Origin of the sequence: Pseudomonas sp. PB105, assembly GCF_009764655.1 — a bacterium.
GTDB classification, from domain to species: Bacteria; Pseudomonadota; Gammaproteobacteria; order Pseudomonadales; family Pseudomonadaceae; genus Aquipseudomonas; species Aquipseudomonas cyclaminis.
The window spans coordinates 1-54,940 of sequence record NZ_RWIO01000066.1; the positions used below are offsets into that span (position 1 = coordinate 1).

The following is a 54,940-nucleotide window of genomic DNA, read 5'->3' on the forward strand; positions in this document are numbered from 1 at the left end:
ATTGGAAGAACGCAATGAATCAATTTGCGATTCTGTACGGAGATCGATTTATCAGGCCGACCTGGTAAAGATGGCCTGCCTGACGGCAGGCCGTAACCGGCCCGAACACAAAAAATCTGACACTCTCTGCTGGGATAAAGCACCGATACCAGGCGAGGCTTTGGACGAAATGCCCTGAGCACTTCAACCAGTTCTCCGCTTGCGAGGAATGTCTCAACGGCTATTCCAGGAGCTTGAACAATGCCGAAGCCTGCAACACCGCATTGAACGTAGGCATTCGACTCATTCACCGTGATTCCACCATGAGGCGTGTGTGGCCGATCTTCGCCGTCTACCGAGAAGTGCCAAGGCAGTGGTCTGTTATTTTGACCGGAAAGGAAGCTGACACATTGGTGGTCTGCCAGATCTTGCAGGGTTATGGGTGCCCCGCAGGCTTGGAGATAACCTGGAGACGCACAGGTCACCATGGTGGCGGCGCCAATTTCTCTGGCCACCATGCTTGAATCCGGGAGGTCACCAATTCGAAATACACAGTCGATGCCCTCGGCGACGAGATCTACCGTACGGTCGGTCACGCCTAGCGCAAGCTCGATTTCGGGAAATGCCTCTTTAAATTTCCTAAGGCTTTCCATGAAGCTGCGCTGGGAAAATGCAGTGGGAATGTCAATTCGAAGTCGTCCGCGCAAGGTCGGCCCACTACGGTCGAACATGGAAGTGGTTTCTGCAATGGTTGCCAAAATTTCTTTGACGCGTTCGTAAAACCGCTCGCCCTCAGCCGTCAGTTTTACTTTACGCGTAGTGCGCTGGAACAGACGGACACCCAGCGAGGCTTCCAGATCCTGAATGGTGCGCGTGACGTGCGGGCGTCCGGCCTGGACGGTATGCCCGGGCCAGATGAGCCCAACTACTGCTTCGGCTCGCCATTGCCTGGTGGACTGGCGGAATACATGATCATCCATGAAGACAGCGCGGTACGTGCCCCCGACAACATGTCAGATGAGGAAGCCGCGACCCTTCCAATTGCCGCGCTGACCGCATGGTATGCGCTCGTCGATTATGGCCGGATCGAGGCCGGCCAAACCGTTTTGGTTCAGGGATCTGGAGGTGTTTCTGTTTTTGCAGCACAAATTGCCACAGCTCTGGGGGCCAAGGTTATCGTCACCTCCAGCCGTGATGACAATCTGGAAGCTGTAAAAAAGCTCGGCGCTGTGGCTGGTGTGAATTATCGCACTACCCCTGAGTGGGCAGAGGAAGTTCTGAAGCTCACTGACGGCAAGGGAGTGGATCTTCTGCTGGATGTGGCAGGCGGTGACGGCATCAATCAATCGATTGCTGCAACAAAGGTAGGTGGACGTATCGCACAGATCGGCTTTCTGACAGGCCAAACCTCTGCCCTGAACCTGATGCCTATGATTTTTCGACAAACAACGATTCGCGGCATAGCCGTTGCTCCACGCTCGTCATTTGACCGAATGAACGAGTTCTTGAATGAGCACAAGATTCGCCCGGTAATCGACCACGTGTATCCATTCGATCAAGCACGCGAAGCGTACGAACATTTGGCCAGAGGCGCCTTTGGTAAGGTGGTAATCAAAATTGCATAGGATTAATCCACTTGGAGTTACGCCGCAAATTTCCGCATTGAAATATGTGCGGTCAGATACCGCGGCTGATGTGGATGCCTCCAAGCTATGGCCGGGGCGTGTGGTCACGCAAATAGAGCCCGCCAGCGTCACCTTCACTCAGGGGGGGCGGAGAAGTTTTTGATACGAAAAATAGCTATCGGGCTGTTCGGCTGTTCTATCGATTATCCAGGGAAATAAGAGCTCACAGAATCGCCCGGCTGTTTATGCGGGGGCTGGACTAGGATTTTTTCTTCCGGTGCTCTCCGGAGCTAAAAATCCACTGGCATCTACAAGGAGTAGCCAGTAGGCTACAAGTGAAGCTGTGACCAACTTGATCGGCAGGACGCCCGAGTTCGATACGTGGCTCGATGGTATGAAAGATATGTGTGGCAAAACAGCGGTGTTGACGCGGCTGGACCGAGCCGAGGAAAACAATTTTGGCGATTGTGAGCCTGTAGGCGACGGGATGAGTGAAATGCGTGTGTTTGTCGGGCCCGGCTACAGAATTTATTTTGTGCGTACGGGTATCGCTGCTTACCTGATGCTCTGGGGCAGTGATAAAACCGACCAGAATAGAGGGATCAAACGGGCTAAAGAGATCCTCGCTGCCCTGAGAGGTCAATGAGATGAGCGAATTGAAATTTAAACCAGAGGACATGCCGATCCTCGATCTTGATACCTCCGGCACCAGCGTCTATGAAGCTTCGCGCTTTCTCGACAGCCCGGAGATCATCAGTGCATACCTTGCACAAAGCATGAAGTCTCAAGACCCGCAGGTGCTCATGAAAGCGCTTGCCGAGGTCGCCAAGGCACAGGGTGTGAACAAGGTGGCGGAGGCGGCGGGGGTTAATCGCGAGAGCCTGTATAAAACCCTGAAGGGCGGTTCTAAAACGCGTTATGAGACGATTCAGAAACTGATGCTGGCGTTAGGTGTGGAACTGACTGTGCAGCCGATTGCGGCGGTGGCGGGCGACCACAACCCTTGAAATACACCGGGGACCAATGTGGGAGGGGGCTTGCCCCCGATGGCTGAGTGTCAGTCGATACATGTCTGGCTGATACACCGCTATCGGGGGCAAGCCCCCTCCCACATTTGACCGACTTTGTCTTGAGCGCTCAGCGCACCAGGCAAGGCTGCTTGTTGTTATAGCGCCACCCCGGAATCAAGAACTGCATCGCCACGCTGTCATCCCGCGCCCCAAGGCCCATGCCTTTATAAAGCTCGTGAGCCTTGGCCACAGCGTCCATGTCGATGTCCACGCCCAGGCCCGGTTTGGCCGGGACCTTCACATAACCGCCTTCGATCTTCAGCGGTTGCTTGGTCAAGCGTTGTCCGTCCTGCCAGATCCAGTGGGTGTCGATGGCGGTGATCTCGCCCGGTGCCGCAGCGGCCACTTGGGTGAACATTGCCAGGGAAATATCAAAGTGGTTGTTGGAGTGCGAGCCCCAGGTCAGGCCCCAGTCGTTGCACATCTGCGCCACGCGCACCGAGCCTTGCATCGTCCAGAAGTGCGGGTCGGCCAGGGGAATGTCCACCGATTGCAGCTGGATCGCGTGGCCCATTTCGCGCCAGTCGGTGGCGATCATGTTGGTGGCGGTCTTGAGGCCCGTGGCGCGGCGGAATTCGGCCATGACTTCACGTCCCGAGTAACCATTTTCGGCCCCGCACGGGTCTTCGGCGTAGGCGAGCACGTGGTGTTGGTCGCGGCACAGGCGGATGGCTTCTTTCAGTGACCAGGCGCCGTTCGGGTCGAGGGTGATGCGTGCATCGGGGAAGCGTTCGGCCAGGGCGGTGACGGCTTCGATCTCTTCGTCGCCGCTTAAAACGCCGCCCTTGAGCTTGAAGTCGTTGAAGCCGTATTTGGCCTTGGCAGCCTCGGCCAGGCGCACCACGGCTTCGGCCGTCAGGGCTGTTTCATGGCGCAGGCGGAACCACTCGTCGTCGGCGTCCGCTTCGTTGCGGTAGGCCAGGTCGGTGGCATTGCGGTCGCCCACATAGAACAGATAGCCGAGCATTTTTACCGCGTCGCGCTGCTGGCCTTCGCCGAGCAAAGCGGCCACCGGCACTTCAAGGAACTGCCCCAGCAGGTCGAGCAAGGCCGCTTCCATGGCGGTGACGGCGTGGATGGTGATGCGCAGGTCAAAGGTTTGCAGGCCGCGGCCGGCCGAGTCCCGCGAGGCAAAGGTGCTGCGCATCTGGTTGAGGATGCGCTGGTACTGGCCGATGGGTTGGCCGATCACCAGGCTGCGCGCATCTTCCAGGGTTTCGCGGATGCGTTCGCCGCCCGGCACTTCACCGACGCCAGTGTTGCCGGAGCTGTCCTTGAGAATCACGATGTTGCGCGTGAAATATGGGCCGTGGGCGCCGCTGAGGTTGAGCAGCATGCTGTCGTGGCCGGCCACGGGGATGACCTGCAAGTGAGTAACGACGGGAGTAGTCATGGCAAGTTCCTAAAGAGGCTCAAAGAGGTTTGCTGAGGGCGGCGCCGGTTGGCGTCACGCTGGGCGAGGTCAATGGGGCAGAGGGCGCGGTCTTGGCGAAAAACACCAGGATCGCCGCGAGCACCGAGGTGCCGGCCAGGCCGTAGAGGCCACCCTGGATCGAACCGGTGGTCTGCTCCAGAAAGCCAAACGTGGTCGGCGCGACGAAGCCGCCCAGGTTGCCGATGGAGTTGATCAGCGCGATCACCGCCGCCGCGATGCGCACATCCAGATAGCCCTGTGGGATCGGCCAGAACAGCGAAGACGCCGACTTGAATCCGATGGCCGCAAAGCAGATCGCCACAAAGGCAAACACCGGCCCGCCAGTGGTGGACATGAACATCCCCGCCGCCGCAATCAACAGCGCCGCCGCGACCCACGCTTGCTGGAACTTGAACTTGCCCGACAGCGACGCGAAGGCGTACATGGCGATGATCGAGATCAGCCACGGGATCGAGTTGAAGAAGCCGACTTGTACATCACTCAAGTCACCCATCTTCTTGATGATGCTCGGCAGCCAGAACGTCGCCGCGTAAATGGTCAGCTGGATGCAGAAGTACAGCGCGCAGAACAGCAGGATCTGGCGGTCTTTGAGCAGCTTGCCGATGGTGGGCTTGACGCTGGTCAGCGCCTCACGCTGGCGTTGTTCCTCGTCGATGGCGCCGACCAGCGCGTCCTGTTCTTCGCGGGTCATCCATTTGGCGTCGTGGGGCTTGGAGTCCAGCCAAAACCACACAAAAAAACCGATCACTACCGAGGCCAGGCCTTCGATGGCGAACATCCATTGCCAGCCGTGGAAGCCAAAGCCTTCGATCTGCAACAACACGCCCGACAGCGGGCCCGAGATCAACGAGGCCACCGCCGAGCCGCTGAGGAAAATCGCAATCGCCTTACCGCGTTCCACACCCGGCAACCAGCGCGTGAAGTAGTAGATCACGCCAGGGAAGAAGCCAGCTTCGGCCACGCCCAGCAGAAAGCGCAGGATGTAGAAGTGGGTTTCGTTCTGGATGAACGCCATCATCGTCGCGACGATGCCCCAGGTGAACATGATGCGGGTCAGCCAGATACGCGCGCCGACCTTTTGCAGCAGCATGTTGGAGGGCACTTCGAAGAGGGCATAACCGATGAAGAACAACCCGGCACCGAACCCGTAGGCCGCTGCGCCGATGCCCAGGTCATGCTCCATGTGTGTGCGCACAAAGCCGATATTGACCCGGTCGATGTAATTGAGGATGAACATGATCACGAACAGTGGGAGCACATGGCTCTTCACTTTGCGCACGGCGCGCGCGAGGACCGGATCACTGTGTGGAGCGGCAGATGCATGGCTTGAATTGTTCACAATTCAAAACTCCCCCTGGTTATTTTTATGTGGGTTTGCGTGTCTTGTTGATAGACATCATACAAGTGCGTTTCTGTAGTCCGCAATCCGGCGCTCGATGTTTTTGTGCTTATAAGGCCTTTCGTTGAGTAAGTGTTTTGGTTATTTGTCAGTGTTTATTGGGTTTTTTGTGGGTTTTCAGGCGGTGAAAGAACCCAGCGTTGACGGTGGTGGGAGCTGTCGAGATACCTGTCAGTCAGATTGGTTGTCATACAAGCTGGGTGGTTATTCAATCAACCTCGGCGGCGTGCCGGGTCTGGGTGTTAAGCTCCCCCCAGCCCAACCCTGTGGACCTGCAGCAATGCCCAGTGAAGCCCCGATCCCCGTGCGTAAACGTTCCACCAACCTGGCCCAGGGCGTGGTCGATGCCCTGACCCAGCGCATCCTGCTCGGTCAGTTGAAGCCGGGGGAGAAGCTGCCGTCGGAATCCACCATCGTGCTGGAGCACGGCGTCAGCCGGACGGTGGTGCGTGAGGCGCTGTCGAAGTTGCAGGCGGCCGGGCTGGTGGAGACCCGTCACGGCATCGGCACCTTTGTGCTGGAGCAGAGCGCCCAGCAAGGCTTGCGCCTGCACGTGGATACGGTCGCCAGCGTGCGCAACATGCTGGAGCTACGCCTGGGCCTGGAAGTGCAAGCGGTGGCGCTGGCGGCGCTGCGCAGGAGCGACGCGCAACTGGCCCACATGCGCGAAGCGCTGGACGATTACCAGGCCTCCCTGGCCAACAACGACAGTTGCGTGGAAGAAGACAAACGCTTCCACCAGTTGATCGCCGAAGCCACCGGCAATACCTTCTTCACCGAAATCATGCAGCACCTGGGCAATGCGATGATTCCGCGCACCCAGGTGAAGAGTGACGAGCGTGGCGGCGCGGATTTTGCCAAGCTCGGGCAACTGGCGAACCGGGAGCATGAGGCGATTTTCAATGCAATCAAACGCCAGGACCCGGACGCCGCACGCGCCGCCATGGTGTTGCATCTGACTAACAGCCGGGATCGATTTTCCGGGGAATGATAAGGAACACAGGTTGAACGAACACACCTTGTCCATGCGCCTGGAGCGCGTGGCCGCGCAGGTGCCGCACGGCGCGCGGCTGGCCGATATCGGCTCTGACCATGCCTACCTGCCAGTGGCGTTGCTGCGCCGTGGCGTGATCGAGGCGGCGGTGGCGGGGGAGGTGGCGGCTACGCCGTTCCAGGCGGCCGAACGGACCGTACGTGAAAACGGCCTGGAGCGGCAGATCACCGTGCGGCTGGCCGATGGTCTGGCGGCCGTCCATGCGAGTGACGGCATCACGGCCATCAGCCTCTGTGGCATGGGCGGCGAGACGATTCGCGACATCCTTGAAGCTGGCAAAGCCCACCTGAACGGCCTTGAGCGCCTGGTCCTGCAACCCAACGGCGGTGAGCAACCGCTGCGCCTGTGGTTGATGAACAACGGCTATCGCATCGTCAGTGAAGAGCTGCTGCACGAAAACCGCTTTTATTATGAAATCATCGTGGCCGAGCGTGCTGGACCGGTGAGCTATACCGCCGAGGAGCTGTATTTCGGCCCGCTGCAACTGCAGGCCCCCAGCCCGGTATTTTTGGCCAAGTGGCAGCGCGCGTTGCGCCTGAAACACCAGACCCTGGCGGGCTTTGAGCAGGCGTCGCAAGCGGTGCCCGAGGCGAAGCTGCAAGAAATCAGCCGGCAGATCAGATGGATCACCACACTGCTGGCTTGATAACCCTTCATTCAATCGTGATTACCCAGGAACCCCGCAATGGCAGACGCTATCGACCAAGCCTTCTATGAGCGCGCCGACGCGCATATCGAACTGTCGAACGAACAGCTCAAAACCTTCGAAAACCTCGGCCAGGTCAGCGCCTCGATGATGTTCGGCACTACCCGCTTCAATGCCTGGGCCCTCGCGCGCAACTTCAAGTCCGGTGCTCACATGGCCGAGGAGCGTGAGGCGATGCTCAAGTATTGCTGTGACCAGTACCGGATGATGCTTGAGGATAATCTGGATGATCACATCAAAAATTTTGACCAGTACATGCAGGCCAGGTAGGCCGGCGGCACGGGTGTTTTGATCACGTCCATGGGGCGCCTGCGCCATCGGTTACAGGTGTGTCCTTGACCGTGAGTGCTTTTGCCCCATTTTCGAGCACGCTGCGGGCGCCATTAACGCACAGCACGCCCTGTTTCAGGGCTGCGCGCCAACGGCCCGTATCTTGCTAGAGCCAAGCCAATCAATGACATGGCACTTTGCCGTTAGTCATTTCAAGGCTTCGCCCACCGTGCACCACGTGGGTTGTTTGAGGGAGTAGTCGGACATGCACAGCTTGTTATCACCCGGTATCCGCCTGCTCGGACGTATGGGGTTTGCACGCAAATTCCAATTGTTGTTTTTCCTGTTCATGCTGCCCCTGGCCGGGAGCCTCTGGATGATCGGCCAGGACTATCGCGATAAATTAGGCGTGATTTCCACCGAGCAGTCCGGCGTGCGCCAACTGTTGGCCCTGGATGCACTGGACGGCCAATTGACGGCCCAGCGCAACCTGGCTGCGCGTTGGAAAGCGGCAGACATCCTGCACGCACCGACGCCGGCGGCGAAGGCGGCGATGGACAAGGTCGATGCGAATTTCCCGCTGATCCAGCAAAGCCTGCAAGCCTTGGGCGATGCGCTCAACGCCCAGAATGCCAGCGCCGACATCCTCGCGCGCTACGAGGCGTTGCAGGCCACCGTCAAAGGCATGGACTCCGCTTCCCTGCGCACGGTGGGCTGGTGGCCGGATGGCTACGACCGTTTCACCTCGGCGCTGAGCGCGATGCAAACCCTGCGCGAACAGATCACCCTGGACGCCGGCCTGATCCTCGATCCCTGGCTGGAAACCTACATGCTGATGCAGATGGGCACACAGCAGACGCCTGACCTGATCGAGCGTATCGGTCGCATGGCGGGCGTCGGGCAGTCGTCCATCGCGTCGGGGCAGTTCACCCTGCAAAGTCGTTTGCAAATGCGCGACCTGCGCAGCCGCATTGGCGACGCGCGCGACCAGTTGGTCAAGGCGGCGGCTTCGCTCAAGGCCAAGCAATTCGAGGGCATGGAGCCTTGGACTGCACAGTACGACAACAGCCTGCAACTGTTGGATAACGAGCTTAAAGTGCTGGATGACGGCGTGTTCGGTGGCACCATCAAGCTCGATACCGCCGGTTTCGAACGCAGTGTCGACGCCATGCTCGGTTCGCTCAGCGCACTGCGCGTGCAGTCGCTGACCTCCCTGGACGAGCGCTTGAGCTACTACCACCGCGACGCGAACAAACGCTTCATTCCTCTTGCAATGGTCTTCGGCGTACTGGCCCTGGCCGCGCTGTACTTGTTCATGTGCCTGCAGGCCTCCATCCGCCGTAGTGCCAGCGGCATCACCACCCTGGCCGAATCCCTGCGCGACGGTAACCTTTGCGTCGAAGTGGCGGTGCAAGGGCGTGACGAACTGGCGCTGATCAGCACCGCGCTGAACGTCGCAGTGGTGCAATTGCGCACCAGCCTGTTGGGGGTCAATCACGAAACCCAGCAGCTCGGCTCGGCGGTGCTCACCCTCAATTCCCAATCGGGCAGCACCCTCAGCGAAGTCGAAGACCAGCAGCATCAAATCAGCCAGATCGCCGCCGCTGCTACCCAGTTGGCCGCGACCTCCATGGGCGTCGCCAGAAGCTGTGAACAAGCGTCGGGCAGCGCCCAGCAAACCCGACGCATTGCCGAAGACAGCAGCCGCGACAGCCAGCGCACCACGGCCAGCATCCAGCAACTCAACCAACGCCTTACCGACACCGCCGATGCACTGCAGCAAGTCAGCCAGCAGGGGCAGCAGATTCAGTCGGTGGTCGACACCATTCGCGGCATTGCCGAGCAAACCAACCTGCTGGCGCTCAACGCGGCCATTGAAGCGGCGCGCGCCGGTGAGCAGGGGCGGGGTTTTGCGGTGGTGGCCGATGAGGTGCGCAGCCTGTCCCAGCGCACCCAGGCGTCCACGGCGCAGATCGCCGGCACCGTCGACAGCCTGCGCGCGACCGTGAGTCAGGCGGTGACGCTGATGGGCGCCGCGTGCGAGCAAGCGTTGACCGACGCCGAGTCCGTCACCGGCCTGGGCACGCGCTTGGGCGAGATTGCCGGCGCGGTGCAGAACGTCACCGACACCCTGGCGCAAATCGCCACAGCGGTGGAAGAGCAAGCGGCGACGGCGGATGAAGTGAGTGGCAACATCCAGCAAGTCGACCAGGCGGCAGGGCGTTTGCTGGATGGCGCACGGGCGGTCAACCGAGCGGCGGACACCTTGAGCAAGGGCAGTCAGGCGTTGAGTGACAACACCGCGCGGTTTCGTTTGAGCTGAGTGCTATTGGGCCGCGGTCCGCAGGACTTCAATCCACAGCGCACCTTTGCCTGAAGCCGCCTCACCCACGCGCTTCAAGGCGCCGGTGTTGCTGACCGCGTAGGTACCGACCTTGTCGCTTTTCTCGCCGGTAACCAGCAACCACCGGCCATTGGGCGAAAACGCGATATTGCGCGGCTGCTGCTCTTCGACCGGGTAGTTGTCGAGGAACTTCAACGCGCCCGTCGCCGCGTCCACCGCAAACGCCGACACCGAACTGCTGGTGCGCTCGCTCATCAGCAGCAGCGAGCCATCCGGGGACAGGCGCAGGTCGGCAGCCCAGATTCGCGGTGTTGGGTCGTCCTTCAAGTCATTGTTGCGTGCATCGCGCACTTCGCCGTGGGCCAGCTTCAAGCGAGCGGGAATGCCATTGGCGACACCGATCTGCGTCAGCGCGCCGGTGCTGTCGTCGATGGCAAACGCAGTGACCGTGCCGCTCATTTCGCCGACCACATACAGGTATTTACCGTTGGCCGAAAACGCCAGGTGTCGAGGCCCGGTGTTGCTTGGCACGCTCACGTAGCCGCTGCCGATCGGCGTGAGTGCGCCGGTGTTGGCATCGAAGCGGTATTGCAGCACGTGGTCGTTGCCCAGGTTGCCGGCGTAGGCAAAGCGATTGCTTGGGTCGGTGCGCAAGGAATGCGCGTGCAGCCCGGTTTTGTAGGTGAGGATCGGTTCCGGCTTGTCGATGGGCTGCACGCTGAGGGTGTCGGCACCGTAAGAGGCCGCGAGCAGGAAACGTCCGGCGCGATCGGTGGCGAGGTAGGCCATGCTTTCGGCCAAGGGCGCTTTGGATTGCGGCGTCAAACGCCCGCTGGCCGGGTCAATGCTGAAGCCCTGCACTTGAAACGGCTTGACCCGCAACGCGGCATACAAGGTTTTACCGTCGGGGCTAAGCGCCATGGGGTTGACCTGGTCACCGGCGGTCACCTGGTTCACCAGGCTCAACGCGCCGTTGCTCTCGTCCAGGCGGTACTGGGAAATCAAGCCATCGCCGGGGCTGGAAATGTACGCGAAGGTTGCGGCGTGGGCGTGTGCACTGAGACCGCAGGCAATAGCGGCGGCCATGATGAGGGGTTTATTCACGAGTGAGCCTTTATTGTTATGGTTGTGGTCAGTCATCGTATGACTGTATTTCGATCTGGGCAATAGACGGTGTATCTGGCGGCGCGTCACGGGCATGATGCGCAGCATGAATCTCGACCCCAACGCACGGTACTGGCGCTTCCACACCCCTGATCCCGGCATTGGCCCGCGTGAACGCAGGCCGATGCGCGCCGAGGAACTGGCCTGGGCGCATGAACACGCAAGCGGGCATCGCTTCAGCTGGATTGCAGTGTTACTGCCACCGCTGTGTTTCGGCGTGTTCCTGCCCAGTCTGGTTTTTTTGCTCAGCCTGCTGCTGTATCGCGCCGTCTTCTCACCGGGGTTGGATGTTGACGGCATCCTCGGCCATTCATGGGCATGGCAGGCCCTGGCGACGCTGGTGTTCATGGCGGCGTGGGCATTGCGTAACTACCTGCGCGACACCCGCGACCCGATCAAGCGTTACTGGCAGACGATGCCGGGCCAAGGCGTGGTCGAGTTGGAGCGTCACACGCTGGTGTCTGGCACCAGCCTGTGGTCTTCGGACTTCGACCCGGACTGCAACGCCCTCATGCAATGGAAAAACGGCCGGTTTGAACAGGCCCAGAGCAGCGGAGTGGCGCAATGGGTCGTGGCCATGACCACGACGGGTCGCTGGCTGGTGATCAAGGACGAATACCCCGGCCCTTTCACCTACGACCGGGTGGGGCGCATGCCCGCTGCGCAAAAACGCATGCACCCCTGCCGTGACCTGGCCTTGGCGTTCGCTCCCTGCACGAACGTAGTGCTTGGGCGACGGTTTGACGGTGCACCGATAGCCTTGACCCACACGGAGTATTGGCTGTCGGCCGAAGAACTCACACGCCTGGTTGAGGTTGCGCATCACTGGCGGTTTTTCCCGCCGGACCGATATGGCGTGGTCAATCAGCAAGATGCGCCGTGGGTGCAACAACTGCTAGAGAAAGCCCACTCGCCTCCTCAAATCCACGCCGCATCCCACAACGAGTAATCGCCCACCCGATCCACCAAACCGGCTCGTAAAGGGTTGGCAATGATGTACCGCGCCATCTTGCGAAGATCATCTTCCGCACGCACTGCTCTATCGTGATAGCCGGGTTGCCAAACGCGCTCTTTGCTTTGACGCCGCCGGTTGATGACCAGCGTGCTGCGCGACTTAATACGTCGCACCACGCCTGCCAAATCCTGTTGTTTCAACTCAAACAACCAGTGAATGTGGTCAGGCATGATGACCCAGGCCAGAGACTCAACCAGCCCCAGCTCATGAACCTGCCGGAGTTCGGCAACCAGCAGACGGCTCAGGTAAAGGTCAGTGAACAAGCGCTGACGCTGATGAACGACGACGGTGATGAGGTAGCTACGACCCTGTTCTGAATAACGACCGTGACGCAGACGATGGGATTGAGGTGTGGGGCGCATTCCGGTGCTCTTGGTGGAATTCCTGAAGAGCCTTAACGCTAGCGCGCAGTAGGGGATGAACAAGTATCACTTGTTGGCTGAATGTAACCTTGTGGTGAGCGGGCTTCTGTGGTGAGCGGGCTTGCCCCGCGCTGGGCTGCGAAGCAGCCCCAAAAACCAGGCGCTGCGGTTTTCCTGAAAAATCGCGGCGGCCTTATGGGGGCCGCTTCGCTGCCCAGCGCGGGGCAAGCCCGCTCACCACAAAAAAACTGCTCACCAGAAAGAACCGGTTCACCAGAAAGCATCGGGTCATCACAAAGAACCGGTTCACCAGAAAGAACCGGGTCATCACAAAAAAGCCGGTTCACCACAAAAAATGCTCACCACCCAGAGCCCGCTCTTCAAAAAACGGACGGGCTTTACGCGGCTCTTCTGTTTTGCCGATTCAGGAACCTTCAGGGCCCATAGGGCTCACTTGTTAGGTCGCCCTGTTTCATCGCCGAAAGGAATCCGCATGCTTTCAGCCCCGCCCGCCATTCCCCAGTACGCCCCCGTCGAACGCGAACTCAGCCTGCGTGCCGTCATTACCGGTACGGTGCTTGGCATCTTGCTGACCCCTTCCAATGTGTACGCCGGCCTGAAGATCGGCTGGTCGTTCAATATGTCGATCATCGCGCTGCTGGTGGGATATGCGATCTGGCAGGGCCTGGCCAAACGTTCCACCGATCAGCTGCCCTGGACCCTGCATGAAAGCAATATCAACCAGACTGTCGCCTCGGCCGCCGCCTCGATTATCTCTGGCGGTCTAGTGGCGCCGATCCCGGCCTACACGCTGCTGACCGGCAACCAACTGGACGCGCTGCCGATGATCGCCTGGGTGTTCTCGGTGAGTTTCCTGGGCATCTGGATTGCCTGGTACCTGCGGCCGTCATTGCTCAATGACAAGGCGCTGAAGTTCCCCGAAGGCATGGCCACCCTGGAAACCCTGCTGCACATCTACAACCATGGCCGCGAAGCCGCGACGCGTCTGAAGGTGTTGCTCAGCGCGGCGTTGCTGTCCGGGGTGGTGAAGTGGGTGGACACCTTCATGTGGGCCTTCCCGCGCTGGTCGCCGACGGCCCAGTTGGAGCGCCTGACCTTTACCGCCGACCCTTCGCTGTTGCTGCTGGGGTTTGGCGGCATCATCGGTATTCGCGTTGGCCTGACCTTGCTACTCGGCGCCTTGCTCGCGTGGGGTGGCCTGGGCCCGTGGCTGTTGGCGCAGAACCTGGTGACATTGCCGGCCGACAGCAGCGGCCCGCAATTTGCCGCGTTGGTGGAGTGGTTGCTGTGGCCGGGGGTGAGCCTGATGGTGTGTTCCACCTTGGCCTCTTTGGCGATTCGCTTGTGGGCATTACGCACCTCCACCAAGGCCGAAGGCGGCAAGATCTGGAACGTGCCCAAGCCCGGTCCGGCTGCGGGTTTTATCCTGTCGATAGGCTTGGTCGTCAGCCTGCAAGCGTTGTTGTTCGGCATCAACCTGTGGATGGCGCTGCTGACCATTCCCCTGGCGATCTGCCTGGCCGCCGTCGCCGCCCGTGTGGTGGGCGCCACTGGCATTCCGCCGATTGGCGCCATCGGGCAATTGTCCCAACTGAGCTTCGGCATCGTCGCCCCCGGCCAGGTGCCGATCAACCTGATGAGCGCCAACACCGCTGGCGGCTCGGCCGGGCAATGCACGGACTTGATGAACGACTTCAAGGTGGGCAAAGCCATTGGCGCGACGCCGCATAAACAAGTGATCGCACAGATCCTGGGGATTTTCATCGGCAGTATCGTGGGCGTGTTGGCGTACCTGGCGCTGATTCCGGATCCGCAGTCCATGCTGCTCACCGAAGAATGGCCGGCGCCCGCAGTGGCAACGTGGAAAGCCGTGGCGCAAACCCTGACCCATGGGCTGGAGTCCTTGTCGACGAGCATCCGCTGGGCGATTGCCATCGGCGGCGGGGTAGGTGTGTTGCTGGGCGTGCTCGACAGCCTGTTGCCGGCCCATCGCTCCCGTTACTTGCCTAGTGCCGCCGCGTTGGGGCTGGCCTTTGTCCTGCCGGCCTCGGTGTCGTTGATGATGGCGCTGGGCGCGGTGCTGACCTGGCTGGTGAGCTGCCGTTGGCCGAGTCTCACCGAGCGCTTCGCGATTACCGCCGCAGCGGGGTTGATCGCCGGAGAGAGCATCACCGGCGTTGGGGCGTCGTTATGGCAGATGGTGGGGTAGTCGCACACCCACCGTGCCCGCGTTCACTTATTTGGCAAATGCATACTCGCCACCCTGTTCCAGCGCCTGGCGATACGCCGGTCGCGCCTGGAAACGCTGCACCCACGCCGCCAGGTGCGGGTAGGCCTGCAACTTGCCCTGGGCCTTGGCGATTTCACCGATAAAGCTCATCTGGATATCCGCACCGCTCAGCTCATCACCCAGCAGGTACGGCGTGTGTCCCAGCGCATCGTTCAGATAACCCAGGTAATTGGCCACTTCGGATTCGATACGCGGATGCAACGGCGCCCCGGCCTCACCCAGGCGACCCACATACAGATTGAGCATCAGCGGCAACATGGCCGAACCTTCGGCGAAGTGCAGCCATTGCACGTACTGGTCGTAGTCGGCGCTGGCAGGCTCGGGTTGCAGGCGCCCGTCGCCATGGCGGCGTATCAGGTAGTCGACGATGGCGCCGGACTCGATCACCACGTTGGCGCCGTCTTCAATCACCGGGGACTTGCCCAGGGCGTTGATCGCCTTGAGTTCAGGCGGCGCGAGGTTGGTCTTCGGGTCGCGCTGGTAGCGCTTGATCTCGTAAGGCAGGCCAAGTTCTTCCAGCAGCCACAGGATGCGCTGCGAGCGTGAGTTGTTGAGGTGGTGAACAATGATCATGGGAACTCCGCTGGGCAAGGGGTGTGTTAGGAGCAGACTGCTGTGCCGCCGTAGAGTGCCCTTAATCGGCGCTAAACGCCTCTTCGATGAAGGCCTCCAAGCCTTTCTCTTCCAGAATCTCCATAGAGAAATGCCCAAAGCGCTTGGGCAGCCAGATAATGCGCCCGCCGGACGGGCTTTGCAGGTTCTCCCGCGCCAACGGCTGGCCGTTTTCATCTTCGGGTTGTACGCCCGACGCGATCAGTTCGTCGTAGGCCAGCTCAATGTCGGGCGTCGAGTAGCAGTGGCGGTAAATCATGCCCTCGCCGTGGGCGTCCAACAGCGCCCGCAAATTGCCGGCAATCGGCTGTACCAGCATGAACCGCTCCTGGCCCATCAGCGCCACGGCGTAGCGCACATGCAGGCCGCCGCGGTCCCAGACGAAGGTCTTGGAGATACGCGCCTTGAGGATCTGCGCGTAGTAGGCGCAGGCCTCTTCAAGGTCGTTGACCAGCACATCGACGTGACTGAATTTCAGTTCCATGGCCTGCCTCCCAATAGCTCGATCAGCGCACGACTTCCAGCGCAGTGTATTGATTCACGTAGTGGAACTGGCTCGACGTCGACTCCAGCGTCAACGCCACTCCCAAATCCTCGATAAACGCACGCGAGGTCTTGTAGTCGCCCTGGTCGCACTCAAGCTTGATGGCGTCTCCGGTCAGCGAAGCAAACACCTGGCGCGCCGGGAAGCGTTCACCCACCTTGCACACCAATGAGGTGGCGGTAGGTGTGTCGGTGGGCTTGGCGGGCACGTTCAGCATCTGCATGTCTGCGCGCAAGGTTTGGCCAGGGGCCCAACTGCTCGGCGCGTTCAATTCGACGGCGAGGGTTTGCAGCACGCGCCCATCGCCGACGCCGTTCATTTTTGACTTCAACTGGATCAGGTCGGCCAGCATCAGGCGATCGACGTTGAAGGTGTCGCCGTAGACCTCGTTCTTCTTCAGCAGGCCGCCGTCGGCGGTGAAGGTGACCGAGGTCGGGCTGTCCTGGCTGCCGTCGCCTTTCTTGGACAGGTAGGTGTAGCTCAACCTCTTGAACTTCGGTTGCAACAGTGGCGCGGCAAGGCCTTGGAGCACACTGGCGGGTACCTCGACATCGTTGATGCTGGTTTCGACCACGGTGCGCGGGTAGTCGACCGGCGCGATGTCCGGCCGCAGCCACGCCAGCAGCGCCGCATCGACGCCGCCCTGTACCGAGCAACTGACGCGTGTGTGCTCGCCATCCGGCTCGACGATCAGCACCCGCTCAACGTGGCGCGTGCCCGGTGCCTTGCCGGGTCGCGGCTTGATCGCCTGCCAGTGGTCGTCGACCTTGAGTTCGCTGCGAATATAGGCCCCGTCGATTTTTTGCAGCCGTGCAGGTTGGTCCAGCAGCGGGGCAAGGCGTTGGGCAACTTCGTCGACGCCGCCTTGCACGACAAAACCCCAGTAATAGTAGCGCCCCAACTGATCGAGGTCGGTGGCCTCATCGGCATACGACAACAGCTTCAGGCCCGCAATGGGCGGCGCGCTGACGGGCACTTGGTTGGCGTTGCGGTCGGCACGGTTTCTAACGGCGATCCAGGTGAAGTCCTTGTCCTGCTTGAGCGGCGCATAGGCCTGCCATGCGGCGTGGTGGGTGTTCAGGCGGCTGAAGAACGTTGCGTCGCAGCGGGTGAAGGCCTTGAGTGTGTCGGCGAGCGCGGCGTCGTCGGCGTGGGCGATGGCTGGCAGCAACAGGGCAGACGCGAGGAGCAGGGCGGACGCGGGCGACTTCATAAAACGGGATATCCGTATCGGGGCGGGAGGAGGGTATTATCCAGAGATTGCAGGGTGGCCACTAGCGTTGCAGGCGTACACGCCAATTGCTGCGGTGCGAGGCGCTGTCACGCCGTTGGAAGAAATCAAGGGCAAATAGCCAGTCATGGATAACAAAGCACAACTGATCAGACTTGCGGAACAGGCCTCAGACGATCTGTTCTGCTGGAGCCGTTTTGTCGCCCACACAGAGTTCCTGTGGCACGACACCACTCTGGTAACGGACGCTGCCGGGTGGCAGCGCCAGTGGTTTGAGCTGGAAATCGTCAACGGCTTGGCGTTATCGGCTTGGGAAGAGGACGGTCGGCCGCAGGATTGGTCGGCGCGCTGGCGGGAGGGCTATCAGCGAGAGGCGGTTGAGTTGGTGAATGAATTACTGGCGCTGGTGGGGGGCGCTGCTGATCAGATCCACTGATCATTTTCAGCTGTGCGTTCACCGCCTTCGTGACCGGTATTCAAGATGCCGCGTGGTTCGATCATCATCAGCTTGGCTTCGCCTTCTGCGGCGGTGCGGTGTTCGACGCCACGCGGCACCACATACAGTTCGCCCGCCGCCACGTATACCGGGCCGTCCTGCAGGTCGATACGCAGCGTGCCTTCCAGCACCAGAAAGGCCTCATCGGTTTCCGGGTGCGCGTGCCAGATGAATTCACCCTCGATACGTACCACCTTGAACTGGTAGTCGTTCATTTCCGCGACCACTCTAGGGCTCCACTGCTGATCGATGAGCGAGGCTTTGTGGGTGAGATTTACCGGATGCTGAGCCATGGTGGATCCTTGGATGGGGGAGAAGCCCAAGGCTACCCAAGTAGCGAGTTGGCAGGCTTGTACGATCCTGCAAGCAGAGGCGTCTTGATTCAAGCTTGCCCGGTTCCCGTCGATAACCTTCAGGAACCCGCTAATCATGGACCGATTAAATGGCACTCTCCGTCAGCTCCGCCTATCTCCCCCCAGCCAGCACCAGCCTCGCACCGTCCGACCAAAAGCTGGTGCCTCAACCGCTGACGGATGTTGCCAAGGACGCCCTGGCAAACGCGGCGCCAGCCGCCATCTACCACCCCAGTGAAGACACCAGCACCACGGCAAAACCGTTGGAGGTCGTCGACACCTGGGTCGGTCGCTCCGAATCGCCCGAGTACCCTCGATACGCCGAGCTCTTCAGGGCTGCGCACAGCACGCTTAAAGCCTCGTTCCAGGCGTTCCAGGCAACGCTTTCTACCACCGCCCCCGACCTTGCCAGCAAGAAATATGGCTTCACGGTAGACGCTGACGGCAGTCTGAAAGTGCTTAATACCGCCGGCCAGCTCAACAGCTCCGACACCCAGCGGCTCACGGATCTGCTCAACAAATCCCTGGGCCTCAAGACCGCCGCCGTCACGTACCGTGATACCGCCATCGACATGACAGACGCCAGTTCGCCCTGGTCCGGCAGTGCCATGGGCTACTACAGCCTGACCCAGGAAAACTTCGCCAACACCATCGACCTGGCGCCGCTGTTCAAAGACAAGCACAGCCTGGTACCGGCCGAGTTCAGGGACGCAGAGTTTGTGACCCAACTGGCCTACAAAGGCGAACGCGCGACTGAAGCGACGGAAGCGGCGATGTTGGCGCGGCGGGCAGCGCAGCGGTTCAGTACCCAGGCGTGACCCACGCAAGCAGGTTTTTTGTAGTGAACGGGCTTGCCCCGCGCTGCGTCACCACTTATAGGATGTGTGCAATGCCCCGCTGTGCTGATCAACACGCTGTTGTCGTCTTGGCCGCAGCTTCCCATGACGACCTGGAAGATCTGGTCGCCATCAGAATTGAAGCCATGCGCGAGAGTCTCGAACGCGTTGGGCGCTTCGACCCCCGGCGCGCGCGCGAGCGATTTGTCGCGGGGTTCGAGGTCCAGAGCACGCGCCGCATAGAAGTAGCGGGCGAGTTGGTCGGTTTTGTGGTGGTCAAAGACCATCAGCGCGAGCTTTTGCTTGAGCACCTTTACGTCATACCAAACGCTCAGGGGGCCGGAATTGGCGCTTACGTGCTGAATCAGATTTTTAGAGAAGCTGATCAGCTACGTCGCTCCCTAAACGTGGGCGCTCTCAAGGAAAGCGCTGCCAATCGCTTTTATACACGTCATGGTTTCGTGTTCGTGGAGAGCGGTGAGTTCGATAACTACTATGTGCGTGTCAGCGGCTCTTAATGATTGGCCTTCATCCGCCCCAGAATCGCCGTACGCACACACCCCCAGGCGATCACGCCGATAATCAGCACCTCGACCACACCCACCAGTACATTGAATGAAAACACCCACGGCTGCTCGGCCCAGTAAAAGCTCGCCGAGCCTGAGCGAACACCGCTGACCCGCAGCCGCCCAGTGAACAGCGCGCGCACCAAGCCGACGACATGCGTCAGCTCCAGCACCGCGAAGAATGCACCCAGCAGTGAAAGCAGGGCACGTGCCGCAATGCCGAGCTTATCGGTGGACTCAGCCGCAGGCGTGGGCCCTCTGACTTTGCGCCGCCTGGCGACCTTCGCCGGTGCTGGCGCAGGCCTATAGGGCGCCGGCGTTGCAGACCCCACGACCACCTCAGTGGGCACCGCCACGCCCAGGTAATCGGCCAGTTCACGCAGCCACACATCGGTGCGTTTGCTCCCCGGCACCACCGGCACGTTATCGGTGGTCAACCGTTGCTCGGTGCCGTCGCGCATCACCAGCCACAGCTGGGTGTAGGCGGGCTCGGCCTGCGGGCGGCGGCGAAGTTCGAGGTGGTGAGGTTTATCGATGCTGAAGACCGACTGCACACGCTCGCGGCCGCCGAAAAAGTTTCGGGTGCGGCGCTTGCCCTCACCGTTCACTCGCGACAACAGCAACGTCTCGCGGGTGCCGGTGTACACCATCAGCAGCAGGCCAAGGGCGGGAATAAGCAGCAGCAGGAGTACGATCAGCAGCGAACTCAGCGGATCCACCTCTGCCAACTGCGAGCCGCCGTCGGTGAACCAGAACAGCACGAAGGCCAAAGGCAGGATGAACGCCATTGCGCCAGTCAGCAGCACAAACACGCTTTGCACGCCGTTGCGCGAGTGGACGTGCAAGTCATCCTGGGCGGTGCGCTCGAAGCGATGGCCAATCAACATGCAACTCTCCTGATGCGCGTTTAAAGCAGGCCGGGGGGCGGGTTTGACGCTGGGCAGAATACCTGATGCCTGTAGGTTTTGATCTGCTGGCTTGTAGCTTCTTTCTGAAAGTGAGTTTTTGCCCCATTGATTTCTGCCCACGTAGAAAAATCCGATTTTATATTTTGAACGCTGTCTTCGTTGAGGTCGGAGTTCGACACGACAGCGGCGTATATCAATCAAAAAATCGTTGACTACTGAATCGTGTGCGAACGGGGGCGAGGTGGCGTGTCGTGAGGCGCAGTCTGTGAGAGGGGGTAAGTTGGTGGGTGTACCCAGGAACCTATTCGGTGGTCATGGCGCACAGCTGGGCGAAGAACTTTATATGGCAGATGACCTATGGATATAGCTGGCTACAAGGTCATCACATTTCTGGTGGGTGTGGAGGTCGTTATTGCCGTCGCGTTACTGCTGTATTCGTACTACTTCAAGCTTGAAAAGCTGGAGCAGTATTTTGAGGGCAATAAGATTGTTCAACACAATAAGCGGCTTTGGCCCGGTAATCGACCGAGGGATAAAGCCATGCGCATGGGGCAGATCGGTTTGTTTTTTATGTTCCCCAAGAGTTACACCCGGCTGGGTGATGTGAGTGAAGAAGAGCTTGTTTCCGTTCCGATTTCCCTCAAGCGTTGGGCGCTGTGGCCGGACTACTTGATTGTGCAGATAGTTTTGTTGTCGGTGGGGCGTTATGTTTTGTAGGTGATGTGGTTTCTATGAAAATAAATTAAAGCTGGCCGAGTTTCTGTAGCTGTCAGAAACTGCCCGCCTGCACACATTCGCGTTTTGAAATGGAAGTCATCTCATGTTCGAGCGTAATAAACTGGTTCCGGAGTTAATGGTCACCAACCTGGAAAGCAGCTTGGCTTTTTGGGTTTCTTGCCTGGGGTTCAACGTAGCGTATCAACGCCCGGAAGATGGATTTGCCTACCTTGATTTGAACGGAGCGCAAGTAATGCTTGAGCAAATTGATTCGGACGCGGGTCAATGGCTGACGGCGCCGTTGACCAGGCCGTTTGGAAGAGGCATGAACCTACAGATTGATGTTGAGGCTGTCGCCCCCGTCATCCAAAGACTTGAGCAGGCTGGATTTACGCTCTACCGAGAATGCAAAGACACCTGGTATCGGGCTGAAAACGTAGAAGTCGGTCAGCGAGAATTTATCGTCCAGGATACCGACGGTTATCTCGTAAGGTTGGTAGAGCGGTTGGGCGAGCGACCAGCTTGCTCAATCTGAATCTGAGCCAAGACGACCGTCAACTTCGGGTTGTGGCGCATGAGTCTTGGCCGAACACCGCCCCTCACGACGGCAGAGTGTGCGGTGGCTGCCTGCGCGCAGCAATGATCAAGCGCGTCGCTATCGGCCCCCACGAATTTATCACCTGTTATGCAATGCGCCTCCTTTCTCGTGGTCTCTACCCTGACTCCGCAAAAGGACAGGCTTCATGTCGATACGCACTGCGCTCTGCCTGCTGGCCCTGCCGTTGTTCGCAGGCTGCCAGTATTTCCCCCACACCGATTACTTCGCGGCCCCTGTAAACGAGCCCAACCCCGCCTGGATACGCATCGTCAACTTCACGCAGCATGCCGACCTGTACCAATACGAAAACGGTAAACGTTCGGGTGGCGTGATTCGCAGCGGGCTGCTTCCGTTCATCCATACCCAGGATCAGGGGATGCCGAAAGCGGGGCAAAACCTCACGTCTGACTATTACGAAACGCAAATTCGGCCCGGCATCGAAACGCACGTGGGCATGTCCTGGGAGGGCGCACGTACGCGATCCTGCTTCGTCACGGCGAAGTTCACGCCCCAGGCTGGGCGCTTTTACCAGTTCAGGCTGACATCAGGTTCATCAGGCACTTGCACGTTGTACCCGTCGCTGATCGAGCGCGACAAAGACGGAGAGGGGTGGCATCTCACGCCAAACTCGCAGATAACGTACAAGGGCGAAGGGCCGACAGCCAAAACCCATTACAACAATAGCCGCTTCGAGGATCCCGATTACCATCCGCCTGCGGACCTCTATCCCGGCGTTGACGTTTTATAAATAGGCTAACCACGAGATCAATATGGGTTATCACGTCAGTCACAGATACGGTGCCATGAACGCTGATCCTGGCATACACACATTCCCTGAGCTTCTCGCCGAACTGCAAACGCGCGGGCAAGATGATGAGCATGGGCAGGTGTCGGTGACCAACGATGCAGAGTGGTGCATCGCTGTAAACCTGTCGGGCACCGTCACTTTTTGAAAATCTGGAGACCGGTGATCCTCGCCATATGAGGCAAGTGCCGGGGGACAAGATTCTGGAATTGTGGGGGTTATTGGCGGAGGGGGATGTTGCGACTATTGAGCAGGAGCCGTGGGTGGTTGGTTATGGGTGAGTTTATGTGGTTATTGGGCGTTGTGGTCTTTGGGTTGGCCAGCCCATCTTAAGCGTTGGTGATAGGCAGTTATCGACACTAAGCTGCCCTTTGAGAAGGGCAGCAGTCGGCACGAAGCGGCCTCTCGTGACTATTGGAATCATGCGCCCACGTCATTCACCAGTTCGCGCCAGACATTCCTTGCCTTCTGCTCCGAGGTAGCGAGATCAAGAGCCAGTCGGTCGGTCTCAGCGCGTCCTATACCGCCCTGGAAAATGGCGGCATCGAAACAGGGGTAGGCGGCAGCATACCGTTGATGTTGCGCGAGTCGGAACAGAGCCGTACACGCAGCGCGGTCAGTGAAGGCACGATTATTGTGCGTAACCCGCTCGGTGCCAGCGACCTGGTCGGCCTCAATCGCGATACGGCCAATGCCAACGAGCAATTGGATCGCCCTGACGAAAAAGCGCTGCAGGAGCGCATGGACCTGGTCCAGAGCTCGGTAAAACTGGGGCAAAGCATCGTCCAGTCGGTCGTCACAGCGAAGCAGGCCGAGGCCGAGGCGCAAAGCGAAAATGTCCGTAACAACCCCGACAGTACCCCGGAACAACAGGCTCGCGCGGCGCGTGCCGTCGAAGATGCCAACAGCTGGGCCATAGGCGGCAACAAGCGACTCATGGCCGACATCGCTACCGGCCTGGTAGCTGCAGGGTTGGGTGGGGCAGGCGGCACCACCGGCGTCGGCATTCTCGCCAACACCACGGCAGCCCATACCTACAAAGCCATTGGCGACTACGCCGATCAGCGCGAATTCGAAGCCACTGACAGCGTGGTCAAACAGGCCTGGGGCGAAGGCGGCGCGGCGCGAATCCTGCTGCATACGCTGGCAGGCGCCACGCAGGGGCTGTCCAGTGGCAATGCGCTTGCCGGCGCACAGGGTGCGGCAGCGTCGGCGACGTTTATGCCGATGGTGGACAAGGCGCTCAAAGACAGCGGCGTCAAGGAAAGCGAGCGCAACTCACTGGCTACCTTGATCTCGGCGGGGGTTGGTGCGGCCGCCGCATCGGGAGGCAATGTGGGCGGGCAAGTGACGGCGGCGAACACCGGCAACGCCGTCGATGCTTACAACCGCCAGTTGCACCCGAAAGAAATCCCTCTGCTTATAAGCGAAGCGCCTGCGTTGGCGCTGGCGGCAGGTATCAGTGTGGAAGAAGCGCAGGCCCGTTTGGGAAGGGCGTTGGCGTACTACACCGACGCCGGGTGGCAGAGTCTGTTGGGCAGTAAAGGCCTGCCACCGGACGATCTCACCCTGACCCACCTTGGCCAGGCTTTGGCACCGCTGGGCAATATGTACGATCCAGGTCCGACGAGCGACGTGCCGACGCTTACACCAACCATTAAAAACTACACGCCTGAAGAAACCCTGCGCTTGGTGCAAAATTACCAGTTCACTCACGCGGCGGCGTTTGCCGACGAAAAAATCAACCTCAACTACCTGATGCCGATTGCCAGGTTCGACTCGGATCAAACCGAGGCGCTGGACTTCTACAACCGAAACCTGAATTTTGCAGAAGGGGCAAACACAGGGCAGCCTTTTGGCCCTGTGAGCTACACCAGCCCCGAGGGTACGTTTAAAGGTCAGCGCGAGGCGCTCGTGGGTACTGCAGAAGGTATCTTTACCCTCGGCAAGAACTTGCTGACCCATCCGGTGGACACCTCGGAACAGATCGCTTTTGGGCTGATCAACACGGCTTCCCACCCTGTCGCCCTGGTCGGTGGGCTCTGGGCTGAAGGCCAAACAGCTTACGGGTTGGGCAAGCTGTACGAGTTGCAGGGTGACCCGGTCAACAGTGCCGCGGTGATCGAAAAGTACAAGACAGAGTGGGCGCTGGCCTTCTTGCCCATCAACCGCGCGGAAAAAGCGGCGAAATTGGGCGGTATGGTCAAGACGAGCGAAGAGCTGGGGGCGACCGAGCGGGTGCTGGATAAAGTCGACGGTGGCAGCCCGGGCCGACTGGTGGTAGATGAGCCGAACTTCAAACTCGAGGGTGGCTCGCAGTTTTTGGAAAGTCTTGTTATTCAGCCCAATACCACGGTTAAGCTCTCCGGTGACGTTACGCTGACGTCAGGCACTATTGTGCCAAAAGGCAGCATTGTCACGGTCAGCGATGACGTCATGAAAATAGTTGAGCCGAGTGGGGCCAGCTCAATCAAGTCTTACGAAAAAAATGTAGGGTTAAAATTGTTGCCTGACACCACGGCTAAAACCTTTACGCTCGATGACGTTCGTAATTTGGGTGGTCGTGAAAAGTGGGAGGCTGGAGAAACCTACGTTCAGGAGCTTTACGGGTCTGAAGGTCAGCGTTATTACTCAGTCCCCGGGACGGGGGGACGTTTTGTAGATGCACCTGTCGATAAGGCGGCGGGTGGTGTCGTGGCGAACGAAATCAAGACCTATCAGCGGCTCATCTCCTCTAACGGTAAACTGAATGAAGTCCCGTTGACCGCGCAGATTCATAGCCAGATTGAAAAGGATCTCTATCTTAGAGACACGGTAAAAGGCTATGAGCCGCGATGGATATTTTTGGAAGCTCCGCCATCTCAAGAGTTATCAAGGATGCTGGAGTTAAATAAAATTGATGTGCTTATTCATAATTGATTGATGAGGGCTGCATGGATAATTTCGAAGGGGCAGACGAGCAATTGCTGGCGCGTCGCAAGGCTGGTTTTTCAGCATTCAAGTCCGAGCGCCTGCCGGTGCTCCATGAATTCTGCACCAGCCTTGGGTTTGAACGACCTCACGAGGTACTTAACACTCCCGGGAAATTTTTGGCCCAATTGGACAGCGGTTTTCGAAGTGCAGTGATCAGTGAGGCCAACCGTGTATGGTTCATTACCCGTATCGGTTATTACATCGGCGAGTACCTGGCGACACGGTATGACGGGTATTGGCAGGTCGACGAAGACCCGGCGTCGCCTACCTTCGCACGTTATGTGGTCGGCGGTTTCTCCTTCGACGGGGTAACCACGCCAATGGTCGACCCAATGCAGATGGCTCAGGAGTACGCCGATACGCCCGCACCAAGGTCCCTGGTTCAGGAAATCGATAAAGTGTTGGTCAAGTAAACGTGACGACTGATCATTAGATCCTGAAACACGCAGCCGACGCACGTGCGCTAGCACCTGGAACTTCGGTCCACTTGATCGAGTAGCGGACTGCTCAAGTGATCCGCGCCGCCTCATTGCAATAGGCTAGTCGCGGGTCCTGTGCTCGATTAGTTAGATGCTGATTGGCAGATGATTGCGCGGGTCCAGCCGGTCGAGCAACCGTTCGCAGTCACGGCGAACGGGGGGGGCTTCGCTCGTCATGCGACAGACCAACCGCGAGACCCAACGCTTTAAGGCCAGTACCAACAGCATATGCCGTTTCGACCCGCCTTCGCTCAGTACCACACGCCGTTGGCCACACGTAGCAGCGGGGCAAGGGGGGCGCCAGTTGAAGCTTGGAAGGGATGTGTTTTTTGGACTGACCACTTACCTGGCCGCCTAAAGCAGTCCATGGATCAACGTCCACCCTAACCAAATTTTGCCGTTGCTGATCGGCAGCTTCTGGCCGGTTTCTGCCCGCCGTGACCCTCTGAAAATGACTCAAAGCAGTAAGCCGACCTGGGAGCATGATTGGGATGGCGTGTACCAGTGGACTGCGGAGTCGACATGAACGTGTTTTTGCTTTTCTGGCATGAAGGGCGTGTCGAGCGTGCCCAGTGCTATCGAAACCCAGTCAGCAAACTCGCCTTGAGATCGTGACCAGAACAGTGTCGAGCCACAGTGCGTGCAGAATTCGCGTAACACCGCCTCTGAGGATGTATAGGTTTTGATGCTGGTGGCGCCGGACAGTATCCGTAATGCGTTACGGGGAACACTGCCGTACGAAGCGAATGCTGCTCCGTGACCTTTTCGGCATTGGCGGCAATGACAATGGCTCACTGCTTTCGGTGTTACGGATAGCTCGTAACTAACGGCTGTACATAAGCAGCTTCCTTGGTACACCTCTGTCATACGCATTTCCAGTCACGCGAAAAACGTCAGCGTAACTGTCCCACTCTAATCAGTCGACCGACAGCTTTTGGCCGATAGCAGGTCCCTAGCGGCTAAGAACTTCTCCCTGTGGACACAGTAGTGATTTCACTCCTTGCTTACCCTTCCTATAGGTCGCGGCCATGAGCATCTATCAAATCTGTCAAAACCTAACTCGCCGAATCGCTGTAAACGCCTTACAGCGACGCGGCGAGCATTGATGCTAGCGCATTGAAGGGCCCGGTATCAGCCGGCGCAAGGCATTTCGCGGTCGAGCAGTTTGGCCGTCAACAGCACGCCCAATTCACTCAGTTGGTGAATCGCCAGCGCAATGTCGCGGTGTTTGCCGTTGAGGTCTTCGGACAGGTCGAGCAGCAAGGTGCTGACGGAGGTGAAGGTCTCGTAGCTGTTGGTGATGAGGGTTTCGTTGCTGGCGTCGGGGGCGACGGTGAAGAGGGGGGTTGAATCCGGTGTGACGTTGAGCATGTTTGAATTCCTGTTTAGGGCCGCCGTCCTTTAGCTACTAAACAGAAGGGTGGCAGCTGTGCGCAGGTTAGTAGACCGGGGAATCCAAACGAAAGCCGGCGCGTCCGAAGACGCCCTGCGCACAGCCACCATCAAGTACAGACTGGACTGTCTGATGGATGACGCTTGTGCACTTTGTCTGGATAAACCATCAGGCTACTAAACCCGATCACCGAGATGTCGGCGACCGGGCAACCTTAGAGACGGCCACCCCAGCGCACAAGCCGGCGGATTCTGACGCAAGCGTAGGCAATGGAGCAAGGCGATGTCGCCTGGTTATTCGTCTGTGTGGCTGATGGTATTGGGGCTGCTGCGCAGCCCAGCAAGAGCAAGCTTCCTCGCCACAGAGGGATCAGTTTAGTGAGCCCTCTGCGCGTTTCTTGGCACGCAGTGCCAGGCAGCGGTCGTATTCGAGGGTGAAGGCTTGGTTGGGGGTGTCGTTGGCGTGGGTCAGGCGCACGACGCGGATGGTGCTGCGCATGTCTTCGGCATCCTGGCCTTTGAGGCCTCTCATATCCACCAGGACCTGCTCGGCGCGTTCGATCGACATCCCTTGGTTGTTGGCGTCGGTGGCCACTTTGTTCATGGCGGCGTATTTGTAGCAGAAGTGCACGTCTTCGTTTTGTTGGTTGTCCCTGTTCACTTGTTCGGGGGTGCGGGCGGCCAGGGCTTGTTGGCGGGTTTGTTCGGCGCGTTGGGCCTTGAGGCGTTGTTCTTCGCGTACGGCGGCCTGGTCGGCGAGGATTTTTGCGTCGCGGGCGTCTTCGGCGGCTTGGTAGGCTTTGTCCTGCTCGGCTTTGCGGGCGAGGGCCTTGCGGTCGATGTCTGCGCGGCGGGCGTCTTCGGCGTTTTGTTCGGCGTTGGCCTGTATGCGGTGCTGGCTCAGGCGTGCGGTGCTGGCGATGTAGGGCTGCGCTTTTTGCAGGGCTTCCAGGAATTCTTTGAAGGCGGCGGTTTGTTTGCGTGACGGCGAGGCGTCGCACATTTTCATCAGCACGCCCAGGTCTTGCGCCAGGAAGTGCTTGGACACATCGACCAGTTGGGCGTGGAGCGCGGGGTCGTTGCGGGGGATGACGATGTCGGGGGCCATGATGCGCAATAGGTTGGCGACGGTGGACGGGTACAGAAAGGTGCTGGCCACTGCGCAGGTGTCGGCCGTGGCGCTGAAGTTTTTGCGCTGGATCTGCTCGATGGCCGCGGCGCGGTAGGTGTCGATGTTTTTCAGGTGCAGGGTGTCGGCGTTGTACAGGGCGACGGGCACGCCCATGTCTTTTTCCAGGATCTCGGCGTAGACGCGTGAAAGCTGGTGCAGGGTTTCAAAGTTGTCGCCTTCGCTGCTGGTCGACACCAGCGCGGCGTAGCGGTACTTGCTGGCGTCGGTAAGGTTGGTCTTCAGGATGCCAAAGTTGTTGTTGTCCGAACTGTACAGGCCAGCACTGGCAGCGCTCGGCAGGAGCGAGATCAGCAGCAGGCTGGCGGCGAGCAGTGTTTTGAGTGGCGGCATTGCCTGTCCCTGGTCTTGATTGAATGAGGTGTGCGGGCATGCGCGGTGAAGCGGTGCCGGGCGCTGCATGATAGTGAAATGCCATTACGAGCGCATCTGGAGTTTCAAACCGGTTCACTCGCAAACGCCCCGTTGCAGGGCATATCGGTCTACCATGCCACCCCCTCGGCAGTGGTTCCACGCGCTACCGATCTCTCTCTTGCAAGGTATCGCCCATGTCCATCGACCAAATCAGCCTGCCCAAGGGCGTCGGCCCGCACGCCACCAAGCTGCTCGACGCCATCACCGGCGCCGCCACCCATGAAGAACTCAACCGCGCAGGCGGCAAGGCAGAAGGCTTTGTGTTGGGGCTGGAAGCGTCCAAGGCGATCAAGAGCCAAATCGCTGAGTCGCTGTATGTGGCTTATGACGATGCCGCGAGTCATCGCGCCAGTGAGTTGAAGGGCTGATTAAATCAGGGATCCCCATGACCTTGACCGTCGACACCTTGCTCCACCTGGCCATGGCCAACCCCATCAATGCTGAAATGACCAAGCGCCTGCCCGACCTCGGTGTGGAGCAGTGCATGCTCACGGCGGGGTGTCTGTTCCAGGCGGTGTGGAATCACCAGTGCAATCTTCCTGCCGCGCAGGGCGTAAAGGACTACGACGTTTTCTACTTCGACACCGACTTGTCCTACGAGGCCGAGGACGCGGTGATTCGTAGGGCCGAGCGGTTGTTCCAGGACCTGGGTGTGAATGTGGAGGTCAGGAACCAGGCGCGGGTTCACCTCTGGTATGGGCAGCGGTTTGGCCGACCTTACCCGCAGCTGCACTCGGCTAAACAGGGGGTTGATCGTTATCTGGTGGCCGGCACGTGCATCGGCTTGGAGATCGCCACTGGCGAGGTGTATGCGCCCTATGGGTTGGCGGATGTAGAACAGGGACTGTTGCGGATCAATCCACTGCATTCGGAACCGGCGTTGTTTGCGCAGAAGGCCAGGAGTTATCAGGCGCGGTGGCCGTGGCTAAGGATTGTTGAGCCTGGCTCAGCCGACGCCCACGCTTAATAACCATCCCAGTCCACCGCTGGCGATCACCACCAACCACGGCGGAAGCCTCCAAACCATCAGCGCGACCAGTGCAAGCACCGCCAGGCCGATGTCATAGGTGGTGTAGATCGCGCTGGTCAACACCGGGTGGTACAGCGCGGCCAGTAACAAACCCACCACGCCTGTATTCACGCCCGCCAACGCGGCTTGGGTGCGCGGGCTACGGCGCAGGGTTTCCCAGAACGGCAAGGCGCCGAACACCAGTAAAAACGCGGGTGCGAAGATTGCCAGGAGGCAGATCAGGCCGCCCAGCCAGCCGTTGGGCGGCGAGTACATCGCGGCGCCGAGGAACGCGGCGAAGGTGAACAAGGGGCCGGGCACGGCTTGAGCGGCGCCGTAGCCGGCGAGGAACAGGTCTGTGCCGATCCAGTGCGGCGCCACCACTTCTGCTTGCAACAACGGCAGTACCACGTGGCCGCCACCGAACACCAATGCGCCGCTGCGGTAAAAGGCGTCCACCAGCGCCAGGCTGCGATTGGGCAGCAGTTGGGCCAGCAGCGGCAACCCCACCAGCAACAACACAAACAGCAGTAGCCACAGGGCGCCGGTGCGGCGGCGGATCGGCATGGGCAGCGCTTCGTGTTCGGTGTTCGGCGTGGGCGTCAAGAACAGCAGGCCGGCAAGGCCGACGACGGCAATCGCGCCGACCTGGCCCCACGCGGACGTCGTCAACAGTGCCACGCACGCAGCTATCAGCATCAGGCTTACGCGCGCCAGGCCCCGGCACAGGGTGCGCGCCATGCCCCACACGGCTTGGGCGACCACGGCCACGGCGACGACTTTAAGGCCGTGCAGCACGCCGGTTGGCAGGGCTTCGCTGTGCTGGGCAATGCCCAAGGCAAATACGATCAGCAGCAAGGCAGACGGCAGCGTGAACCCGGCCCACGCCGCCAGTGCACCGCCGTAACCTGCCCGTTGCAGGCCCAGCGCGATGCCGACCTGGCTGCTGGCCGGGCCGGGTAAAAATTGGCAGAGTGCGACCAGGTCTGCGTAGCTGCGTTCGCTCAACCAGCGGCGCCGGGTGACGAACTCGTCACGAAAATAGCCCAGGTGCGCGATGGGGCCGCCGAAGGAGGTGAGGCCCAGGCGCAGGAAGACAAGGAACACCGACCAGGGGCTGTCAGGGTGATGGGCGGGGGGGATGGCCACGGTCGAGATTCCACATTTGATCATCGGGTAGGGCGCAGACCCTACCCAGTTTTCATGACGCCCAGCGCCATTTTTGGGGGAATCATTGAATTTATGCGCAGCAGTTTGAGTCACTCAAGCATAGCGTTGCTTTCTTCCCACCGACCTCAAGGACCGACCATGACTTTCTTCATCTTCCTGCTCGCCTGTGCCGCCGCTGCCAGCACCGGCGTGATCTTCAAGCCCGGTGCCTGGTACGAATCCCTGGTAAAACCCAGCTTCACCCCGCCCAATTGGCTGTTCCCGGTCGCATGGACGATCATCTACCTGCTGCTGGCCTGGGCCGGTTACCGCCTCAGCCTGATCCCCGGCAGCCAGATGGTGCTGGCGCTGTGGGCCGCGCAGATCGCCTTGAACACGCTGTGGACGCCGGTGTTTTTCGGCGCCCATCGCCTGCTCGCCGGGATGGTGATCATCGTGTTGTTGTGGATCACCGTGGCGGCCATGGTGGTGCTGGCGGTGCGCCTGGATTTGATCACCGGCTTGATCCTGTTCCCGTACCTGGCGTGGCTGTGTGTCGCGGCGGCGTTGAATTTCTCGATTCTGCGCAATAACCGCTGATGGCTTATCAACCTTGGCCGGCCAGCGAGCCGGAACTGGCCCAGATGCGCCGCTTCAATCAAAAGCTTGCCTGGATGCCGCGCTTTAAAATCCGCAACCGGGTGACACCGCGCTTGATCCAGGCGCTGTTGCGCGTGAGCCAGAAGGTCAGGCGCGCAACGCCCGCTGAAAGCCGGACCGTGGACGGCGTGCCCGTGCGTATCCTGCGGCCCGTCGGCAAGCCCAAGGGCGTGGTGCTGGATATCCACGGCGGCGGCTGGGTGATCGGCAATGCGCAGATGGATGACGACCTCAACCTCGGCATGGTCAACGCCTGCGACGTGGCGGTGGTGTCGGTGGATTATCGGCTGGCGGTGGACACACCGGTTGAGGGGTTGATGGAGGATTGCCTGACGGCGGCGCGCTGGTTGCTCTGCGACGATGAATTCAAGAACCTGCCCGTGATCGTCGTGGGCGAGTCGGCCGGCGGGCATTTGGCGGCAGCCACGTTGCTGGCGCTCAAGCAATGGCCAGCGCTGCTCCAGCGGGTGAGCGGCGCGGTGCTGTATTACGGCGTTTATGATCTGACCGGTACACCGAGTGTACGCAGCGCCGGGCCGGAGACCTTATTGCTGGATGGGCCGGGCATGGTTGAGGCCCTGCGCATGCTGACGCCGGGGATCAGCGATGACGAGCGCAGGCAACCGCCGTTGTCACCTCTGTATGGCGACTTCGACGACCTGCCTCCGGCATTGATGTTTGTGGGGGAGCTGGACCCGCTCAAAGACGACACGCTATTGATTGCGCAGCGCTGGCCCCAGGCCGAGGCCCATCTGCTGCCGGAATCGGCCCATGGGTTTATCCATTTTCCGGTGGCGATGGGGGAGGCGGTGTTGGCGTACAGCCGCACGTGGATGACTGAGCGCATCGATGGCAAGCGGACAACCTTGTTTATGCCGCTTTAACGATTGCCCTCAACCTCTGCGTCGGACCGGCCTGTTGGGGTGAGCAAGCCTGTTGTGGTGAGCGGGCTTATTTGGGGTGAGCCGGTTTTTGTGTGGTGAGCGGGCTTGTTGTGGTGAGCGGGCTTGCCCCGCGCTGGGCTGCGAAGCAGCCCTAAAACCAGGCAACTCGGTTTGTCTGGAAAAGCGGGGGTGGTTCTGATGGGTCTGCTTCGCAGCCCAGCGCGGGGCAAGCCCGCTCACCACAAGTATCACCCAGGCTCAGTAGCCGAGTGGTGCACCTCAGAGCGCAGGGTAATCGATGTAACCCTCGGCACCTGGCGCGTAGAAGGTGTCTTTGTCGGGCACATTCAAGTCGGCACCGCTGCGAAAACGCGCTGGCAGGTCCGGGTTGGCCAGGAACGCGTTACCAAAAACCGCCGCATCGGCATTGCCTTCGGCGATCAAGCTGTCGGCGCTGTCCCGAGTCAGCCCGCTGCCCACCAAATAGCGGCCATCGAACAACGGGCGCAACGCGGCGTGGTAGTCAAAGCTCGCCCCGAATAGCGCCACATGCAGGTAGGCCAACTTCAGCCCGCGCAGTTGCGTGACCAGGTAGGTGTAGGTTTCCTGTGGATTGGCATCGCTGATGTCGTTGAAGTTCATCTCGGGGGAAATCTTGATGCCCACGCGATCAGCGCCCACTTCATCGGCCATCGCCTTGAGGACTTCCAGCACGAAGCGGCTACGGTTTTCCACCGAACCGCCGTACTGATCGTCCCGTTGGTTGCTGCCGCTGGAGAGGAATTGCTCGGGCAGGTAACCGGAGGCGGCGTGCAACTCCACACCGTCAAAGCCAGCCTCGATTGCCCGGCGTGCGGCCTGGCGGTAGCTGTCGACCACGCCACCGATCTGCGCCACGCTCATTGCTTGCGGCGTGACGAAATCCTGCAGGCCGGTCGCGGTCCAGGTCTGGCCCGCCGGTTTGATCGCCGAGGGGGCCAGAGGCAGCCCACCGTCAGCCAACAACGAGGGGTGAGACACCCGTCCGCAATGCATCAGTTGCATGAAAAGGTGGCCACCTTGGGCATGTACGGCGTCGGTGACGGATTTCCAGGCGGCCACCTGTGCGGCGGTTTCGATGCCTGGGGTGCGCGCATACCCTTTGCCCGATGCGTCGGGGAACACACCCTCGGAGATGATCAAACCGGCTGTGGCGCGCTGCGCATAATAGGTGGTCACCAGGTCGGAAGGCACACCGGCGTCGTCGGCGCGCGAGCGGGTCATTGGCGCCATGACCAGGCGATTGGCGAGGGTGTAGCGACCGAGGGCAAGGGGAGAAAAAAGAGCATTCATGGCGGTGTTCCTCATCAGTGATGGGGTTATGATTGATCAATCCGATTTCGGGATAAATGGCTCAAACGCGAAATGACTAATCCACTGATGGGATAATGTTGTGGAATTTCTCAACGATATGGCGCTGTTTGTCGAGGTGGTGAAGGCTCGCAGTTTCAGCCGTGCGGCCGAGACCCTGGGCATGCCGAACTCGACGCTGTCCCGGCGCATCAGCGAGCTGGAAAAAGGCATCGGCCTGCGGCTGTTGCACCGCACCACGCGCAAGATCGAGCCCACCGAGGCTGGCCAACTGTACTTTGAGCGCTGCAAGCGCATTGTCGATGAGGCCCGCCTGGCCCATGAGCAACTCGGCGAAATGCTCGCCCAGCCCAACGGCGTGCTGCGCGCCTCGTTGCCGGTGGATTTCGCGATGGTCTACCTGGCGCCGTTGATTGCCGAATTTTCCCGGCTGTATCCGGGTATCACCTTCGAACTCGATTTAACGCCGCGCCAGGTCGACCTGATCAGTGATCCGGTGGACGTGGTCATTCGCATGGGCGAGCCCGCCAATTCCAATCTGATTGCACGCAAACTCGCGAACATGCGCCGAGCGCTGTACGCCTCGCCCCAGTACCTGGAACGCGCTGGCCTGCCTGCGCAGCCCGCAGACCTGGCGCATCACGAATGTCTGCGCATGCGCGGTTCAAGGGCGCATCAATGGGGCTTGGTGTCGGGTGTGGATAAGGTGGAAGTCGACGTGAGCGGGCGGTTTGAACTCAACAGCGTAGGCATGCTCCGGCGGCTGGCCGCGTTGGACCTGGGCATTGCGCTGCTGCCTGAGGGCATTGCCGAGCAGGATGTGGCCAGCGGCATACTGCGTAGAGTGTTGCCCGATTGGCATGGCACATCGGTGCCTGTCTACGCGCTCACCGAAACCCGCCTGCTGCCGGCGAAGACTCAACGGTTTATCGAGTTTTTGCGCGACAGGCTGGAGGATGCGTGACAGGCCCGGTACCCTCTGGACTCCTACTCAAGCAAAGGAATGCACGTGAAGATTTTCCAACGCGCCCTTGGGCTCTCAGCCCTGTCTGTGCTGTCCGCCTGCAGCCCCGTCACTGAACAAACCCTGACCTTCGACGTGCCCTACGGCCAATACCAGACTGTGCTGCGCAAGAACGTCACCGGCAAAGGCCAGTTGACTTGCAAGGTCATCACCGACAACCAGAACCGTGGCGAAAAGTGGGTGCCGTCGGTAATTCTCGCTGCGGCTGAGGATGAGGCCGAAGACGACACACTGTTTCTGTCCAGCTATTCGCCTCCCGGCACCGACCAGCGCTTGTTCAACCTGCGGACCTTCAACAAAGCCAAGCCGATCATCGACACCCAGTTCAATCGAGTCCCTGATCAAAACGGCGTGTACAGGCTGCGGCTGACCTGGCAGGCGGATGGCGCCATCGGTTATCAGGTGGCCAGTGGTGACACATGGGATGAGAAAAAAATCGTCGAGGCGCCGGGTTTTACCGTGCGCCATGTGAGCGTGCATGCGTCGGGCATGAAGGGCAGTGCGGTGTGCGAGTTGCGTGAGTGAACGCGCTGACGCTGCGGCCCGCCAACGTGAACGACCTGCCTGCGATCTATCGGGGGGAACAAGGCTATATCCAGCGTTGGGAGCCAACTCATGAAGCGTCCTGGCAACGGCAACTGGAGCGGCATCTCACCCGTTGGGTCGAGAACTTTGACCGGCTGACGGTAGCGATGCTTGACGGTCAGCTCGCCGGTTATTCGCTGTGGATGCCCGAAGACGGTGCTGCCGAGTTGTGTACGATCAACGTTGGGGAGACACATCGACGCAATGGCATTGGCCGTGCATTGCTGCAGGCGTACGTGGCGGCGGCGAGACAGGCGGGCTATGCACGGTTGAGCCTGTGTGTGCGTGCGGATAACCCGGCTAGGTTGATGTATGAAGTGGCTGGGTTTGTGTGTGTGGGAACAGCTGCCAACGGGTATCTGCGCTATCAACGAGTAAGTTAAGTGAATGATGAACATCCAGACGGTCACCATTGCAGAGATTCCCGACGTGCTGGCCTTCGTCCTGCAAGCTCGCGCCGAGCTGTTCCCCAAGCTCAGCGCCTCCGGCATGCCTGCTGACCTGGTGCAATTCGAAGCCACTTACCTTCAGGGCGACGGGCGATTTCTGATCGCCTGCGATGACGATCAGATCGTCGCTGCCATCGGCTACTTGCCCTATGACGGCCGCTTTTCCCAGCTTAATTACCAGGGTCACAAGACCGTGGAAGTGGTGCGCCTGTTCGTACGCCCGGCCTTTCGCCGCTTTGGTCTGGCGGGGCAGCTCTATCGCGCATTGGAGGCCACGGCGCGGGCGGATGGTGTGGCAGTGGTGTACCTGCATACCCACCCGTTCCTGCCGGGGGCGATTGATTTTTGGGGGCGCCAGGGGTTTGAGATTGTGGATGTCGAGGACGATCCGGTGTGGTGCACGACGCCTATGCAGCGGTATTTATAGGGCTGTGGTGAGCGGGCCTGCTGTGGTCACAGGGATTGTTGTGGTCACCGGGCCTGTTGTGGTGAGCGGGCTTTTTGTGGTGAGCGGGCTTGCCCCGCGCTGGGCTGCGAAGCAGCCCCCAACCAAACGCTGAGGTTTTGCTGAAGAATCGTGGCGGTCTTATTGGGGCTGCTTCGCAGCCCAGCGCGGGCAAGCCCGCTCACCACAGAGAGCTCACATACCACTAAGAACTCACCTGCCCAAAAGCACTCACATGTCACAAAGAACTCATGTGCCACAGCAGGCCAAGGTGTCACAAAGGACTCATCAGCCACAACCACCCTAGTGACTCAGTTGGAGCGCAACCGCAAGATCTGCGCCCCATCAAACGGGTCGGTCAGGTAGTGTCCTTGCACCCCAAACGTGTCCTGCAAGCGTTGCGGCGTCAGTACCTGCAGCGGTGTGCCCAACGCCACCAAACACCCGCGATCCAGCACGGCCAAGCGATCACAGGTCAGCGCCTGGTTAAGATCATGCAGCGCAATCAATGTCGTCACCGGCAACCCCTGCACGCCCTTCAGGATCGCCAGTTGATGCTGGATATCCAAGTGATTGGTCGGCTCATCCAGCAACAGGATCTGCGGCCGTTGCGCCAGGGCGCGGGCGATGTGCACGCGCTGGCGTTCGCCGCCGGAGAGGCTGCGCCAGGCGCGTTGGCTCAGGTGGGTGGCGTCGACGTCGTGCAGGGCCTGGACGACGATGGCGTTGTCGTCGCTGGACCACGGGCTCAGCGCCGACAGCCACGGCGTGCGGCCCAGCGCCACGGCGTCGAACACGCGGATGGCATCGTCGGTGTCGGCTTGTTGCTCCACCACGGCCAACTGCTGCGCAATGGCGCGGCGCGAAAGGTCGCCCAGCCGCTCGCCGCCCAGCCGCACCTCACCTGACGCCGGTGTGCACAAGCCCGCCAGCAGTTTGAGCAAGGTGGATTTACCGGAGCCGTTCGGGCCGACAATCCCCAACGTCTCGCCCAACTGCACCTCCAGATGAATGTCACGCAGCAACTCGGCGTCGCGCACCTTGAAACCCAGGCCGGTGCAACTGAGTACGCTCATCGCGCATTCCTCCGGCCGATCAGGATCAACGCAAACACCGGCGCGCCGACCAAGGCGGTGACCACGCCCACCGGAATCACCTGGCCTTTGATCAAGGTGCGCGACAGCACATCCGCCGCAATCAAAAACAGTGCGCCGCCCAAGGCGCTGGCCGGCAGCAAACGCGAGTGCCCAGTGCCGAGCAGCAGGCGTACCGCGTGGGGGATCACCAGGCCGACAAAACCGATGGAGCCGACAATCGACACCATCACCGCCGTCACCAGCGCCGCGCAGCCCACCAGCACAAATTGCACGCGGCGTACCGGAATGCCAAGGGACGCCGCCGAGTCGCTGCCAAAGGTGAACGCATCCAGCGCACGCCGATGCCACAGGCACACCGCCAAGCCGGCCACTGCCACCGGCACCGCCAGCCACACCGACGGCCAGCGCACGCCGCTGAGGTTGCCCAGCAGCCAGAACATGATGCCGCGGGCCTGCTCGGAACTGGCCGACTTGGTGATCAGGAATGCGGTGAGCGCATTGAACAGCTGCGAACCGGCGATGCCTGCAAGGATGATCTGGCCGGTGCCGCTCATGGAGCTGCTGGCCCGCGCCAGCAGGATCACCAGGGCAAACGCCGCCATGGCGCCGACAAACGCGCCGGCCGACAGCGAAATCAACCCGCCGCCCACGCCCATCAGCGCGACCAATACCGCGCCGGTCGATGCGCCGGCGCTGATGCCCAGCAAGTAAGGGTCAGCCAGCGGGTTGCGCAGCAACGACTGCAAGATCACCCCGCAGGTGGCCAGCCCCGCACCGCACGCGGCGGCGACCAGGGCGCGGGTCAGGCGGTAGTTCCACACCACGCCTTCGTCGATGGGGTCGAGCAGGTAGCCGGCGTTCCACAGTTTGTTGGCGAGCACTTGCAGCACCACTTGCGGCTCGATGGCGGTTTCGCCGATGGCCACGCCGGCGAGTACGGCGATCAATAGCAGCGTCAGGGCGAGCAGGGTGCGGATCACGCTTTTATTCATTTGTGCAGGTCGTAGCCGTCGATGGCGCCAGCCAGTTGTTCAAGGCCATCGAACGTGCGGATGCTGGCCTGCAGCGCCAGGGCGTCGAGGATGATGATGCGGTTGTTTTTCACCGCGTCCATGTTGCGCGTGACCGGGTCGCTGCGCAGGAAGGCGAGTTTCTTTTCATGGTCGTCGGCGGGGTAGCGGCGGCGGTCCATGCGGGCGATCACCAGGAAGGTCGGGTTGGCCTTGGCGATGGTTTCCCAGCCGACGGCGGGCCACTCTTCATCGGACTGCACCACGTTGTGCAGGCCGAGGGTTTCGAGCATGAATTCGGGGACGCCCTTGTGGCCGGCCACATACGGGTCGCTGGCCATCTCGGAGCTGGAGAACCACACCAGCGCGCTGGCGTGCTTGAGGCCCTTGCTCTGCACGGTGGCGACGGACTTGGCCAGGCGCGCCTTGAGGTCATCGTTGAGCTGTTGGCCGCGCGCCTGTACGTCGAAAATCTCGGCCAGCTGGCTGATGCTTTTGTAGATGGTTTCGATGCGGAACGGCTCCAGCCGCGTGCCGTCGGCGCCCACCAGGTTGTCCTTGCCTTCGCAGTCGGAGGGCAGCAGGTAGGTCGGGATCTTCAGTTCATGGAATTGCTCGCGGGTGCCCACCACACCTTGCGGGCCGACCACCCATTCCAGCTCGGCAGCCACCAGTTGCGGGCGCTTGGCGATCACAGCTTCGAAGCTCGGCTCGTTGTTGGCCAGGCGTTCGATCTTGTCGTTCTGCGCCTGGTACTGGGGCAGCACACGGTTGAACCACAGCGAGGTGCCGACCACTTTATCGCCGACGCCCAAGGCATACAGCATTTCGGTGGCGGCCTGGCCGATGGTCACGCTGCGCGCAGGAGCTTGCGGGAAGGTCACGGCATTGCCGCAGTTTTCGACCGTCAGCGGGTAGTGAGTGGGCGCCGCTTGGGCCAGGGCACAGAAACCCAGGCCGGTGATCAGGGCAATAACGCGTGGCAGCATCGGGCGATCTCCGTGTGAACCGTAGTTGAAACAGGGGCAGTACGGCTCGGAAATACGCCCTCGAACGCTGCCGGTCGGGCAGGCAAGGATGTCCGTCCCGGACACCCCGCCGGTTAGTGATTGTGCTGGGCCGGCAGGTCTCCTGACTGATGCGTCGTCGCCACGCTCCGACCTTCCCGGACGAGGTCCAGTGGCGTTAAGGAGCAGGCTCGGCACCTACAGTTGCGGGGGCAGTTTCGATTGGCGCCGCGGGCGGCGTTTCGAATTCCCTATTAGTCCCGTGGGGGAACCGGCGGCGGTATGGTAGTTGATTCAGCCTCGCAGAGGGAGGCTGAAGTTCAGTGGCTCACAGACGAATGTCTTGGGGGCCCTGGATCAGCGCTTCAATTCGCGTGCCGGTGGCGCGCTCTTCGTTGCTGAACCCGTCGTAGTCGGCCAGGTTGCCGAAACGGATGCCGGTCAATTGCTCGATCTGGATCACGCTGCGCTGGTAGGTCCGCAGTTGGCCAAATACCAGCTCAAGCTGACCCAATTCGCGGCTTTGGTCGATCATGTAGGCACTGGCCGACGGCTTGCCGTCGTCGCTGAGGTAGGCGACCACTTTCCAGAACGCCTTGGGGATTTTGACGCCCCGGTACACGCGGTCATCGTCGCCGAACACCGGCCCGGTAAACACCGTGGCCCGCGCTTTCCAGCGTTGCGTGTTGTCGAGGATATAGTCTTCAAGCTCCAGCCAGGTCTTCTGGTTAAAGCCGCTCATCTGCGGAGAGCAATTGGTGAAATGGAACGTATCGAGGTTGGCGGTTTTTGCCTCGTCGCCCCAATTGGGATCCTGGCGCCGCACCAAGTGGCCGCGATCCAGGCCATTGCCGGCGTAGAGGTCTTCGCCTATCTGGGCGTCGGTGGGCAGGCGGCCGTCGTAGGCCCAGGTGTCGTTGCTGCGCACGATATCCACGTGTTTTCCGCCGTCGATATTGACGCCCACGTAGAGTGCCAGTCGTCGGGCGCGTGACATCGTGATGGAGAAATGCGTGTAGTCCAGGCGCTTTGGCTGCGCGTCAGGCGCCAGTGCCTGCGCCACGGTGGGCCAGGGCACCTCGAAGCTACCGAGGAAATCGTCGGCGTACCCCTGGCGGTTTTTCAGGTCTTTGGCCGGGGTGACACGCGGCGTCGCGGCCCGGGCTTCCAACAGGGTTGGGCTGGCCGCGAGCAGCGGCCGCAGGTCGGCGAGCCGGGGGCGATAGGTCAGGTCGGCGTTGGCTTTACGTGCTGGCATCGGGCGGTCCTCACGGGGGTTGGATCAACATGACTGCAACATAGGTTGATGACAATTGATGTCGAGTCAAGCCATGGCGGCTATCCTGAAAACGGTCGTCCAGACGCTCACCCCTCGCAAAAGGAGCCAGCCAATGTGTGTTCGCCAGCCTCATCGCAATCCGATTTTTTGCCTGATCCCGCCGTACATGCTCGACCAGATCGCGCGCCACGGTGATAAAGCCCAGCGCGACGTCGCGTTGCGTACGCGGGCCAAGGACAGCACGTTCCGTTCGCTGCGCATGGTCGCGGTGCCCGCCAAGGGCCCCGCGCATATGGCCCTGGCCATCGGCGCCGAAAAACGCCGCTCGATCTACAGTGCCGAAGGCTCCGACAGCCTGCCTGGCAAGCTGATCCGCGCTGAAGGCCAGCCTGCCAGTGGTGATGCCGCAGTGGACGAAGCCTATGATGGGTTGGGCGCCACCTTCGACTTTTTCGACCAGGTGTTCGACCGCAACTCCATCGACGATGCCGGGATGGCGCTGGACGCCACCGTTCATTTTGGCCAGGACTACAACAATGCGTTCTGGAATTCGACGCAGATGGTGTTCGGGGACGGTGATGCGCAGTTGTTCAACCGCTTCACCGTGGCCCTGGACGTGATCGGCCATGAACTGGCCCACGGCGTGACTGAGGATGAGGCCAAGTTGATGTACTTCAATCAATCCGGTGCGTTGAACGAGTCGCTGTCGGATGTGTTCGGCTCACTCATCAAGCAGTACGCGTTGCAGCAAAAGGCCGAGGACGCCGACTGGCTGATCGGCAAAGGGTTGTTCACCAAGAAAATCAAAGGCACTGCCTTGCGCTCGATGAAGGCACCGGGCACCGCGTTTGATGACAAGCTGCTGGGCAAGGACCCGCAGCCGGGGCATATGGATGATTTTGTGCAAACCTATGACGACAATGGCGGCGTACATATCAATTCCGGGATTCCCAACCATGCGTTCTATCAGGTGGCGACGAAGATCGGCGGGTTTGCCTGGGAGCGGGCAGGGCGCATCTGGTATGACGCCCTGCGCGATGCACGGTTGCGGCCGAACTCGGGGTTCCTGCGTTTTGCGCGCATCACCTACGACGTCGCCGGTCGTTTGTACGGGGCGAACAAGGATGAGCAGAAGGCCGTCAAGGCAGGCTGGAAAGCCGTGGGCATCAACGTCTGACAAGCCGCCAGGGCGGTGAGGAACAGCCATGCGAATTTCGATCAAGGAAAACGGCGGCCCGGCATTTTTTCCGGGCTTGTCGAAACCGAACAGCGTGGAGCTGGAGAAGCTGCCCGAGCCGCAACAGCAGGAGTTGCGGCAACTGATCGAAGCTTCAGACTTCTTCAAGTTGCCGCAAAGCACGGCGCCTGAGCCTGGCAAACCGGGCCAGGTGCATTACACCCTGACGGTAAGCGAGGGTGAGCGCGAGCACACAGTGTGTGTGCTCGCGCCGGTGAAGTCCCAGGCCCTGGATGGGTTGGTGCAGTGCGTGCGGCGGCATGTTCGCTGTTGAACCCCAAGGGGTTACTTGCGGTCCAGCCATACCGTCTGCGCGTTGCAGAACTCGCGCACACCAAAGTGCGACAGCTCGCGGCCGAATCCACTTTTCTTCACGCCACCAAACGCCACCCGTGGGTCGGAGACGCTGAAGGCGTTGACAAAGATCCCGCCGGTTTCCAGTTGATTGGCGATGTCCCGCGCCTTCGCCGCGTCAGTGGTGAAGATGCTCGCGGTAAGGCCGAACTCGCTGTCGTTGGCCAGGGCCACGGCGTGGTCGGCGTCGCGGGCGGTGATGATCGAGGCTACCGGGCCGAACAGCTCCTGTTTGAACGAGGTCATCTGGTCGGTGACGTTGGCCAAAACGGTCGGCGCGTAGTAGTTGCCGTTGCCTGCGACTTTATCGCCGCCCAGCAGCAGGGTCGCGCCTTCTTCCAGGGTGGCCTGGACCTGGCCGTGCAGCTCGTCGCGCAGGTCGAAACGGGCCATTGGGCCGATGTAGGTGGCCGCTGACGTCGGGTCGCCCATGACCAGGGCGCGGCTGGCTTCGACGAATTTGGTGGTAAAAGCTTCAACCACGCCTTCTTCGATGATCAGGCGCTTGGCGGCGGCGCAGACCTGGCCGCTGTTCTGGAAGCGGCCGATCAGCGAGGCCTGTACGGCGGCATCGAGGTCGGCGTCATTGAGCACGATGAACGGGTCGGAGCCACCCAGTTCCAGCACGCATTTTTTCAGCGCGGCACCAGCCTGAGAGCCGATGGCGATACCGGCGCGCACGCTGCCGGTGAGGGTCACCGCGGCGATGCGTGGGTCGGCGATGGCCTTGGACACGCCTTCGGTGGTGACGTTGATCACTTCGAACAGGCCTTCAGCGAAGCCGGCTTTCTGAAAGGCTTGCTGGATCAGGTAGGCGCTGCCCATCACGTTTGGCGCGTGTTTGAGCACGTAGGTGTTGCCGGCCAGCATGGTCGGCACGGCGCCGCGCAGCACTTGCCACACTGGGAAGTTCCACGGCATCACCGCGAGGATCGGGCCCAGCGGGCGGTATTCGATGTGGGCGGTGCCGTTGTCGACGAGGGTCGGCTCCGGGGCGAGCATAGCCGGGCCTTGGGCCGCGTACCATTCGCTCAGTTGCGCGCATTTTTCCACTTCGGCACGGGCCTGGGCGATGGGTTTGCCCATTTCCAGGGTGATCATCTGCGCCATGGCTTCGGCTTGCTCGCGCAGGGCAGCGGCCAGGGCCAGCAGCAACTCGGCGCGCTGGCTGACCGGCTGGCGGCGCCAGGTGCGGAAGGCGATGGTGGCGCGGTCCAGGGCGGCGTCCAGTTGCGCTGTGGTTTCGTACGGGTAGCTGCCGACGGTTTCGCCGTTGGCGGGGTTGATCGATAAAGCGTGGGTAGTCGCGTTCATGGCACCGTCCTGCGTGTACGTTGGAATGGAGGTCAGCGTACGGGGCTGGCTCTTTTCTGGAAACTGAATAATATTAAGCAATACATTCACGAATGGAGAATGACTTGGACCTGGTGCAGCTGGAAATCTTCAAGGCCGTTGCCGAGCAAGGCAGCATCAGCGCCGCCGCGCAGTTGATTCATCGCGTGCCGTCGAACCTGACCACGCGGATCAAGCAGCTGGAGCAGGATCTTGGCGTGGAGCTGTTTATCCGCGAGAAGAGCCGCCTGCGGCTGTCACCGGCCGGTTGGAACTTCCTCGGTTATGCCCGGCGCATCCTCGACCTGGTGCAAGAGGCCCGTGCGACCGTGGCGGGGGAAGAGCCCCAGGGCGCGTTTGCCCTTGGCTCGCTGGAGAGCACGGCGGCGGTACGTATCCCGGCGTTGCTCGCGGCGTACAACCAGAAACACACCAAGGTCGAGCTGGACCTGAGCACCGGCCCGTCGGGCACCATGATCGAAGGCGTGCTGTCGGGGCGCCTGGCCGCCGCCTTTGTCGACGGGCCGGTGCTGCATTCGACCCTGGAAGGCGTGGCGGTATTTGAAGAGGAGATGGTAGTGATCGCGCCCCTGCACCACGCACCGATCACCCGAGGGCAGGACGTGAATGGCGAGAACATCTATACGTTTCGCTCGAACTGCTCGTATCGCCATCACTTCGAACGCTGGTTTTCACAGGATGGCGCGGTGCCAGGCAAGATCTTCGAGATCGAGTCCTACCACGGCATGCTCGCCTGCGTCAGCGCCGGGGCCGGGCTGGCGCTGATGCCGCGCAGCATGCTGGAAAGCATGCCGGGGTTTGCGGCGGTGAGTGTGTGGCCGTTGATGGACAGTTTTCGCCTGCTGAATACGTGGTTGATCTGGCGGCGGGGGACGGTGTCACAGAGTTTGAGCAGCTTTGTGAAGTTGTTGGAGGAACGCAATCTGGAAGCGTCGGTGTCTTAATGTGGGAGGGGGCTTGCCCCCTCCCACATTGACCCGGTTTCAGCCGCCGAACTGGAAGGTGCCCATGGCCAGTTTTGCCATTATTGCTGTCGCGCCCAACTGCACCAGCCACAACGCCAATCCACCCAGGAACACCCCCAGTGCCACTTGCAGCACCAGGCTTTTCTGGCGCTTGGGTTGCTGGGCGCGGGGTGCGTAGTCATGCAGTTCGTCGCGGTCGGCGCGCAGGTCCAGGTCATCGTTTCGCATAGGGCTCTCACAGCAAAGGGGCGGTCGGGGTTCAGTCTAGTGGCTTGGCCAACAAAAAGGGGGAAGCCATTGGCTTCCCCCTTTGTATGGCGCTGGCCGGGTTATAGAACCTGAACAATCGCTTTTGTTACCTCACCAATGTTCGACTGGTTCAGCGCCGCCACACAGATACGCCCGGTATCCAGCGCGTAGATGCCAAACTCGCTGCGCAGACGGGTGACTTGCTCAACGGTCAGGCCGGAGTAGGAGAACATCCCACGCTGGCGGCCGACGAAGCTGAAGTCGTGGCCCGGTGCAGCCTTGGCCAGTTCGGCGACCATCTGCTCGCGCATGCCGCGGATGCGCAGGCGCATTTCGGCCAGTTCGGCTTCCCACTGGGCGCGCAGCTCAGGGCTGTTGAGCACAGCGGCCACAATCGCGGCGCCGTGGGTCGGCGGGTTGGAGTAGTTGGTGCGGATCACGCGCTTGACCTGGGACAGGATGCGCGCGCTTTCTTCCTTGGAATCACCAACGATGGACAGCGCGCCCACACGTTCGCCGTACAGCGAGAACGACTTGGAGAACGAGCTGGAGACAAAGAAGGTCAGGCCCGATTCCGCGAACAGGCGCACCGCAGCGGCGTCTTCGTGGATGCCGTCGCCGAAGCCCTGGTAGGCCATGTCGAGGAACGGCACCAGGTTCTTGGCCTTGACCACGTCCAGCACGTTCTGCCAGTCGGCCGGGCTCAGGTCGACGCCGGTCGGGTTGTGGCAGCAGGCGTGCAGCACCACGATGGACTGCGGCGGCAGGGCGTTGAGGTCTTCGAGCAGGCCGGCGCGGTTTACGTCGTGGGTGGCGGCGTCGTAGTAACGGTAGTTCTGCACCGGGAAACCGGCGGTTTCGAACAGGGCGCGGTGGTTTTCCCAGCTCGGGTCGCTGATGGCGACGACGGCGTCTGGCAGCAGTTGCTTGAGGAAGTCAGCGCCGATCTTCAGGGCGCCGGTGCCACCCACGGCCTGGACGGTCACGACACGACCGGCTTCGAGCAATGGCGAATCGTTACCGAACAGCAGGGTTTGCACGGCCTTGTCGTAGGCGGCAATGCCGTCGATCGGCAAGTAGCCACGGGCGGCGTGTTGCGCCACGCGAATGGCTTCCGCTTCGGCAACGGCACGCAAGAGTGGAATCTTCCCCTCCTCGTTGCAGTAAACGCCTACGCCAAGGTTGACCTTGGTGGTTCGTGTGTCGGCGTTGAATGCTTCGTTGAGGCCCAGGATAGGATCGCGTGGTGCCATTTCGACAGCGGAGAACAGGCTCATTTTGCGGCAGCTCTATGGGGGAAAGGAGGGACGTGTCGCGCTCCAGCCGAATGCACTAGAGCGGTGCACAAACGGGGAGCTAGTATAGAGGCCATCACGGCTGAGGGCGACAACCGAAACGGCTTTTCGGCCAAGTTTTTCGGTTTATTTGCTGACCGTTAGTCTTATTGCAACATTGATCCTGGACGGCAGATAGGACGATTGCCTTGAAACCCGTCACATTCGCCACCACTTGTATGGCTATCATGGTTTTTTCCTACCGCTCGCTCTGAATATTCGCGAGGGGTGGTCTATTTCGTCCTCGGCGGGTTTACAGTCCGGGGTGACTTCAAGAGGTACGTTATGTCGGATTTCCAACTAGTCACCCGCTTTGAACCCGCCGGCGATCAGCCGGAAGCCATTCGCCAGATGGTCGAAGGCATCGAGGCCGGCCTGGCGCACCAGACGTTGCTCGGGGTGACCGGTTCAGGCAAGACGTTCAGCATCGCCAACGTGATCGCGCAGATCAACCGCCCAACGCTGGTGCTGGCGCCCAACAAGACCCTGGCTGCGCAGCTTTACGGCGAATTCAAGGCGTTCTTCCCGAATAACGCAGTCGAATACTTCGTTTCCTACTACGACTACTACCAGCCCGAAGCCTATGTGCCGTCCTCCGATACCTTTATCGAGAAGGATGCGTCGATCAACGACCACATCGAGCAGATGCGGCTGTCGGCGACCAAGGCGCTGTTGGAGCGCAAGGACGCGATCATCGTCACCACCGTGTCGTGCATCTATGGCCTGGGCAGCCCCGAAGCCTATTTGAAGATGGTGCTGCACGTGGACCGTGGCGACAAACTCGACCAGCGCGAGTTGCTGCGTCGCCTGACGAGCCTGCAGTACACCCGCAACGACATGGATTTTGCCCGCGCCACTTTCCGGGTGCGCGGCGATGTGATCGACATCTACCCGGCTGAGTCCGACCTGGAAGCGATCCGCATCGAGTTGTTCGACGATGAAGTCGAGAGCCTGTCGGCTTTCGACCCGTTGACCGGCGAGGTGATCCGCAAGCTGCCGCGCTTCACCTTCTATCCGAAAAGCCACTACGTGACCCCGCGTGAAACCCTGATGGGCGCCATCGAGGGCATCAAGGTGGAGTTGGCCGAGCGTCTGGAATACCTGCGCGCCAACAACAAGCTGGTGGAAGCCCAGCGCCTGGAGCAGCGCACGCGCTTTGACCTGGAGATGATCCTGGAGCTGGGCTACTGCAACGGCATCGAAAACTACTCGCGCTACCTTTCGGGCCGTGATTCCGGCGCGCCGCCACCGACGCTCTACGACTACCTGCCTGATGACGCGCTGCTGGTGATCGACGAATCCCACGTCAGCGTGCCGCAAGTGGGCGCGATGTATAAGGGCGACCGCTCGCGTAAAGAAACCTTGGTGGAGTACGGCTTTCGCCTGCCGTCGGCGCTGGATAACCGGCCGATGCGTTTCGATGAATGGGAGGCCATCAGCCCGCAGACCATCTTTGTCTCGGCCACGCCGGGCAACTACGAGGCCGAGCATGCCGGCCGCGTGATCGAGCAGTTGGTGCGCCCGACGGGTCTGGTGGACCCGGAAATCGAAATCCGCCCGGCGCTGACCCAGGTGGATGACCTGCTGTCCGAGATCACTAAGCGCGTCGCGCTGGAAGAGCGGGTGCTGGTCACCACGCTGACCAAGCGCATGTCCGAAGACTTGACCGACTACCTGGCCGACCACGGCGTGCGCGTGCGCTACTTGCACTCGGACATCGACACCGTGGAGCGCGTGGAGATCATCCGCGACCTGCGCCTGGGTGTGTTTGATGTGTTGGTGGGGATCAACCTGCTGCGCGAAGGCTTGGACATGCCGGAAGTGTCGCTGGTGGCGATCCTCGATGCCGACAAGGAAGGCTTTCTGCGTTCCGAGCGCTCGCTGATCCAGACCATCGGCCGGGCGGCGCGTAACCTCAATGGCCGGGCGATTCTCTACGCGGACCGCATCACCGGCTCCATGGAGCGTGCGATTGGCGAGACCCAGCGTCGTCGCGACAAGCAGATCGCGTTCAACCTGGAGCACGGTATTACGCCTAAAGGTGTGTTCAAGGATGTCGCCGACATCATGGAAGGCGCCGTGGTGCCCGGCTCGCGCAGCAAGAAGCGCAAGGGCATGGCCAAGGCCGCCGAGGAAAGCGCCAAGTACGAGAACGAACTGCGCTCGCCGAGTGAGATCACCAAGCGGATCCGCCAGTTGGAAGAGAAGATGTACCAGTTGGCGCGGGACCTGGAGTTTGAGGCTGCGGCGCAGACTCGGGATGAGATTGGCAAGTTGCGTGAGCGGTTGCTGGCTGTCTGATCTGCGGTGGCTGGACTGGCCTCATCGGGGGCAAGCCCCCTCCCACTTTTGACGGTGTCCACAAGTCAAGGTGTGGGAGGGGGCTTGCCCCCGATGGCCGCGCCTCGGTTTTCCAGAAATCACCCAGGCTGTTACCATTCGCCCCTTGTTTCAATTTTTAGTTTTATCGCCCATTCGAGACCTGCCATGACCACCGTCCGCACGCGCATCGCGCCATCGCCTACTGGGGATCCCCACGTCGGCACTGCCTACATCGCCTTGTTCAACTACTGCTTTGCCAAGCAGCACGGTGGTGAATTCATCCTGCGGATCGAGGACACCGACCAACTGCGCTCCACCCGCGAGTCGGAACAGCAGATTTTCGATGCCTTGCGCTGGCTGGGCATCACATGGGCAGAAGGCCCGGACGTTGGCGGCCCGCACGGCCCGTATCGCCAGAGCGAGCGCAGCGACATCTACAAGCAGTACACCCAGCAACTGGTCGATATGGGACATGCGTTCCCGTGCTTCTGCACCGCCGAAGAACTGGACCAGATGCGCGCCGAACAACAGGCCCGTGGCGAAACCCCGCGCTACGACGGCCGCGCGCTGCTGCTGTCCAAGGAGGAAGTGGCCCAGCGCCTGGCTGCCGGCGAGCCGCACGTTATCCGCATGAAAGTGCCGAGCGAAGGCGTGTGCGTGGTGCCGGACATGCTGCGCGGTGACGTCGAGATCCCGTGGGACCGCATGGACATGCAGGTGCTGATGAAGACCGACGGCTTGCCGACGTACTTCCTGGCCAACGTGGTCGACGACCACCTGATGGGCATCACCCACGTACTGCGTGGCGAAGAGTGGCTGCCGTCGGCGCCGAAACTGATCCTGCTCTACGAATACTTCGGTTGGGAACAGCCGCAGTTGTGCTACATGCCGCTGCTGCGTAACCCGGACAAGAGCAAACTGTCCAAGCGCAAGAACCCGACTTCGGTGACCTTCTACGAGCGCATGGGCTTCATGCCCGAAGCGATGCTCAACTACCTGGGCCGCATGGGCTGGTCGATGCCGGACGAGCGCGAGAAATTCTCGTTGCAGGAAATGGTCGACAACTTCGACCTGTCGCGCGTGTCTCTGGGCGGTCCGATTTTCGATGTCGAGAAGTTGTCGTGGCTCAACGGCCAGTGGTTGCGCGATCTGCCGGTGGAAGAGTTCGCCAGCCGTCTGCAGCAGTGGGCGTTGAACCCTGAGTACATGATGAAGATCGCGCCACTGGTGCAGGGCAGGGTGGAGACGTTCAGCCAGGTCGCCCCGTTGGCCAGCTTCTTCTTTGCCGGAGGCGTGAACCCGGATGCCAAGCTGTTCGAGTCCAAAAAGCTCTCGGGCGACCAGGTTCGCCAGTTGATGCAGTTGATCCTGTGGAAACTCGAAAGCCTGCGCCAGTGGGAGAAGGACGCGATCACCGCGACGATCCAGGCGGTGGTGGAATCCCTGGAGTTGAAGTTGCGTGACGCCATGCCGCTGATGTTTGCTGCGATTACCGGGCAGGCCAGTTCGGTGTCGGTGCTGGATGCGATGGAAATTCTCGGTCCGGACCTCACTCGTTTCCGTCTGCGCCAAGCCCTTGATTTGCTTGGTGGTGTGTCGAAGAAAGAAAACAAAGAGTGGGAAAAGCTGCTGGGCGCTATCGCGTAAGCAGGCCGTTGCAGCGACGAAACCCCGGTTTTCCGGGGTTTCGTCGGTAAGTGATTGTTATCCCGGCAAAAAACTTTGGAAAATGTTGAAAATAAATTTGACACACTTCCAAACCGCCATTAAGATTCGCCCCGTCCTCACCGATGAGGGGCTATAGCTCAGCTGGGAGAGCGCTTGCATGGCATGCAAGAGGTCAACGGTTCGATCCCGTTTAGCTCCACCAATTTACAGGTTCAAGGTCTGGCCACACCGTCCTTGAATCGATCAGAACTCAGCTCTGATCAGTTGTACAGAAGGTTTTGTCCCCTTCGTCTAGTGGCCTAGGACACCGCCCTTTCACGGCGGTAACAGGGGTTCGAGTCCCCTAGGGGACGCCAGTTTCAACAAGCAGCTCGAAAGGTCTGCTGCGCCGCGAGGCGAAAAATCCGGGGCTATAGCTCAGCTGGGAGAGCGCTTGCATGGCATGCAAGAGGTCAACGGTTCGATCCCGTTTAGCTCCACCAATTTACAGGTTCAAGGTCTGGCCACACCGTCCTTGAATCGATCAGTTCTCAGCGCTGATCAGTTGTACAGAAGGTTTGTGTCCCCTTCGTCTAGTGGCCTAGGACACCGCCCTTTCACGGCGGTAACAGGGGTTCGAGTCCCCTAGGGGACGCCACGATTACCCGCTCTGCGGGATTTTTAAGGGTCATTCAATTATTGAATGGCCCTTTTGTTTGTCTGGCGTTTGGCCAATTCTCCCTTCACTTCCTTTCTTCCTGTTCTGACCAGTGGTCGTGACTGTCGCTTGCTAAATATTATTATGGTAATAATATTCAACCCATGAGAGTCGGAGGCTTTGATGAACGATAAAAAAGCGCAAACCCGCGAACGCATTCTGCAGGCCGCCAGCGCGGCGTTGATCCAGCGCGGCCCGGCCGAGCCGAGTGTCGGTGAAGTCATGGGCGCGGCTGGGCTGACCGTTGGTGGTTTCTACGCGCACTTTGAAAGCAAGGATGCGCTGATGCTGGAGGCGTTCAGCCAATTGCTGGCGCAGCGTCGCGCTTCAATCGACGATATGGACACCCAGCTCACCGGCGAGGAGCGTCGTACGCTGGTGGCGGCCTTTTATCTGTCGCGCAAGCACCGCGATTCAACCTCCCAGGCATGCCCGTTGCCTGCAACGGTGGGCGAGATGGGCCGTCTGCCGGACGCCTTTCGCGAGGTATTGAACGAGCACGTCGAGTTGATGGCTGCGCAGTTGGCCGGCAGCCCGGAAGACACTGACAAGGCCCTGGCGGACATGGCCTTGATGGTCGGCGGGCTGACCTTAGCGCGGGCGCTCGGGCCGGGCGAGTTGTCGGATCGTGTGATACGCGCTGCCAAGTCGGCTGTGCGATAGGAAGAGGGCTCGCAGAATGGGCGCGTTAACCTGGATTCGTCGTTTCAACGGCACGCTGGGGCATGTGGCACCGCACACGGTGGCCAACAAGATGCGTCGCGCCTTCATGACCCCGCGCAAGCTGCCGCCCCGTGACTGGGAATTACCGCTGCTGGCGCAATCGGAGCGCATCACCTTGCGCTTTGGCTTGTCGGCCCTGCGCTGGGGGCAAGGTCCTGCCGTTTTGTTGATGCACGGCTGGGAAGGCCGTCCAACCCAGTTCGCCAGTCTGATCACGGCCTTGGTCGACAACGGCTACTGCGTGATAGCCCTGGATGGACCTGCCCATGGCCGCTCACCAGGGCGTGAAGCCCATGTGCTGTTGTTCGCTCGCGCCATGCTGGAGGCGGCTGCCGAGTTGCCGCCGCTGCATGCGGTGGTTGGTCATTCCATGGGCGGCGCCAGTGCGATGCTGGCGGTGCAGTTGGGGTTGCGTACCCAGGCGCTGGTGAGCATTGCCGCCCCGTCGCGCTTCTTGGATGCGCTGCGTGGTTTTACCCGGATGGTCGGTTTGCCGGCGCGGGCACGTTCGGCGTTTACCCAGGAGGTGGAGATGACGTTCGGCATGCCGCTCAAGTACTTGGATGTGGCCCATTACCAGATGAATATCCCCGGCCTGATCGTGCACGCCGAAGACGACACCTTCGTCCCCGTCAAAGCCTCTCAAGCCATTCACGACGCCTGGTTCGACAGTCGTCTGCTGCGCCTGGAACAAGGCGGCCACCAGAAAGTACTGGCCGATCCTCGCGTGATCGAGGCCGTGTTGACGCTGTTGGCCGGCTGCTGTCTACAGGAGCGGCAAAGCGCCTGATACACTGCCCCCGCCGACATTAATCGACTGGGAGCACCGCATGGGCTGGGATTTGGCAACGCCGTTTATCATTGATCTGCAGGTTGCGCCTGAAGACATCGACGGCCTGGGGCACGCCAATAACGCGGTATACGTGTCTTGGCTGGAGCGTTGCGCCTGGCGCCACTCCCAACGACTGGGGCTGGACCTGACCGAGTATCGCCGCCTGGATCGCGCGATGGCAGTGGTGCGCCACGAGATCGATTACCTGGCGGCCGGTTACGAAGGCGACGAGCTGCAACTGGCCACGTGGATTGTCGACTGGGACCAGCGCCTGAAGATGACCCGCCGCTTTCAACTGGTCCGCCCGCGTGACGGTGCAACCCTGCTGCGCGCGCAAACCACCTTCGTTTGCATCGAACTGTCCACGGGCAAGCCTAAGCGCATGCCCGCCGAGTTTCTCAATGGCTATGGCCCCGCCCTGACAGCGGGTTAACGGTTGCCGTAGGAAACCCAGTAAACTGCGCCACGATTTTTGTTGAGTGTTTCCCATGCAAATTGCTTTGGCGCCCATGGAGGGGTTGGTCGACAACATCCTGCGGGACGTGTTGACCCGCGTGGGCGGTATTGACTGGTGCGTGACCGAATTCATCCGCGTCAACGACCGCCTGCTCACCCCGGCCTATTTCCACAAGCTTGCTCCTGAGTTGCTGCACGGTGCCCACACCGCGGCGGGGGTGCCCTTGCGCGTGCAGCTGCTCGGCTCCGATCCTGTGTGCCTGGCGGAAAACGCCGCCCTGGCCTGCGAGCTGGGTTCACAAGTGATCGACCTGAATTTCGGCTGTCCGGCCAAGACTGTCAACAAGTCCCGAGGCGGTGCCGTGCTGCTCAAGGAGCCGGAGTTGCTCAACCAGATCGTCGAGCACGTTCGCCGAGCAGTTCCCGCGCATATCCCGGTGACCGCCAAGATGCGCCTGGGCTTCGATAGCCCCGACGGCGCGCTGGTGTGCGCCACGGCCCTGGCCGAAGGCGGTGCGGCGCATATCGTGGTGCATGCGCGGACCAAGACCGATGGCTACAAGCCGCCAGCTCATTGGGAATGGATCCCGCGTGTGCAGGACGTGGTCAAGGTGCCCGTGTTTGCCAATGGCGATATCTGGAGTGTCGAAGACTGGCGCCGATGCCGCGAGATCAGCGGCGTAGAAGACATCATGCTCGGTCGTGGCCTGGTGGCGCGCCCTGACCTGGCGCGGCAGATTGCGGCTGCGCGGGCGGGCGAGGAAGTCGTGCAAATGACGTGGGTGGAGATGCAGCCCATGCTCCGCGAGTTCTGGACCCAGTCGGTAGCGCAGCTCACCGAGAAGCAGGCGCCCGGCCGTTTGAAGCAATGGTTGGCGATGCTGACACGCAATTATCCGGAGGCGGTGGAGCTTTTTACCGCCCTGCGTCGCGAGACCGATCTGGAGCAGGTCAGCCGTTTGCTCGGCATGCCTCATCCCGGTCGTCACTGAGTCATGTTGTAACGCTTGGGGGTGAGTCGGAGGGTGCTTCAAGCGCCGAGCCCTCTGTTGGGTGTTGCAAAAAAATGCTCCGTATCGAAAGAGGCGGGGCATTTTGCGTTTATGGGGGGCAGAGCGGATTTTTATTGGGGGTTCTACCTGTTTCTTTCTTGGATTACATAAACAGATAAGGGGCTGTTTTTAGTTTGCAGAATAATTGTTTATGTAAATTTAATTATCTTCTGACATTTTATTAATATTAAGTACGTTGTCGGTTCGGACGGTTATCACTTCGTGCGCGAAATATCACAATCGGCCGCTTTACGCCGTGTGGATTTATGTCGCTGAGTTGCCTGGCGGACTGTTTATTAGCGTGTGTGTCAATAGGTTGTGCATGCGAACCGCTTAATTCAGGGGCTTTGTGCGAAGGTCATGAGGCAAATTCCGAAAGTTTGGTTTGATTTCTTTATATGAGTCGCGATTTTTGGAACCCAATGGCGCTGCTGCCCACGAATATATCGGCAGCAAAGTAGTGCTGTTGTTCTAAGTCCATAAATCCATCGCCATCCCGGTCGTTAAAAGTGTCGGGTTGTGCTGAGTAAGGAACTTACTTATGTCTCTATCGATTAATAACTCGCCTTTCGCCAAAGTTGGCACAACGCTCTTGGAGCAGTCCTCCTCTGTGACGCCTAAAATAGGCGTGAACCCGTCTCCGGGTACTTCCAATAACAATACGAGTCCCACGCTCCTACGCCACGACAATTCGCGAGCGCCACAGGGTGAGGCCATGCTGACCTCCGCGGCGTTCGCAAAGTTGTTCGACATGCTGGATATGGTGTTCAGGGCAATGCGCGAAATGCTGTCCGGCAGAGCCATGAACGCTGACCTGTCCCCTGACAAGACAAAGCTGCCAGGGAGCAAACCTGAGGCTCGCGAGCAGCCTGTAAAGCCGGATGTGGGCAAACAGCCGGTAAG

Annotated in this window: 56 protein-coding genes, 4 tRNA genes, 2 pseudogenes and 1 riboswitch; of the genes and pseudogenes, 40 read left to right on the top strand and 22 right to left on the bottom strand. The window is 60.5% G+C overall.

All coding sequences use genetic code 11. From position 1 onward, the window contains the following. A partial coding sequence (locus EJD88_RS17335) for a LysR substrate-binding domain-containing protein (RefSeq protein WP_256673681.1) occupies window positions 1-959 on the bottom strand: 959 nt, incomplete at its 3' end. On the opposite strand from EJD88_RS17335, the pseudogene EJD88_RS17340 reads away from it, so the two are divergent. From EJD88_RS17340 to EJD88_RS17355, 4 genes and pseudogenes are all read left to right on the top strand, one after another. Continuing rightward, window positions 873-1,604, top strand: a pseudogene (locus tag EJD88_RS17340) (NAD(P)-dependent alcohol dehydrogenase); the annotation flags it as partial. The gene EJD88_RS17335 and the pseudogene EJD88_RS17340 overlap by 87 nt on opposite strands. Window positions 1,605-1,650: 46 nt before the next feature. Continuing rightward, window positions 1,651-1,728 (top strand): annotated as a pseudogene (locus tag EJD88_RS17345) (peptide-methionine (S)-S-oxide reductase); the annotation flags it as partial. Window positions 1,729-1,947: 219 nt separating this feature from the next. Then, window positions 1,948-2,250, top strand: a complete 303-nt coding sequence (locus EJD88_RS17350; protein WP_158878580.1) for a type II toxin-antitoxin system RelE/ParE family toxin — start codon at window positions 1,948-1,950, stop codon at window positions 2,248-2,250. A gap of 1 nt (window position 2,251) precedes the next feature. Then, on the top strand, window positions 2,252-2,611 hold the full coding sequence (locus EJD88_RS17355; protein WP_158878581.1) for an addiction module antidote protein: 360 nt from the start codon (window positions 2,252-2,254) through the stop codon (window positions 2,609-2,611). Window positions 2,612-2,741: 130 nt separating this feature from the next. Here EJD88_RS17355 and gudD read toward each other — a convergent pair whose 3' ends face one another. Both gudD and EJD88_RS17365 read right to left on the bottom strand, forming a co-directional pair. Continuing rightward, entirely contained in the window at window positions 2,742-4,067 is a 1,326-nt protein-coding gene (gene gudD / locus EJD88_RS17360) for a glucarate dehydratase (RefSeq protein WP_158878582.1), read from the bottom strand. Between the two features lie 19 nt (window positions 4,068-4,086). Next, complete coding sequence (locus EJD88_RS17365; RefSeq protein ID WP_099586297.1) at window positions 4,087-5,448, bottom strand: MFS transporter; 1,362 nt, start codon at window positions 5,446-5,448, stop codon at window positions 4,087-4,089. Window positions 5,449-5,788: 340 nt separating this feature from the next. Between EJD88_RS17365 and EJD88_RS17370 the strand changes: the two genes are divergently transcribed. The 4 genes from EJD88_RS17370 to EJD88_RS27575 all read left to right on the top strand — a co-directional run bounded on the left by EJD88_RS17370 (window position 5,789) and on the right by EJD88_RS27575 (window position 9,861). After that, window positions 5,789-6,499: a FadR/GntR family transcriptional regulator gene (locus EJD88_RS17370; RefSeq protein WP_112196292.1), complete on the top strand. Its 711-nt coding sequence runs from the start codon at window positions 5,789-5,791 to the stop codon at window positions 6,497-6,499. A gap of 13 nt (window positions 6,500-6,512) precedes the next feature. Continuing rightward, window positions 6,513-7,208 carry a tRNA (adenine(22)-N(1))-methyltransferase TrmK gene (locus tag EJD88_RS17375; protein WP_158878583.1) on the top strand — a complete coding sequence of 232 codons (696 nt, stop codon included), beginning with the start codon at window positions 6,513-6,515 and terminating at the stop codon, window positions 7,206-7,208. A gap of 39 nt (window positions 7,209-7,247) precedes the next feature. Continuing rightward, window positions 7,248-7,538, top strand: coding sequence for a DUF3144 domain-containing protein (locus tag EJD88_RS17380; protein ID WP_112196290.1), 291 nt, complete (start codon window positions 7,248-7,250; stop codon window positions 7,536-7,538). Window positions 7,539-9,168: 1,630 nt separating this feature from the next. Continuing rightward, window positions 9,169-9,861 (top strand): methyl-accepting chemotaxis protein, encoded by a 693-nt coding sequence (locus EJD88_RS27575; protein WP_371854012.1) that lies wholly within the window; start codon window positions 9,169-9,171, stop codon window positions 9,859-9,861. A 3-nt stretch (window positions 9,862-9,864) separates the two neighbouring features. On the opposite strand, the gene EJD88_RS17390 is transcribed toward EJD88_RS27575, so the two are convergent. Then, entirely contained in the window at window positions 9,865-11,022 is a 1,158-nt protein-coding gene (locus EJD88_RS17390) for a lactonase family protein (RefSeq protein WP_178117228.1), read from the bottom strand. A 70-nt stretch (window positions 11,023-11,092) separates the two neighbouring features. Between EJD88_RS17390 and EJD88_RS17395 the strand changes: the two genes are divergently transcribed. Beyond that, on the top strand, window positions 11,093-11,995 hold the full coding sequence (locus EJD88_RS17395) for a hypothetical protein (RefSeq protein WP_256673682.1): 903 nt from the start codon (window positions 11,093-11,095) through the stop codon (window positions 11,993-11,995). Here the strand turns inward: EJD88_RS17395 and EJD88_RS17400 are convergent. Next, a complete protein-coding gene (locus EJD88_RS17400; protein ID WP_099586292.1) occupies window positions 11,965-12,423 on the bottom strand; it encodes a transposase in 459 nt (152 codons plus the stop codon). The two genes, EJD88_RS17395 and EJD88_RS17400, sit on opposite strands and share 31 nt — an antisense overlap. A 493-nt stretch (window positions 12,424-12,916) precedes the next feature. On the opposite strand from EJD88_RS17400, the gene EJD88_RS17405 reads away from it, so the two are divergent. Further along, window positions 12,917-14,653, top strand: a complete 1,737-nt coding sequence (locus EJD88_RS17405; RefSeq protein WP_112196287.1) for an OPT family oligopeptide transporter — start codon at window positions 12,917-12,919, stop codon at window positions 14,651-14,653. Window positions 14,654-14,680: 27 nt separating this feature from the next. Here the strand turns inward: EJD88_RS17405 and EJD88_RS17410 are convergent, their stop codons facing one another. From EJD88_RS17410 to EJD88_RS17420, 3 genes are all read right to left on the bottom strand, one after another. Next, a complete protein-coding gene (locus EJD88_RS17410; protein WP_099586290.1) occupies window positions 14,681-15,307 on the bottom strand; it encodes a glutathione S-transferase family protein in 627 nt (208 codons plus the stop codon). Window positions 15,308-15,368: 61 nt separating this feature from the next. Beyond that, on the bottom strand, window positions 15,369-15,830 hold the full coding sequence (locus EJD88_RS17415) for a VOC family protein (RefSeq protein ID WP_112196285.1): 462 nt from the start codon (window positions 15,828-15,830) through the stop codon (window positions 15,369-15,371). Window positions 15,831-15,852: 22 nt separating this feature from the next. Then, window positions 15,853-17,103 carry a hypothetical protein gene (locus EJD88_RS17420; protein ID WP_158878586.1) on the bottom strand — a complete coding sequence of 417 codons (1,251 nt, stop codon included), beginning with the start codon at window positions 17,101-17,103 and terminating at the stop codon, window positions 15,853-15,855. 145 nt (window positions 17,104-17,248) lie between these two features. Between EJD88_RS17420 and EJD88_RS17425 the strand changes: the two genes are divergently transcribed. Next, the gene (locus tag EJD88_RS17425; RefSeq protein WP_099586392.1) at window positions 17,249-17,557 is read left to right on the top strand and encodes a hypothetical protein; all 309 of its coding nucleotides are present in this window, start codon (window positions 17,249-17,251) and stop codon (window positions 17,555-17,557) included. Here the strand turns inward: EJD88_RS17425 and EJD88_RS17430 are convergent. Further along, window positions 17,545-17,910 (bottom strand): cupin domain-containing protein, encoded by a 366-nt coding sequence (locus EJD88_RS17430; protein WP_150760316.1) that lies wholly within the window; start codon window positions 17,908-17,910, stop codon window positions 17,545-17,547. The two genes, EJD88_RS17425 and EJD88_RS17430, sit on opposite strands and share 13 nt — an antisense overlap. Before the next feature lie 149 nt (window positions 17,911-18,059). Between EJD88_RS17430 and EJD88_RS17435 the strand changes: the two genes are divergently transcribed. After that, window positions 18,060-18,788: a hypothetical protein gene (locus EJD88_RS17435; protein ID WP_158878587.1), complete on the top strand. Its 729-nt coding sequence runs from the start codon at window positions 18,060-18,062 to the stop codon at window positions 18,786-18,788. Window positions 18,789-18,859: 71 nt separating this feature from the next. Next, window positions 18,860-19,324: a GNAT family N-acetyltransferase gene (locus tag EJD88_RS17440; protein ID WP_158878588.1), complete on the top strand. Its 465-nt coding sequence runs from the start codon at window positions 18,860-18,862 to the stop codon at window positions 19,322-19,324. Here EJD88_RS17440 and EJD88_RS17445 read toward each other — a convergent pair. Beyond that, complete coding sequence (locus tag EJD88_RS17445; protein ID WP_158878589.1) at window positions 19,321-20,259, bottom strand: hypothetical protein; 939 nt, start codon at window positions 20,257-20,259, stop codon at window positions 19,321-19,323. The genes EJD88_RS17440 and EJD88_RS17445 overlap by 4 nt on opposite strands. Window positions 20,260-20,637: 378 nt before the next feature. On the opposite strand from EJD88_RS17445, the gene EJD88_RS17450 reads away from it, so the two are divergent. The 6 genes from EJD88_RS17450 (at window position 20,638) to EJD88_RS17475 (ending at window position 25,786) form a co-directional block, all read left to right on the top strand. Then, entirely contained in the window at window positions 20,638-20,997 is a 360-nt protein-coding gene (locus EJD88_RS17450; RefSeq protein WP_158878590.1) for a hypothetical protein, read from the top strand. 103 nt (window positions 20,998-21,100) lie between these two features. Continuing rightward, window positions 21,101-21,532 (top strand): VOC family protein, encoded by a 432-nt coding sequence (locus tag EJD88_RS17455; RefSeq protein ID WP_158878591.1) that lies wholly within the window; start codon window positions 21,101-21,103, stop codon window positions 21,530-21,532. Window positions 21,533-21,740: 208 nt separating this feature from the next. Next, a complete protein-coding gene (locus tag EJD88_RS17460; RefSeq protein ID WP_158878592.1) occupies window positions 21,741-22,343 on the top strand; it encodes a hypothetical protein in 603 nt (200 codons plus the stop codon). Window positions 22,344-22,398: 55 nt separating this feature from the next. Continuing rightward, window positions 22,399-22,548: a hypothetical protein gene (locus EJD88_RS17465; RefSeq protein ID WP_158878593.1), complete on the top strand. Its 150-nt coding sequence runs from the start codon at window positions 22,399-22,401 to the stop codon at window positions 22,546-22,548. A gap of 428 nt (window positions 22,549-22,976) precedes the next feature. Beyond that, window positions 22,977-25,319, top strand: coding sequence for a hypothetical protein (locus EJD88_RS17470; RefSeq protein WP_158878594.1), 2,343 nt, complete (start codon window positions 22,977-22,979; stop codon window positions 25,317-25,319). A gap of 14 nt (window positions 25,320-25,333) precedes the next feature. Then, window positions 25,334-25,786: a hypothetical protein gene (locus tag EJD88_RS17475; protein WP_158878595.1), complete on the top strand. Its 453-nt coding sequence runs from the start codon at window positions 25,334-25,336 to the stop codon at window positions 25,784-25,786. A gap of 522 nt (window positions 25,787-26,308) precedes the next feature. Here EJD88_RS17475 and EJD88_RS17480 read toward each other — a convergent pair. The 3 genes from EJD88_RS17480 to EJD88_RS17490 all read right to left on the bottom strand — a co-directional run bounded on the left by EJD88_RS17480 (window position 26,309) and on the right by EJD88_RS17490 (window position 28,766). Beyond that, the gene (locus tag EJD88_RS17480) at window positions 26,309-26,719 is read right to left on the bottom strand and encodes a GFA family protein (RefSeq protein WP_158878596.1); all 411 of its coding nucleotides are present in this window, start codon (window positions 26,717-26,719) and stop codon (window positions 26,309-26,311) included. Window positions 26,720-26,983: 264 nt separating this feature from the next. Beyond that, window positions 26,984-27,223: a DUF6124 family protein gene (locus EJD88_RS17485; RefSeq protein WP_158878597.1), complete on the bottom strand. Its 240-nt coding sequence runs from the start codon at window positions 27,221-27,223 to the stop codon at window positions 26,984-26,986. Window positions 27,224-27,614: 391 nt separating this feature from the next. Continuing rightward, entirely contained in the window at window positions 27,615-28,766 is a 1,152-nt protein-coding gene (locus EJD88_RS17490) for a hypothetical protein (protein ID WP_158878598.1), read from the bottom strand. Window positions 28,767-28,981: 215 nt separating this feature from the next. Between EJD88_RS17490 and EJD88_RS17495 the strand changes: the two genes are divergently transcribed. Together EJD88_RS17495 and EJD88_RS17500 are read left to right on the top strand one after the other, a co-directional pair. Continuing rightward, a complete protein-coding gene (locus EJD88_RS17495; RefSeq protein ID WP_099586275.1) occupies window positions 28,982-29,215 on the top strand; it encodes a hypothetical protein in 234 nt (77 codons plus the stop codon). A gap of 17 nt (window positions 29,216-29,232) precedes the next feature. Next, window positions 29,233-29,814: a nucleotidyltransferase family protein gene (locus EJD88_RS17500; RefSeq protein ID WP_099586274.1), complete on the top strand. Its 582-nt coding sequence runs from the start codon at window positions 29,233-29,235 to the stop codon at window positions 29,812-29,814. On the opposite strand, the gene chrA is transcribed toward EJD88_RS17500, so the two are convergent. Beyond that, window positions 29,794-30,999: a chromate efflux transporter gene (gene chrA, locus EJD88_RS17505; RefSeq protein WP_256674402.1), complete on the bottom strand. Its 1,206-nt coding sequence runs from the start codon at window positions 30,997-30,999 to the stop codon at window positions 29,794-29,796. The genes EJD88_RS17500 and chrA overlap by 21 nt on opposite strands. 165 nt (window positions 31,000-31,164) lie before the next feature. Between chrA and EJD88_RS17510 the strand changes: the two genes are divergently transcribed. Next, a complete protein-coding gene (locus EJD88_RS17510) occupies window positions 31,165-31,605 on the top strand; it encodes a TspO/MBR family protein (RefSeq protein ID WP_065925072.1) in 441 nt (146 codons plus the stop codon). Further along, complete coding sequence (locus tag EJD88_RS17515; RefSeq protein ID WP_158878600.1) at window positions 31,605-32,549, top strand: alpha/beta hydrolase fold domain-containing protein; 945 nt, start codon at window positions 31,605-31,607, stop codon at window positions 32,547-32,549. The genes EJD88_RS17510 and EJD88_RS17515 overlap by 1 nt, the downstream gene beginning before the upstream one ends. Window positions 32,550-32,828: 279 nt before the next feature. On the opposite strand, the gene EJD88_RS17520 is transcribed toward EJD88_RS17515, so the two are convergent. After that, on the bottom strand, window positions 32,829-33,881 hold the full coding sequence (locus EJD88_RS17520) for an alkene reductase (protein ID WP_158878601.1): 1,053 nt from the start codon (window positions 33,879-33,881) through the stop codon (window positions 32,829-32,831). A gap of 100 nt (window positions 33,882-33,981) precedes the next feature. Between EJD88_RS17520 and EJD88_RS17525 the strand changes: the two genes are divergently transcribed. Genes EJD88_RS17525 through EJD88_RS17540 form a run of 4 tightly spaced genes read left to right on the top strand, consistent with a single transcriptional unit; the run spans window position 33,982 to window position 36,384 of the window. Beyond that, entirely contained in the window at window positions 33,982-34,863 is an 882-nt protein-coding gene (locus EJD88_RS17525; protein WP_158878602.1) for a LysR family transcriptional regulator, read from the top strand. Window positions 34,864-34,908: 45 nt separating this feature from the next. Continuing rightward, window positions 34,909-35,448 (top strand): hypothetical protein, encoded by a 540-nt coding sequence (locus EJD88_RS17530; protein ID WP_256674400.1) that lies wholly within the window; start codon window positions 34,909-34,911, stop codon window positions 35,446-35,448. 26 nt (window positions 35,449-35,474) lie between these two features. Continuing rightward, complete coding sequence (locus EJD88_RS17535) at window positions 35,475-35,891, top strand: GNAT family N-acetyltransferase (RefSeq protein ID WP_256674401.1); 417 nt, start codon at window positions 35,475-35,477, stop codon at window positions 35,889-35,891. A 7-nt stretch (window positions 35,892-35,898) separates the two neighbouring features. Then, window positions 35,899-36,384, top strand: coding sequence for a GNAT family N-acetyltransferase (locus tag EJD88_RS17540; protein WP_158878635.1), 486 nt, complete (start codon window positions 35,899-35,901; stop codon window positions 36,382-36,384). Window positions 36,385-36,713: 329 nt separating this feature from the next. Here EJD88_RS17540 and EJD88_RS17545 read toward each other — a convergent pair whose 3' ends face one another. The 4 genes from EJD88_RS17545 to EJD88_RS17560 all read right to left on the bottom strand — a co-directional run bounded on the left by EJD88_RS17545 (window position 36,714) and on the right by EJD88_RS17560 (window position 40,774). Continuing rightward, window positions 36,714-37,478 carry an ABC transporter ATP-binding protein gene (locus tag EJD88_RS17545; protein ID WP_099586268.1) on the bottom strand — a complete coding sequence of 255 codons (765 nt, stop codon included), beginning with the start codon at window positions 37,476-37,478 and terminating at the stop codon, window positions 36,714-36,716. Beyond that, window positions 37,475-38,491, bottom strand: a complete 1,017-nt coding sequence (locus EJD88_RS17550; RefSeq protein WP_099586267.1) for an iron ABC transporter permease — start codon at window positions 38,489-38,491, stop codon at window positions 37,475-37,477. Before EJD88_RS17550 ends, EJD88_RS17545 begins: the two co-directional genes overlap by 4 nt. Then, a complete protein-coding gene (locus EJD88_RS17555) occupies window positions 38,488-39,498 on the bottom strand; it encodes an ABC transporter substrate-binding protein (protein WP_099586266.1) in 1,011 nt (336 codons plus the stop codon). The genes EJD88_RS17550 and EJD88_RS17555 overlap by 4 nt, the downstream gene beginning before the upstream one ends. A gap of 114 nt (window positions 39,499-39,612) precedes the next feature. Continuing rightward, window positions 39,613-39,807: riboswitch (cobalamin riboswitch) on the bottom strand. A gap of 37 nt (window positions 39,808-39,844) precedes the next feature. Continuing rightward, on the bottom strand, window positions 39,845-40,774 hold the full coding sequence (locus EJD88_RS17560; protein ID WP_112196262.1) for a DNA/RNA non-specific endonuclease: 930 nt from the start codon (window positions 40,772-40,774) through the stop codon (window positions 39,845-39,847). A gap of 133 nt (window positions 40,775-40,907) precedes the next feature. On the opposite strand from EJD88_RS17560, the gene EJD88_RS17565 reads away from it, so the two are divergent. Both EJD88_RS17565 and EJD88_RS17570 read left to right on the top strand, forming a co-directional pair. Next, window positions 40,908-41,972 (top strand): M4 family metallopeptidase, encoded by a 1,065-nt coding sequence (locus EJD88_RS17565; RefSeq protein WP_158878603.1) that lies wholly within the window; start codon window positions 40,908-40,910, stop codon window positions 41,970-41,972. Between the two features lie 28 nt (window positions 41,973-42,000). Beyond that, on the top strand, window positions 42,001-42,306 hold the full coding sequence (locus EJD88_RS17570) for a protealysin inhibitor emfourin (RefSeq protein ID WP_158878604.1): 306 nt from the start codon (window positions 42,001-42,003) through the stop codon (window positions 42,304-42,306). An 11-nt stretch (window positions 42,307-42,317) separates the two neighbouring features. Here EJD88_RS17570 and EJD88_RS17575 read toward each other — a convergent pair whose 3' ends face one another. After that, complete coding sequence (locus tag EJD88_RS17575; RefSeq protein WP_158878605.1) at window positions 42,318-43,700, bottom strand: aldehyde dehydrogenase family protein; 1,383 nt, start codon at window positions 43,698-43,700, stop codon at window positions 42,318-42,320. Between the two features lie 104 nt (window positions 43,701-43,804). Between EJD88_RS17575 and EJD88_RS17580 the strand changes: the two genes are divergently transcribed. Beyond that, window positions 43,805-44,683, top strand: coding sequence for a LysR family transcriptional regulator (locus EJD88_RS17580; protein ID WP_099586389.1), 879 nt, complete (start codon window positions 43,805-43,807; stop codon window positions 44,681-44,683). Window positions 44,684-44,722: 39 nt separating this feature from the next. Here the strand turns inward: EJD88_RS17580 and EJD88_RS17585 are convergent, their stop codons facing one another. Further along, entirely contained in the window at window positions 44,723-44,932 is a 210-nt protein-coding gene (locus EJD88_RS17585; protein ID WP_158878606.1) for a hypothetical protein, read from the bottom strand. A 101-nt stretch (window positions 44,933-45,033) separates the two neighbouring features. Beyond that, on the bottom strand, window positions 45,034-46,230 hold the full coding sequence (locus EJD88_RS17590) for an amino acid aminotransferase (RefSeq protein ID WP_158878607.1): 1,197 nt from the start codon (window positions 46,228-46,230) through the stop codon (window positions 45,034-45,036). 342 nt (window positions 46,231-46,572) lie between these two features. Here EJD88_RS17590 and uvrB point away from each other — a divergent pair, with 342 nt between their 5' ends. The 10 genes from uvrB (at window position 46,573) to EJD88_RS17640 (ending at window position 53,977) form a co-directional block, all read left to right on the top strand. After that, entirely contained in the window at window positions 46,573-48,588 is a 2,016-nt protein-coding gene (gene uvrB / locus EJD88_RS17595; protein WP_099586259.1) for an excinuclease ABC subunit UvrB, read from the top strand. Window positions 48,589-48,774: 186 nt separating this feature from the next. After that, window positions 48,775-50,256, top strand: a complete 1,482-nt coding sequence (gene gltX / locus EJD88_RS17600; protein WP_099586258.1) for a glutamate--tRNA ligase — start codon at window positions 48,775-48,777, stop codon at window positions 50,254-50,256. Between the two features lie 147 nt (window positions 50,257-50,403). Then, window positions 50,404-50,479, top strand: a tRNA-Ala gene (locus tag EJD88_RS17605). Between the two features lie 78 nt (window positions 50,480-50,557). Continuing rightward, window positions 50,558-50,633 (top strand) — tRNA-Glu (locus EJD88_RS17610). Between the two features lie 50 nt (window positions 50,634-50,683). Continuing rightward, window positions 50,684-50,759: transfer RNA gene (locus EJD88_RS17615), tRNA-Ala, on the top strand. Window positions 50,760-50,838: 79 nt separating this feature from the next. Further along, window positions 50,839-50,914: transfer RNA gene (locus EJD88_RS17620), tRNA-Glu, on the top strand. Between the two features lie 183 nt (window positions 50,915-51,097). Continuing rightward, complete coding sequence (locus tag EJD88_RS17625) at window positions 51,098-51,637, top strand: TetR/AcrR family transcriptional regulator (RefSeq protein WP_099584017.1); 540 nt, start codon at window positions 51,098-51,100, stop codon at window positions 51,635-51,637. A 16-nt stretch (window positions 51,638-51,653) separates the two neighbouring features. After that, window positions 51,654-52,487 carry an alpha/beta hydrolase gene (locus tag EJD88_RS17630; RefSeq protein ID WP_158878608.1) on the top strand — a complete coding sequence of 278 codons (834 nt, stop codon included), beginning with the start codon at window positions 51,654-51,656 and terminating at the stop codon, window positions 52,485-52,487. A gap of 40 nt (window positions 52,488-52,527) precedes the next feature. Further along, window positions 52,528-52,962 carry a thioesterase family protein gene (locus EJD88_RS17635; protein WP_158878609.1) on the top strand — a complete coding sequence of 145 codons (435 nt, stop codon included), beginning with the start codon at window positions 52,528-52,530 and terminating at the stop codon, window positions 52,960-52,962. A 55-nt stretch (window positions 52,963-53,017) separates the two neighbouring features. Then, the gene (locus EJD88_RS17640; RefSeq protein WP_099584014.1) at window positions 53,018-53,977 is read left to right on the top strand and encodes a tRNA-dihydrouridine synthase; all 960 of its coding nucleotides are present in this window, start codon (window positions 53,018-53,020) and stop codon (window positions 53,975-53,977) included. The last annotated feature ends 963 nt before the right edge of the window (window positions 53,978-54,940 follow it).

Bases quoted from the DNA above. Each gene is read 5' to 3' on its own strand.
- EJD88_RS17355 (WP_158878581.1), top strand. From the start codon at position 2,252: ATGAGCGAATTGAAATTTAAACCAGAGGACATGCCGATCCTCGATCTT.
- gudD (WP_158878582.1), bottom strand. From the start codon at position 4,067: ATGACTACTCCCGTCGTTACTCACTTGCAGGTCATCCCCGTGGCCGGC.
- EJD88_RS17370 (WP_112196292.1), top strand. From the start codon at position 5,789: ATGCCCAGTGAAGCCCCGATCCCCGTGCGTAAACGTTCCACCAACCTG.
- EJD88_RS17380 (WP_112196290.1), top strand. From the start codon at position 7,248: ATGGCAGACGCTATCGACCAAGCCTTCTATGAGCGCGCCGACGCGCAT.
- EJD88_RS27575 (WP_371854012.1), top strand. From the start codon at position 9,169: ATGGGCGTCGCCAGAAGCTGTGAACAAGCGTCGGGCAGCGCCCAGCAA.
- EJD88_RS17390 (WP_178117228.1), bottom strand. From the start codon at position 11,022: ATGACTGACCACAACCATAACAATAAAGGCTCACTCGTGAATAAACCC.
- EJD88_RS17395 (WP_256673682.1), top strand. From the start codon at position 11,093: ATGAATCTCGACCCCAACGCACGGTACTGGCGCTTCCACACCCCTGAT.
- EJD88_RS17400 (WP_099586292.1), bottom strand. From the start codon at position 12,423: ATGCGCCCCACACCTCAATCCCATCGTCTGCGTCACGGTCGTTATTCA.
- EJD88_RS17405 (WP_112196287.1), top strand. From the start codon at position 12,917: ATGCTTTCAGCCCCGCCCGCCATTCCCCAGTACGCCCCCGTCGAACGC.
- EJD88_RS17410 (WP_099586290.1), bottom strand. From the start codon at position 15,307: ATGATCATTGTTCACCACCTCAACAACTCACGCTCGCAGCGCATCCTG.
- EJD88_RS17415 (WP_112196285.1), bottom strand. From the start codon at position 15,830: ATGGAACTGAAATTCAGTCACGTCGATGTGCTGGTCAACGACCTTGAA.
- EJD88_RS17420 (WP_158878586.1), bottom strand. From the start codon at position 17,103: ATGAAGTCGCCCGCGTCCGCCCTGCTCCTCGCGTCTGCCCTGTTGCTG.
- EJD88_RS17425 (WP_099586392.1), top strand. From the start codon at position 17,249: ATGGATAACAAAGCACAACTGATCAGACTTGCGGAACAGGCCTCAGAC.
- EJD88_RS17430 (WP_150760316.1), bottom strand. From the start codon at position 17,910: ATGGCTCAGCATCCGGTAAATCTCACCCACAAAGCCTCGCTCATCGAT.
- EJD88_RS17435 (WP_158878587.1), top strand. From the start codon at position 18,060: ATGGCACTCTCCGTCAGCTCCGCCTATCTCCCCCCAGCCAGCACCAGC.
- EJD88_RS17440 (WP_158878588.1), top strand. From the start codon at position 18,860: ATGCCCCGCTGTGCTGATCAACACGCTGTTGTCGTCTTGGCCGCAGCT.
- EJD88_RS17445 (WP_158878589.1), bottom strand. From the start codon at position 20,259: ATGTTGATTGGCCATCGCTTCGAGCGCACCGCCCAGGATGACTTGCAC.
- EJD88_RS17450 (WP_158878590.1), top strand. From the start codon at position 20,638: ATGGATATAGCTGGCTACAAGGTCATCACATTTCTGGTGGGTGTGGAG.
- EJD88_RS17455 (WP_158878591.1), top strand. From the start codon at position 21,101: ATGTTCGAGCGTAATAAACTGGTTCCGGAGTTAATGGTCACCAACCTG.
- EJD88_RS17460 (WP_158878592.1), top strand. From the start codon at position 21,741: ATGTCGATACGCACTGCGCTCTGCCTGCTGGCCCTGCCGTTGTTCGCA.
- EJD88_RS17465 (WP_158878593.1), top strand. From the start codon at position 22,399: ATGAACGCTGATCCTGGCATACACACATTCCCTGAGCTTCTCGCCGAA.
- EJD88_RS17470 (WP_158878594.1), top strand. From the start codon at position 22,977: ATGTTGCGCGAGTCGGAACAGAGCCGTACACGCAGCGCGGTCAGTGAA.
- EJD88_RS17475 (WP_158878595.1), top strand. From the start codon at position 25,334: ATGGATAATTTCGAAGGGGCAGACGAGCAATTGCTGGCGCGTCGCAAG.
- EJD88_RS17480 (WP_158878596.1), bottom strand. From the start codon at position 26,719: ATGACAGAGGTGTACCAAGGAAGCTGCTTATGTACAGCCGTTAGTTAC.
- EJD88_RS17485 (WP_158878597.1), bottom strand. From the start codon at position 27,223: ATGCTCAACGTCACACCGGATTCAACCCCCCTCTTCACCGTCGCCCCC.
- EJD88_RS17490 (WP_158878598.1), bottom strand. From the start codon at position 28,766: ATGCCGCCACTCAAAACACTGCTCGCCGCCAGCCTGCTGCTGATCTCG.
- EJD88_RS17495 (WP_099586275.1), top strand. From the start codon at position 28,982: ATGTCCATCGACCAAATCAGCCTGCCCAAGGGCGTCGGCCCGCACGCC.
- EJD88_RS17500 (WP_099586274.1), top strand. From the start codon at position 29,233: ATGACCTTGACCGTCGACACCTTGCTCCACCTGGCCATGGCCAACCCC.
- EJD88_RS17510 (WP_065925072.1), top strand. From the start codon at position 31,165: ATGACTTTCTTCATCTTCCTGCTCGCCTGTGCCGCCGCTGCCAGCACC.
- EJD88_RS17515 (WP_158878600.1), top strand. From the start codon at position 31,605: ATGGCTTATCAACCTTGGCCGGCCAGCGAGCCGGAACTGGCCCAGATG.
- EJD88_RS17520 (WP_158878601.1), bottom strand. From the start codon at position 33,881: ATGAATGCTCTTTTTTCTCCCCTTGCCCTCGGTCGCTACACCCTCGCC.
- EJD88_RS17540 (WP_158878635.1), top strand. From the start codon at position 35,899: ATGAACATCCAGACGGTCACCATTGCAGAGATTCCCGACGTGCTGGCC.
- EJD88_RS17545 (WP_099586268.1), bottom strand. From the start codon at position 37,478: ATGAGCGTACTCAGTTGCACCGGCCTGGGTTTCAAGGTGCGCGACGCC.
- EJD88_RS17550 (WP_099586267.1), bottom strand. From the start codon at position 38,491: ATGAATAAAAGCGTGATCCGCACCCTGCTCGCCCTGACGCTGCTATTG.
- EJD88_RS17555 (WP_099586266.1), bottom strand. From the start codon at position 39,498: ATGCTGCCACGCGTTATTGCCCTGATCACCGGCCTGGGTTTCTGTGCC.
- EJD88_RS17560 (WP_112196262.1), bottom strand. From the start codon at position 40,774: ATGCCAGCACGTAAAGCCAACGCCGACCTGACCTATCGCCCCCGGCTC.
- EJD88_RS17565 (WP_158878603.1), top strand. From the start codon at position 40,908: ATGTGTGTTCGCCAGCCTCATCGCAATCCGATTTTTTGCCTGATCCCG.
- EJD88_RS17570 (WP_158878604.1), top strand. From the start codon at position 42,001: ATGCGAATTTCGATCAAGGAAAACGGCGGCCCGGCATTTTTTCCGGGC.
- EJD88_RS17575 (WP_158878605.1), bottom strand. From the start codon at position 43,700: ATGAACGCGACTACCCACGCTTTATCGATCAACCCCGCCAACGGCGAA.
- EJD88_RS17585 (WP_158878606.1), bottom strand. From the start codon at position 44,932: ATGCGAAACGATGACCTGGACCTGCGCGCCGACCGCGACGAACTGCAT.
- EJD88_RS17590 (WP_158878607.1), bottom strand. From the start codon at position 46,230: ATGAGCCTGTTCTCCGCTGTCGAAATGGCACCACGCGATCCTATCCTG.
- uvrB (WP_099586259.1), top strand. From the start codon at position 46,573: ATGTCGGATTTCCAACTAGTCACCCGCTTTGAACCCGCCGGCGATCAG.
- gltX (WP_099586258.1), top strand. From the start codon at position 48,775: ATGACCACCGTCCGCACGCGCATCGCGCCATCGCCTACTGGGGATCCC.
- EJD88_RS17625 (WP_099584017.1), top strand. From the start codon at position 51,098: ATGAACGATAAAAAAGCGCAAACCCGCGAACGCATTCTGCAGGCCGCC.
- EJD88_RS17630 (WP_158878608.1), top strand. From the start codon at position 51,654: ATGGGCGCGTTAACCTGGATTCGTCGTTTCAACGGCACGCTGGGGCAT.
- EJD88_RS17635 (WP_158878609.1), top strand. From the start codon at position 52,528: ATGGGCTGGGATTTGGCAACGCCGTTTATCATTGATCTGCAGGTTGCG.
- EJD88_RS17640 (WP_099584014.1), top strand. From the start codon at position 53,018: ATGCAAATTGCTTTGGCGCCCATGGAGGGGTTGGTCGACAACATCCTG.